We start from the raw sequence: 49560 nt of genomic DNA on the forward strand, positions 1-49560 counted from the left end.
GGGGTTATCCCGCTAAAGGGGCGGAGGAGCGTGAATGGGTTATCCCGTGACCCTGGTGAAGCCCAAGGGCTGAGAATTAGATATAAATTCATAAAAATTCAATGAAGCCCAAACCCCTAAAGGAGTCATTGTAGAACCTATAGTAATTGAGAATGCCAACAATATTGCTACCGGTTCAAAAGATAAATCTAGTGACTTTGCTATGATAACTGACAAAGAAGTCCCAACAACAGCCACAGCATCATTTACCATTATGCTCGCTAATATTCCAAAGAATAGAGATAGCAAGTAAAGTATGGAAAGTCTACTCTTAGAATACATAACTAGCTTCGCAGCCATATAATCTAAAAGACCTGAGCTTTCTGCAATGCTTACAATACTAAACATTCCTATTAAAAACAATATAACATCCCAATCTATAACATTGCTAACGCTATTTATTGGAATAAGCCCTGTCAATATAGCTAATGAAGCAGCAAATGACATAATAGACCAAGATGGAATCTTTGGATATTTTGCTCTGAAAACAAACCCCCAATAATTATTAAAAGCAACAATAATCCTAAGTATTCACTGGCATTTTCCATTTATTTTCCCTAAATCTTGTTTGTCAATTGAGATAAAAAGTTTTACAAAGACACTTTGATAGCAAAAAATATAAAGAAACAAATATCTAATATTCATATTTTACAAAACAGAGTAGCTCTCGTTAAGGAAAGTAATCCTCAAGACCTGAGAACCTTCACTCTCCAGAGCTGAAAGAGTCAATAAAATTTATCTTAAGTTAAACTTGGTAATTAATCTTGACTATAAATTATTCCAAACTAAGTAGATCTCCTTCGATTAGGCTACATTTGTTTCCTAATATTGAAGAAACGCTAGGGTTAGTTTTACTGCCATCGATTATTTCTTTAATATATAATGGGTCATCTATTGATATTAAACACTCTATAACATTTCTAAAAACCTTATAACATGCCATTTCTCTTATGAATCCATTAATTTTTTTCCTATTGACTGTTTGCTCAATCATAAGATTTCTTTTATTTAAAAGATCCATTGATTCATCTTTTACATCATTTTCACATATAATCAATGCTCTGTAGATTCTATTTTGTTTTTTATTTGTTAGCAAATTATTTAACTGGCCTCTTTTCAATTCTATGTTTTCTATCTTTATTAATGAATTATGACCTTTTATTAATCTGTCATTTAATTCTTTTACTTTACTTTTTTTTATTTCAGCTATAATATATGCTCCTTTACCTAAATTCCTAAAATCATGTTCATCTCTTTTTGGAGAATGCAATATTATTTCATCTGAACCAAAAATTTTTGCTACATCGCTTAATATGCTATTAAAGCTTGTAGGACCGATTACGCTTATTCCCCTAATAGTTCTTTTATATATACCAAACAAAATCAATGAGGTTATTTGATCTCTTATATTAAGATCTGGAAATGATATTTCAAAAACTACTTCTGGCGAATTAAAATCAGCTTTGCTTTCTGATCTAATTTGTTGCACTTTTTTACCAATTTCTCTTTTTAATTCATTTTTTATAGATTCTCCGAAAGATAATTTATACTGCGATTTTATAGACTCTTCTTTTACTATAGTATCATCACTAACCCTTATTCCAATTAAAAATTTTCTAATATTATATCTATTTATTCTATAAGAAACCTGTAATGAAGCTTTTTCTATAAAATCTTCTATAATATCATTACACAAATAACATCTCTTGTAACTTGGTTCATCTTCATATAAGTTCTTGTATAATTGATACGATAATGGACCAATATTAATCATAATATCTTTTATGTCGTCTCTATTAATAAATCCTTTTCTCAGCATTTCGTGCAAATGCATTATTATTAGGAATTTTATTGCTTTTCCTCTTTCAGAATTTGACCATCCATAACCAAGCCTAGCAAACATTCTTCCCAAACATCTATCGCAAAGTGGGTAGATCTTCATTAATTCAATAGATTTATTAACTATATCGATGCTTTTCTCTTCACTATCATACATAGCTGGCTTCACATCCTAAAACTAAGCCCACACTTTCAGACTAATGTTAAGTTTTGCAGAGCAATTTAAATTTACGTTGTATTTACAAAAGCTATATGTCTGAAATATTATTTCATTCTTTTTCGGTAAAAAATTAACTTTAATATTTTAGATATTATAATTTTTAAATAAAAATATTTGAAAAACCTAAAATAGCTAAATAAAAATAATGTAACATTGCAATATGTTTCCAAGTTCACAGTATCGTTATTTTGATTGATTTAATAATAATTGGCTGGAAATTAATGATTCTGTTTATTACCAAGCAAACATTAAATTTAGCTTATACAAACTAGCGATAAAGTGAGTAAAATTATTGACAAGAACGGGCAACAGACCTCGCTCTTCAGGGCGGAGAGGAGTCAGAACTAATTAAATCTAGTCGATTGAGCTTAAGAATAAATCGCAAATCCAATGTTTCTCGGTTCACTTATATATACTTTCCCATTTATCCTTAGCTCATGTAAAACCTGTCTTATAAGATCGGCATCTCCTTCTGCTTCATTATCACGCGATATTGTGTATAAAGTTGGTCCCCAGCTTGATTGCGCAACTATCATTCTAGATCTCCATAATTCTGAAGTTATTTTCGCTAAGTCTTCTCTAAATTGTCCTCCTTGTATTTTCGAAAAATAAATTCCAGTTCCTTCTTGCATCATTCTCAAGCCTTCTAACGCATCTTCGATGTCTTCCCTCACAATACCGGAAGCTAATCTCAATAACCCATAAGACATCAACTTCTTTACTCCTTCGGAAGGATTCCATGGATTTTTCATTATATTTTCTTCTTCATTAAAACTTAATCCTTTCCTTAGTTCAGGTATAACATAAACGAACCTCCATTTTTCTGGTATCTTAATTTGCATTAAAGGCTTTGGTTCTGTGTTTGATGGAGAACCAGAATCAGCAACAAACCCACCATTATAAAATAACAAATAGCCTACTCCGCTAAACCTTCCTACATTTAACTTTCTAATTATGTCTATTTTGTCTACTTTTAAGTTAAACAACCTCCTGAACGCATTAAATATGGCAAGATCTATCTGTGTTCCACTTCCTAATCCTACATGCTCTGGGATATATGATAAAACCTTTACTTTATATCCAGTAACATTTAATAGTTTTGATATCTCCATTACCTTTCTGTTAATGAAATCTGGTCCTAAAATTTCATTATTACCATAAGAAAACTCAGCAATAAATGATGGATCTTTTATATAAAATCCTGCTGAACCCCAATTTATATTCCATTCATTTCCTACATAGTAAAATCCTGCATGTAATCTACTCCCTGTTTCTACAAATACTCTTTCCGACATATTTTTCTACCTTATACTTTATTTATTATTTCTTAATAGAAGCATATTTATATTTTACACCCCAATCCTTTGTTGAAAACTAAATATGCAACAGTCAAGATTATTAGTAAAATACCTCATTGCATCTTAAGATATAACTCAACTTTATACATCATGGATTAATTATCACTATTTTAAGAACTATAGAAGCGTTTTAATTATCATCATCCATAACCTTTATAGTAGAATGAACTTAAAAATCTCTTAACTACCATAGTGTCAAAATAATTAATTAACACTTGTTAACAAATTCATGTAATGTTAAAAAGTAGTTTATAAACCTCTAGAATTTAATTAAGTTTGTACCCTTATATTTCTGGACTTATAAACTTTACTCTGGTGGTCTATATATGAAGTTGATAACAGTAAAGATGCCTGATTTGTATGTCAGAGGAATTGATGAATTAGTAAAAGCCGGTAATTATTCAAGTAGAAGCGAGGTAATTAGAATTGCAATAAGAGAGTTGCTTAAGCATGAATTATGGGGAGAATTGCATGGTGAGGAAAGCAATGTTTTGCTCGACTTAAATAGATTAGGTGTTGAAAATGAAGTCTAGGTTAAAATAAATTATATCATTAATTTATGTAAATCTTTGTTGCTGAAAAATTTTACTGTACATCTTAATTTATAAATTAAATATTTATGTTTTAAATCTCAGTAAATAATCCTTTATATTAGTAAACAAAAAGATTTGCATCAAGTTTTATAAATTATTTTACTTTTATTTTCCTATTTAAGATCAAATTAAATAAACTTATTATAGTTATAGTAATTTGGCTAACAAACAACAAAATGTTATTAAAGAAATAAACATTGACTGATTGAAAAAGTGATATCAATAAAAGAAGATTTTGTGTTACACCATATGAAATTAACGCAGCTGATGCCACCGATGCTCCAAGGAGAAGTAAATTTATCAACCATTGATATATGTTAATTGTAGAAAAAAGCAATATTATAAGAGATGACAAAATCAGAGAAAGCGATATGGTGAGCCTTAATATTTTAAACGACGTATTTATGATATATTTTCTAGATTTCTTTTGAAGAAAATTTATTATATCAAGAATATATTTATTTGCATTAAATAAATCATTATTTTTTATTGATTGTAATAAATTTTTACTGAGATCATCAATAACATTGTCATCTAAAACTTCATTATAGCAATATTTTTCAGAAAGCCTTATTGCATCATTTAATTTTGCTTTTAAATATTCCCATTCATCAGTCTTTTCATAAATCAACGCATTAGAAAAATATAAGTTTTGTAATTTGTCAGCACATTCTTTCGTCAAAGCTAGCACCACAATAATAATATAGTCTAGAATTATTAATTATTATTGCAAAAATGAAACCTTTTTTGTAAATAAAAGTTGCCCTTAAGATATAATATTTTCTTATTTAAACTTACCATAAAATATAAAATAAATCTCTAAAATTTAACTAAAAGAATTTTCTAATTTGCTTTTTCTCTATATATGTTGCAGCATTAAGAATTAATGACTTTAAAGACTTAATATTTACAAAATAATGCAATATATTACTATCTTCTCTAGTTCCATATTCGTAAGCTGAAGTTATTCTTACTTCATATATTTCTTCTGGTAATAATTTCTCTAAATCATTCCATTGCTCTATCAAAAACTTAGGAGTTATTATATACTCCTTTGGCTTCGCTTGTTGGGATATTCTTATATGAACTCTCATAGGTTCATTCAATTTCTTTGGCATAAAGTATGACTTGAATTCGTCTGATTTAATTATATTATCTAAAGATTTTAATAAGGTCCACCTATATTCATCTTCATCTATATCTAAAAATCTAATTACTCTCATATCTTCATATTCAGGCTTTCTCATATCCTTAAGCTTATTTTCCACAGTTTTTTCGGCTAATTCTAATATATCTGCTATTTCAAATGTAGTCAATCCGTTATTTTCTAGTAATCTTCCTATTTTAATGGCTAGGTCTTGTATCCATGGTCTTATAGTTGGTAATTCTAAAATGCCTTTTGCTAGAGGAGTAAGTTCGGAACCGCTTAGATTTACAATTTGTATGCTTTTTGATTTTAACAACTTTAAAAATCTTTTAGCCCCTTCTATATCAAAATATTCCCTTATAACCTGTTTTTTAGCTTCTTCGATTAAGAATGAATCATTTTCTTCATCAATTGAACCTATTTTACCTAAATGCAATTGTATTTCTCTAAGAGTTTGATATAAATATGGGCTCTTATTTAATGCTTCGTATAGTTCATTTTGCAAATTTTCTATGTCAATGCTTTCAAGCAATTCAAAGGGATTAATATTACCAACGTTAACACTAAATCCGAAAAATGATGGTCTATAATATACATTTAAACCTTCAATTTTTGAAGCCATATTAGTTAATATAAGCGCTATAGTTTCTGCTGCTCCACTGCCTATAGGATAAATAAATATATGTTCTCCATTATGCTGCTCATAAATTACTTTATTCTCATCAGGAATTATTTTTCTTTCTAGGTATTTTTGCCTAATTTTTTCAAGCTCCATTAAGCCTTCATTATCAATAGTGATATCATTTGGTATATTTCCTACTATTATTTTTATGAATTGTCTAGATATGCTTTGGCTCCTCTTTACCCCTTCTCCCTTCCATAATGGTATTTCAGCTATTCCAGAAGCTTTTATTACATCTATTCTCCCATTCATATCATCTATTCTTTTAATTTCCCAAGAACTTCCAGCAAGCCTTATCACATCCCCGATTCTTAGATTTCTGTAAACGTAAAGAGAGTCAACATAACCTATGGTATTATCTCCATTTTTAACAACGAAAACATCCTTTTCAGGTATTGTAGTAAAAAATTCTGAAAAACTCCTAGACCACCAAACCTTCATTTGATCCTTTGATTTAAATTTCCATATCTTATAGAAAGTATTTCCCGGAGAAATTATATCATCCTCATTTTTTATTAAACCATTTTGCTCCATATAATTTATTAATTCCATAAACTTTTCATTATCCATCTTAAATATAGGCGATTGAGAAAATATATCATATATTATATTTAAATCAGTTTGACCTTCTCCCAGAGTAAATCCTATTATTTCCTTTGCTATTACATCTATAGGAGCTTCATCGATTATCTCGTCTTCTACGAAGCTATGCTTAGCTAGGCTAGCTTCTGTTATAGCTTCGGCGAAATCTATAGGCCCTATAGATATTATATCCCCTATAGATAATCCTCCTGAAATATGCCCGCTCCTTCCAACCCTCTGTATAAGACTAGAAACTTTTCCTGGAGATTTGATTTGTATGACTTTTCTTACTGATCCTACATCAATCCCTAATTCGAGAGTTTTTGTGCATACTATTGCTGAGAGTTGGCCTTGCTTTAGTTTATTTTCTGCTTCTTCTCTTAGTTGTGCAGACACGCTAGAATGGTGAACAAATATATCCTTAGCCCCAATAGTTTCTAAAGAATGTTTGACCCTTTCAGCAATATATCTACTATTTACGAAAACTAGACTTGGTTTTTCTATAGTCTGTGTTAAAGATTTAGCCAAGTCTAGCCAAGGATCTTCATTACTGTCACTAATATATTTTACTTCAAATTTGTACTCCTTTGAAAAATCAACTGAGGTAATCTGCCTTTCTCTTTTACTACTGCCGCTCAAGAGTTCTATAGCTTTTTTAGGAGAACCTATTGTTGCCGAAAGACCTATTCTTTGAAAGTCATAGCCAGATAAATATTTCAATCTTTCAAGTAATAATAATAATTGAACACCTCTCTTTGAGCCGAGCAATTCATGAAGTTCATCTATTATTACATATTTAACGTTTTTATAATATTGTCTGAATTTTGGTGCCCAATCTAAATCAATTTCTAGACTTTCAGGCGTTGTTATTAATATATTAGGTACTTGCTTAACTCTCTTCGTCCTTTCACTTGCTGGAGTATCACCATGCTTTTTAGAAACTCTAAAACCTAGTTTCTCAGCCCACCAAGAGATCCTTTTATATATATCATTTATTAAAGCCTTCATAGGGGTTATATATAATATATCCACTGGTTCTTGTTTTTCGCTTAGAAGTTTTGACAATAATGGCAATAATGCAGCTTCCGTTTTCCCTTCCCCTGTCGGCGCCATAATTAATGTATTATACCCTTCTAATACATAAGGTATCGATTGTTCCTGTATTTCAGTAAGTCTTTTCCATCCTCTCTCTTCAATTAATTGCCTTACTTTTGGATGCAACCTATCAGCTATTGATTGTTGAACTTCTTCCATTTTACATCTACCATTTTATGTCTAGCCACACCTGGTTAACCTAAGAAAAGTTAGCAGTCAGTTCTTATTAACTCTCCGTTTCTATTTCATTTTGGAGATAAATATGGCAAAACTAGAACACGAATGTGTAGTATGTGGAAAGAAGTTCAGTAATGGCCAAGGAATAATTATAAATAAAGGATCTTTAAAGCTAGAATTTCATAGTAGTAAATGTGCAGCGTCCTTCTTTAAGCTATTAGCAGAAAGATTAGATGAATCTTGTTTTGAAAAAAGTAGCAAAGATCTTATAAAAGAATTAGTAAAAATAAGAGAAGAAAAGCAAAAACAAGCTAAAAAGGTGATCTCATGAGATTACTAAAGATTAAGTTATATTCCATATTAAGGGAAATTTTTGGTAGTAATGAAATAATTGTAGAATTTAAGCATGAAAACATTACTGTCAATGATGTATTAGAAACATTAACCAAGAAAATTAATAACAATTCAACTCAATTAAATCAATTATTTAATTCCATTCAGTTTGTAGCTAACGGGAAACCATTAGCCAAGGATGAAATTATACCAAATAGTGTTGATATAATATATTTGCTGCCTCCTTCATCTGGTGGCATTATTGACATAAAAATTTTAACTAGTGAGCATATTGATTTAAACGATCTAATAAAAAAATTATACATAGATGAAAATGTTGGAGCTATTGCCATATTCGTAGGTATAGTTAGAAAAATAAACAAAAACGAAAAAGTGAAGAAATTATTATATGAACATTCTGAAGAACTAATAGAAGAAAAGCTTAAAGAAATCGCTATTAGAGGGATAAATAAATTCAAATTATTTTCAGTCTCAATATATCATTATGTTGGTGAAAGAAAACCTGGAGATTTAACTATGATTGTAGCTGTTTCTGGAGAATCTAGAAAAAATGTTTTTCCAGCAATAGAAGAAATAGTAAATGAAGTAAAGCATGAAGCTCCTATATGGAAACAAGAATATAGAGAGAGCGGAAAGTATTTCATACTCGGCGAAAATCAAATTAAAGCCGATGAAACGAGCAAATTCAAATTTTAAGATTAAAACTTGTGCTTTAAACGCACTGTAATTTAAATCATATAAATTTTAAATATTAATCAATTTAATAAATAAAAATATGAATATTTCGTTAGTATTATAAATTAAAGTTTTAAAAAGGAACACATATAAAGATAAATATTAGGTGATAGGAATGCCTGCAATCGAAATAGGAAGAATTTGCACAAAAATTGTTGGGAAGGAATCAGGAAGAAAATGTGTTGTAGTAGATATTATTGACCAAAATTTTGTATTAGTAACAGGACCTAAATCAGTTAGTGGCATCAAGAGAAGAAGAGTGAATATTAAGCACTTAATGCCTTTGGATAAATTAGTAAACATACAGAAAGGGGCAAGCGATGAAGAAGTGCTAGCTCAATTGAAAAATTCTAACTTAATTGATTATATGAAGGCCAGAGAAAAAATCGTATTAGCCTAAACAAATCCGTAATAATATGGTGAATATTTTGCAAGAAATACCCGAAAAAGGTTTTAAATTCATTAATGAAATAAATCAAATATGTAATAATACAAAACCATTTTTGGAAAAATTTCCAGAAAATACTGATGATAACTATGGCTATTATCCATTAGAAAGACCTCTTATGAAGTATCTTAATTACGGTATAATAATTTTGGATAAACCACCTGGTCCGACAAGCCATGAAGTGGTTGCATGGGTAAAAAAACTGTTAAATATAGATAAAGCAGGACATGGAGGAACCCTAGAGCTTTACTCTTAAGAGTAAAGCAGGGATATCCTAAAGTAACAGGTGTCCTGCCTATAGCTCTCGGATCTATGACAAAGATAATAGGATTTGTAACTCATTCAAAAAAAGCTTATGTATGCTTAATGCAACTTCATAAAGATGTAGATTTCAAATTAATCAATAATGTAATAAGTGAATTCATAGGAGAAATATATCAAAGACCTCCAGTAAGAAGCCATGTAAAAAGAATTCTTAGAATTAAAAAAATATTTAATATAGAAATAAATGAAATAAATAATAGAAAGGTCCTTTTAACAATAGAATCAGAAGCTGGAACATATATGAGAAAATTATGTTGGGATATAGGTTTAGTTTTAGGAACAGGGGCTCATATGAGAGAATTAAGAAGGATAAAAACAGGTCCTTTTAATGAAGATAACGCAGTAACATTACAACAGATCTCCGAAGCTGTGTATCAATATAAAACAACAGGCAAGGAGGATCTGCTTAGGAAAGTTATTATTCCTGGAGAATATAGTGTATGTGAGTTAGAAAAAATTTTAGTTAGAGATACGGCAGTAGAGAGTGTGATAAACGGCTCTCCCCTTGCAATACCTGGAATATCATATTTTAATGATGGCATAAATAGAGGAGATATAGTTGCGTTATTAACATTAAAAGGAGAGTTGATCGGCTTAGCCAAAGCATTAATGAATTCTAACGAAATAAAACAAAATAACAAAGGGCTTGCATTTCAACCTACAAGAATAGTTATGGAAAGAGGAATTTATCCTAAGGCTTGGAAAAGTTCAGGAAAATACAAAAATCGTGGGGACGGGAACGCCGGGGGTGGGATTTGAACCCACGCGTCCCGCATGGGACAACGGGTCTCAAGCCCGTCCCCTTGGACCGCTCGGGCACCCCGGCACATTTCTACTATTGGCTAATAGGGTTTTTAATTATATTTCAAAAATCCATATTATTTATTGCTAATTATACCATGATTTTTAACAGGCTTTAGCTTGTGAGATTCAAAACTTTCCATTCTATATTTTGCATCTTCAGTTATCACCAAATTTGTTAATTCATCTATAGCCTTTTCTATATCTTTCCAATAAATTTCATAAACTATTTTTTTAATTGATCTAATCGATTCTTGCGTATAATTTGATAAGGTATCTGCAATCGCAAAAGCCTCTTTTTCTAAGTCTGACTGAGGAACTATTTCATCAACTAAACCCATATTTCTAGCCTCTTGAGCAGAGAACCTAGTACCAGTTAAAGCTAAATATTTCGCTCTTCTAAACCCAACGACCCCTCCCCCTGCGCTTATTAATATTGGAGGTATAACTCCTAAACTAATTTCTGGGAAGCTGAACCAAGAATTTTCAGCGGCGATTACTATATCTGCTGCTAAAAGGAGTTCCGCGCCTCCGCCAACAGCCAATCCATTAACCAAAGCAATAATAGGTTTCTTACACGATATCATTGTATTTAAGGATTGTTTAATCCCATTAAAAAAATTAAGAGCCTCTTGCTTAGTATTAAGTCTAAGCATGTTTTCTATATCGTCTCCAGTACTGAAAGCTCTACCTTTACCAGTTAAAACAATCGCAACGCTGTCAGATTCGCATGCTCTGTTTAATTCATATATTAATCTTTCCCAAGTCCTAGTATCTAAAGCATTTAATTTTTCAGGTCTATTCAAATAAATCCAATAACACATCTTCCTTTTTTCAGATAAGACCGTTTCGTGATATGTCAATTTTTTATTGCACCCAAAGGTGTATACTATTGCTAGATTAATAAATCTGTCTAATGAATTTGGCTATATCTCTAATAAGAGAAAATTTTAAATATAGTTCAAATAAAAACATGCTATAATTTAAAGGCTACCTTCTTCTTTTATACATTTATTGCTTTTTAATATATCATATATCCCGTTTACAGCATCTTCAACCTCACTTTCTCTCTTAGCTCCTGTTATAACCATTTTCCCACTGCTAAATATTAAAAGAACAACTCTCGGTTTTTCCATTCTATATATCAAACCTGGGAATTGTTCTGGTTCATACATACTCTTTGGTAAAGTAAATGCTGCCTTTTCTAAATCGACAACTACATTTAGATTCGCCGATGCAACAATGTTTTGTATTTGTATTTGAGGTTTGCCTTGCATTGGAACCCCTTTGATCATGAGTTTTTTCAATATTGTTTTTACCGCCCATACTAATTGCTTTACACTTTTTGCACCTGTGACAACCATTTTTCCAGATTTAAATATGAGAGCTGTTATTTTAGGGCTCTGCAACCTATAAACTAATCCTGGGAATTGATCTGGGTTGTAATCTACATCGGGTATCCTTGTTTCGATTAAGTTCAAATCTAATGCAGTATCTAATATTACAGTTGCAACTATATTTTCTATCTTAACTGTAGGTTTTCCCGACTCTTCTTTTTCACCTACATTTTCTTCTTCAAAAAATTCATCTTCTTTATCTTCATTCTCCAAAATCTTCACCTGCTTTTTAAACTCGTATATTTTAAAACCAATTTGAGCTATATAAATCTTTTTAAACTATTTATAAGCATAAGATAAATAAATATCATTATTTAGCAAAAAATACCATAATTTTTGATGCTAACCTAATTTTATTTCTAACATAAATAATCAAAAATAAAAGACAGTAACATATTTACGTAACTATTGATTATTTTTTAATCACTTCTAAATATCGTTTTGATTTAAGTAACGTTTATTATAGTATTACAAAGTACTTTTTATTAATGATCTATTAACTGATGACGGGCGCTGCTCACGAGGGTCAGAGTGAAAAACCAGATGGGAGGGTAGTGGTGTTTCCCTCGACTAGCCCCAATGATTTAAGGGTGACTGTGTATGATCCCTTAAGAGGGGTGCCCGTGGTGGAATTAGAAGTAATTAAAAATAAAAAAAAGTTACGCCACGGGTAAACACTAATAAAACCTAACCTTTATGCAAATATACCGGCATAAAAAACTAAAATATTGGTTACATTATTAATATAGATGGGGGAAAATTGTGAAATTAAAATTTAAAGAGCCTAGAACTTGGAGATATATAATAGGATCAATAGAAAAAATCATAGATGAAGGGGTTTTTACGGCAAACGATAATGGACTTCATTTCAGAGCATTAGATACAAGCAGAATTGTTATGGTTGACTTTATCTACCCAAAATCTTCATTTGATGAATTTGAAATAAATAATGAAGAAAGTATAGGAGTATCTTTTTCAGTTTTGTCTGATGTATTAAAAAGAGCTGAAAAAGATGACGAACTTGAACTTATAACCGATGAAAACAACATAACATTAAAATACATTGGTAAAGGGGAAAGAATCTTTAAAATACCGCAACTTAGTTTAAGTCAGGATAAGCTACCTGAACCAAAAATAACTTTTACGGTTAAAGCTAAGCTTACAAATAATTCTTTTATTGATATAATAAACGATATAGAAGCTATTAGTGATTCATTAACTATAAATGCAGATGACAAAGAAAACAAGCTAATAATAACTGGAAAAGGTGATATAGAAAGCGCTGAAATAGAACTTTCTCTAGAAAAACAAAATATAATAGAACTTAGCGTAGATTCTCCTGATTCATCTACATATAGCATTGAATATTTTTCTGATATGCTAATGGCAGCAAAAGAAGCCGATTTAATAACTTTGATGTACTCTCAAGACGCTCCTGTAAAAGTCGAAATGGAATACCAAAATGGTGGCAAAATAACTTTCTATGTTTCACCAAGAATAGACTAAAACTTATTTATAACAAATAGTTATTTTAGATTACTTATATAACCGTTTCCCCTACACTTTCATTTCAATCATCTTACCTACATTCATGATAGAGCGTGGGGACTTAGCCCTTAACCACCTGCTCTTAAGCTTAAATGCAGGAGGATCATGGATCTCCTTCGAGCCTAACAGCATGGGGCTCACATCTTTGCAATTCCTCCACCCTTTTTGACATAGTCAATATCGGCGTGAAGATTATCCTTTATCAGTAAAAACTAAGCACATTTGAATATAAAAAGATTTTTATTAAAATGAAAAAGGATTCAGCCTTAAAAACAAAATATCTATAAATTTTCAAATTAATTATCTATTATAGAAGGAAATTAAAATGACCGAAGAAGAAAAGGAAATTAAAATAAAAGGATGGAACTATGATCAAACACTAAAATATCTATATAGAGAATATTATTCTTTAAATCCACCACTGATAATACCAAAAGATATTGAGAGAAGAGAATTTGCATTTCAGCCTTTTGAAAAACAGTCTTATGTAAGGCATCTTTCATTTGATAATCCAAAAAAGCTTTACGATTATTTGATTAAAAACACTCCGAGACATGCTTATTATTCTATCGCCATTTATGATCTTCCTGAAGCAGGATCAATGGAAGAAAAAGGATGGAAAGGATCTGATTTATTATTTGACATTGATTTAGATCATGAAAAAGATTGTATAATGCAAAATGATATAGCCGATGATTCGTGTATAGAAAAAGGGTTAAAATATGCCGAAACAATTGCCCATATAATTAATAATTATTTTGGTGGATCGTATCAAATTTATTTCACAGGAAATAGAGGCTATCATGTAAGGGGATTTTGCGAGTTATGTAAACAACTTGGAAAGGAAGAAAGAAGCGAAATTGCAAAGTTCATTATGGCTCAAGATTTAGATATAGATATGATATTTCCCAAAAGTAGCAAAGGAAAAAAACCAGCTTTGCCCACTACAAAGGATCCTGGATGGAGAGGATTAATAGCTAGTTTTGGAATTAAGGAAGTTAGCAGAGAGGATATTAATAACGCTATTCAAAATATAAAAGTTGAAATTGATTCTATGGTTACCCAAGATCCAAGCAGATTAACTAGAATACCTGGGACGCTAAATGGAAAATCTTCTTTGCTTGTATTACCAGTTTGTGGAGAGTTTAAATTAGGTAAGTGGGTTTCGCCTTTTTATGGAGAAGTTGAAGTAAAAGCTAAAATGGATTTAAGTAACATAAAGATTTTAGGAAGCAATATACAATTTAATAAGAATGAAGAACTAAGCCTACCATCTCAGCAGGCTATTTATTTAGCCACAAAAGGTTACTTAACTATAATAGGAGGGAAAATAGTTGTCAGAAAGAATACCGGCTGGTGGCCCGTACAAGGCTGCAATTGGAATTCATGAACAAATTAATGCTGATGATATTAAAGATTCAAGAAAACTCTGGGGAACTTATTGTTCAAATGATCTAGAATTGTGCAAAAGATTTTATAATGTAGTAATAAGCATGACAAAACTTATTTCAGAAGCGAGACTAGAAGATATAGATGCTAAAAATTATCAAGGGATTGATAAGGAATTCCTCAATATAATGGAATATATTAAAAATAATTACTCTCTATATTTATCAGGGAGCGTTATATCATTCGGAGAATTTATTTTAGTTAAATTTAACAGAGACTTAACATTATTAAATGGAAAATTTATGGAAAAAAACGATGTATCTTTAATACCTATGGAAGAAGCTCTATTACTGTCATCACTCAATTACGTTGAATTAGTAAAAACTCTTTCATATAAAATTATTAGTAGTATGGAGAAGAAAGATTAATAAGGAGCTTTGTATAAGCCAATATGGGAAAGTGAGAGTGAGTTTAAAATGAAGTTCCCAAAAAAGATAAGAACATATTGCCCTAGGTGTAATGAACACACTGAGCATAGCGTTGCAATTTACAAATCAGGAAAAAGAAGAACATTATCTGAAGGCCAAAGAAGATATTTAAGAAAAAATAAAGGTTATGGAAGTAAAAGAAAGCCCGAGCAAAAAAGATTTGCCAAGACGACGAAGAAAGTTAGTTTGCTAATTACATGTAGCAAGTGTGGTTTCAAGAGAACAATATTAGGCATTAGGCTAAAGAAAATAGAATTAGTAGAACCAACAAGGTGAAGCAAATGAAATCGAGCCTCTCAAGAAATAAAATTCTTGTTCCTCAACCAAGAAGCAGGTTCCTTATAGTAGAATGCCCAAATTGTGGCCATAAGCAAATAGTTTTTAGCCATTCTTCTTTTTCAGCAAGATGCTTATCATGCGGAGCCTTACTTATAAAACCAACTGGAGGTAAGGCTCAAATATTAGGAAAAGTTGAAAAAATCTTAAGTTAAATTTGAATATTAATATTTTGAGAGATCTAAACAAATTTTCTAAATTTTATTAGAGCACTTAGAATTATAAATTATAGTATAAAAATTTTATTATTCTGTTTAAATTAGCAAAGTCTTTAAACCCAAGCATTGCACAATAATTTTGGCAAGCCGGGGTAGCTCAGCAGGTAGAGCGCCCGGCTGTTAACCGGGCGGTCGAGGGTTCGAGTCCCTCCCCCGGCGTGGTTATTTAGGGTTCTATGCCTGAGGAAAAATTTCCGTTTATATATAATATGAGGGGCAAGGAGGACATACACGACTACAGAAAGAAGCTGGCATGGGCTCTCGATAAAATAAAGTCCGAGCGGAGGATTCCCGAAGAGGACAGGGTGCTGCTGCTCGAATACCTGGGGAAGCTGGAGAGCAAAGACCTTAACGCCGGCCGCATCGCGAAGTACGCGACAACGCTCTTCAGCATCAGGCTGCACATGGGCGTGAAGTTTAAAGAGGCGAAAAGGGAGGACATCGAAAGCGTCGTGAGGTGGATCAACGAGTCCGACTTCGAGCCCTGGACGAAGTACGACTATAAAAGCATCCTGAAGCGCTTTTACAGGTGGCTCAGGACTGGGGCGCTCGACCTTAGCCAGCCCTTCCCGCCAGAAGTAGCGTGGATAAAGACGAGCCTGAAGCGCAGCGAGATGAAGGAGCCCGAGGTGCTGACCGAAGACGAAGCGCAGGCCATGATAGACAAAGCCCCGAAGCTCAGGGACAAGGCATTCATTGCCGTTTTATATGAGGGGGGCTTTTGCATCGGCGAAATACTGCCGGCAAAGCTGCAGGATCTGCAGTTCGACGAGAACGGCGCCAGGCTCAGGGTTCGCGGAAAAACCGGCGGCAGGACTGTGCGGCTGATCACGAGCGCCCCCCTGCTTTCGCGGTGGGTCGACGAGCACCCGTACAAGGACACCCCGGAGGCGCCAATATGGATCTCGCTCACGAAGAACTTCCAGAAAAAGCTCCAGCCGATGGAGTACCACTACGTCACGCGGATGCTCAAGGAAACAGCAAAGAAAGCCGGCATTAAAAAGCGCATCTACCCGCACATATTCCGCCATTCAGCCGCCACGAGGGACGCGCGCTACTTGACTGAGAGCGAGCTCAAACTGAAGTACGGCTGGGCCGGCGGCTCGGACATGGCAGAAGTCTATGTTCACCTTTCAGGGGCCGACCTTGACAACAAGCTGCTGGCTATCTACGCGGGCAGGTCGGTTGAGACGATCAAGCCGAAGTTCGCGCCGATAATATGCCCGAAGTGCGGGCAGGAGAACACCCCGGGGCAGCGGTACTGCGGGCGGTGCGGCGCGCCCCTGAGCGCGCAGGAGCTGGCAAAGGGCACGGTCGAAATCGAGGAGCTGAAAAAGGAAATCAGCGAATTAAAGGAGCTCCTCAAAGGAGCGCTTCAAGCTTCTCAAGCGCGGAAATGAACTTTTCAAGGTCTTTCTTCTTTATCTTCACCGTTACGTTTTCGTCTTTTTTCTTTTCGCTCATGACATAATAAACCCAAACTTCTAAGGACGCCGGCCGGCGGCGCGCTGAATTAGCGCGCTCCATTTTTTAGCTGTGGAAAGTGCATCAGTGCATCATTTGCTAAAAATTATAATGAAACGCAGCGCGCTGTGATGTGTTTACCTAACTTTTAATTGTGAAAATACTTGGTAAGCACGCGCACAGTCATCGCCTCATCAGAGATCCCGTCCGGCACGAAATATGGTTTGTCGACTGCATTAGATTTACCTGAGATCGAGGTAAGCATTGAGCCAACACCTTCTTCAGTTACACCAGGAGGTGTAGAGGGAATTGGTGAGATACCGGTAGGCGTTGCTGTAGCAGCTGTAACTAGTGCTGTAGAAGATGTTCTAAAGAGAAGGATTAAAAAAGTTCCTATAAGATCAGTAGTCCCGCAGGTAACAGTATTTCATAATAATCTAAGGTTCAGCAAAAAGGCATTTAAGGTTAACAAGCTCAATCGCTAATACCTTTTCTTACCTTTTTTGTGCCAAATTTTGGGATGAGCCATGGTTCAAGCTAAAGAATATCTAAAAATCCAGCAAATCCTTTATTCCGGGGGCTCTGGTCCGTTAACTTCTTTTGCCTTTATCAGCTCTCTATAGTCTTCCTGAAAACGTAAGCAGTTATCTCTCTGTATTTTATCGTCTCAGCTTCTGCTATGATCCACGAGTTGTATAGAATGTAACCAACCATGAAGTATATGACCCTCAGCGTGAAGTTTCTGCTGGTTGTCTTGGTCTCAAACCCATCCTCAACTCTGTAAGACGTTTCAATTTCCCACCTGTACCTGTACTCTTCAGGTATTACAGCAACCATCTCCTGCGGATCATCGAACTTTACGTTGGTAACTAATGGAATGTACTTATCCACGGGCCTGTCATCTTCCTTTGCGTTTCTCTTCTTGGCTATCACCATGTAAACCTTTGAACCCATTTCATATTCGAAAACTGCAGGCATCATCCCATGAATGTAATCATCAATAACCCTCTTTACTCTCTCGTTCCTTACAGCTGGAATTATGAATTTTATGCCCATTTCAGTAAGCAGTTTTATTATCTCTATGGTGAAGAAGCCCCTGTCCATGAGAAGCAAAGATGGCCTTGGAGAATTTTTGAGGAGTTCCCTTACAATTTCTTCCTTTGTGTCCAGCCTGGTTACAGGCAGAGAGTAAAGCGTTAGCCTTTCCCTTTCAACCTTTCCTACAACGCTTATAGTTGCAAAGGTGTGGAACACGTCTGCTCCGCTCTTGTACTTGTTCCTTGTCACGTACATGTCGATCTTGCCGTAGTAAGGCTCCTCTGTGTAGTCTATGGCCATCTTCATTCCATCCCTGGCATGCTTCTTTACAAGCTTCATGTTAGCTTTGTTTAAGGCATTTATGACATTGCTTAGATCAAGGGCCTTGAGCCTCCTTAATACTACATCTGGAGAGGGGACATCCATGTCCTTTGCCAGATCCTTTGAGCCGGATTCGGCAGAGGTGTTGTTCAGGGATACATAGATCAACGACTTTACAATATCTTCATTCATGTACTTTGAGTTCTTTGCTACCTTTATGTCAAGGCTCTCTTTCAAAGCTCTAGAGGAGAGTTTAAATAATTTCCTTACTACATTCCTGTTGGACCTCATTGGTTTGTACATATTAGTTCACTAAACTGTTCAAGCCGATGAGGTCCACTTAAATTTATCTAAAAGAGCGAAATGCTATACCTGCGGAACTACTGTGAATTCAGAAATATATTAATATATGTAAATGTGTATCTTGCTGGGGGGTACATATGAGTAAGTCCGAGTATGCGGCTTCTCTGGACAGATTGATCGAACAGGATATATGCACACCTTTGGATATCCGGAAGGCCAAGGTTGAGGCTGAAAAGTTAGCGTCTCCTGAGCAAACCGCGAAGATCAGACATGCAGAGAGATTCTTGGGAGCGCTAGGGGACTCCAACAGAATCAAGATTCTTCTACTTCTGTCAAAGCGTGAGATGTGTGTCTGTGAGCTCGAATCGGTCCTTGGGATGACCCAGCCGACAGCATCGCATCACCTGGGTATTCTGGAACTTGCAGGGCTGGTTGAAAGGCGGAAAAAGGGAAGGTGGGTCTTTTACAAGGCTCTGGACTCGACCGCCCTTGAGCTGTTAAGAAAGCTGGTCACATAGCTGAGGTGATGGCTTTGGCAGCTCTTAGGGTCGGCCGTCTTGGTTTCCTCAACAGATTCCTGACTGTGTGGATATTGCTGGCAATGGCAATCGGAGTCGGATTAGGCTATGCCTTTCCCGATATTTCCAGTAGTCTGAGCTCACTGAGCATCGGAACCACGTCAATACCGATAGCGCTGGGGCTCATCTGGATGATGTATCCTCCCTTAGCCCGTGTAAGGTATGAGGAACTTCGGAAGGTGGTCGGCGCGAAAGGCTCCGGCAAGATGCTTTTAAGCTCACTCGTTTTGAACTGGCTTCTGGGCCCCCTCCTGATGTTTATCCTCGCATGGGTCTTTCTGGGGAATTCGCCTGACCTGAGAGATGGGCTGATAATCATAGGCCTGGCCAGATGCATAGCCATGGTGATAGTGTGGAACAACCTTGCCGATGGCGACGGCGAGTGGGCAGCGATTCTTGTAGCCCTCAATTCTGTGTTCCAGGTCCTTTTCTACAGCATTCTGGCATACTTCTACCTGACTTTAGCCAGTTCTTGGGTATCCGGCCACGGAATCGTGGTCAATATCTCTCTGTCCGCCGTGGCCGAATCTGTAGCGATATACCTCGGGATTCCATTTCTTGGGGGCGTAGTCACAAGGCTCTTCTTCCTGAAACGCAGGGGACGTGAATGGTATGAGAAGAAATTTGTTCCGAAGCTGGCTCCGACTTCCCTTCTGGCGCTTTTGTTCACGATAGTGGTTATGTTTTCACTGAAGGGAAGGTATATCGTCAGTCTGCCTCTTGAAGTTGTTTCAGTCGCTATCCCGCTAGTGGTTTACTTTGCGATAATGTTCTTCGCCTCGTTTGGGGTTGGTCTTTACTTGAAGTTGGATTACCCAAGAACCACCACGCTGGCATTTACCGCAGCCAGCAACAACTTCGAGCTGGCCATAGCAGTTGCGGTGGCGGTTTTCGGTCTTGCTTCTCAGGAAGCCTTCGCGGCCGTTATCGGCCCATTGATTGAAGTGCCTGTGATGATTGGCCTGGTAAACGTGGCCTTATGGCTTCGGAAGAAGTATTTTGCGAATCAGACTGAATCGTACGGTAAGATAGCCCACCTTAGCAGACAGGATTCCAAGAGCGATCCTTCGTCGCGCGCTTCTGGTGAGACCTGAATGGAAAAAGAAAATGCTACTAAAATGAAGGTCCTTTTTGTGTGTGTGGAGAATGCGGGCCGAAGCCAGATGGCGGAAGCGTTCGCAAGAAGAAAGGGGCTACAAGTGCAGGAACCCTGCCGGCAAAAAGGGTGAATCCTACTGTAGTTCAAGCCATGGCTGAGAGGGCTTCAACCTGAAATTCAATAAGCCCAAGATGCTCACACTGGAAATGATAAACGAAGCAGACCTTGTCATTATCATGGGTTGTGCTGTCGACAGGGTCTGCCCCAGGCCTATGCTTACTAGAATGCAGAAAAAAGTTGTCGACTGGAATCTGGAAGCTGACGAGTGAAAGGTTGCTGACTAGGTATGAACCAATTTTGTTCACGATATCGATCTTCTCGTTTGTCAAATGCTCATATTCCTTCTGAATCCTTGCCAGAAGCACCTTGTACCTTTTTGACCCCCTCTTCTTTCTGCTCAATTTTCTCTGCAACTCCTTCAGTTTTTCCGAGGGCGGTATCTGGTACTCAACCTTTACGCTGTTTGATAACGTTATTTGAGTCTTGATGCCAAGGTCCATGCCGATGTGCATTCCATTTAGTTTCTTTGTTTCATTTGGAACAAATGTGGTTATGTGAATGTAATAATCACCGTGCCTGTTAATCAGCTGCGCATTGGCTATTTCTGCATCCTGCGGAATTTGGTCAAGCCAATTTACCTTCAGAATCTCAATGTTCTGAACTCTAATATGCAAGTTGTCAATAATTTTGTACGTTATGCCGTACTGCTTTAGCTGAATGGTTTTCACATGTTTCCTGAACTTTAATTTGCCAACCTTCTTGCCATTCTTCTTGGCTTTGCTCAGGTTTAATATGTCCATCTTTATCACGTCAATTATACTTTGCCTCATTTGGCTAGATAGAACCGTGATGTTTCTTGTCTCAAATCTGTCAATTACCTTGACCTGAACTTTTCTGGTCATGTAATTTGCGTTAAATGGTCCCTGAGCAATCACATCATTAGTGAACCATTTTGCTTCGATGAAAACTCTCCTGAGTTTTTCAAGGGTGACCGCATCAAGGTGGTTCTTCAGCATCTTGACCTCTTAACGGCCATCCCCTCGTGCCTTTCCCTTGTTTTCTTTCTTGTTTCTGCAATTCTCTCGTTTTTGCTCAGGGATAGCATTACATAATTTATGAGAATATAATCTTATAAGCATAACTGTGATCCATCGCTTAAAAGCGATGACTTTATAATTCAGTAATTAGCCTAAAAGGCAGCCAACAATAACTAAAGACATACAATATGAATTGGAAATACTTATATCAGAAAGTACGTTAGTAACCGTAATTTATGTCTAATATAATGATTGGTGGTTGAATTGAGCAATAAGAAAGTAAGAAAAGCAATGCAATCCATGTGCATCCTTCACTTGTTTTTATGTTTGCCCTTCACCAGAAATTAACCTACGTGGAGGAAAATGATGTAACTTCTTTATCATTTGATCAGGAGAGGTTAAATGAGCTGTACAATGTAGAACTGCACGTTCTTGGGGAAGGCTTCATTAAAGCAGACAGGCTAAAAAGGCGCCCAATATCAAAATTTATGCTTGCTGCACCTGACAGTAATGACTCATATTCTGCGGAAATTTATCTTGTGACGCACAGGGAAGGCGTTGAAATAATTGAAGTTTGGATAGAAATGCCGGAACAGGAATTTGATCCCAAAAGGTTGCTGGGTTTGTTAAAACCTGATTCTGAAAAAGGTTTGATTAAGGAAATCCAGCGCTCTCTTGCTTACTTGGATGATGAACAGCCTCTTTTTACTTTTATTGGAATCTTCGAGTCAGATATCAATATTGATGAATTTATAAACCTGCACAGCGCGGATATTGTGAACCTCCTGTATCTTAATTCATCACTGGTGCCCTTCAAAAGCTCCTTTGTAGACAGTGAAATAGACAGAAATTTTTGCATCAGGGAGGGTGGCGCATCGTACATGTCAGGATTCACTGCACTTAATATCATGTTTATGAATACAAAGGAAAATGACAGCGATTATACGCAGTTACAGGGTAGGTGCGCCTTGCCATTTATTATAACCATAGAAATACTATTGCTTGAAAGAGAAATCCTGAGAAAATATTATAGAAAGCTGGTTACAGGCTCACTTTCCATAAATGGGCTCATTGGTTTAAAACAAGAAATACTTAACGGGTTAGAGGAATATTATGGCATCATTGCAAAGGCGACACAGTTTAGTGAGCCCTTGATGGAATTCGGCCAAAGGATTCTCGGAATCAACGACTTGTATGATTCAATAATTGACAGGCTGGACGTTGTTATTTTTGACATAACAACTAATTATTCCAGGAATTCCAATACGTTGAGCTTCTGGCTAACCGTTCTTTTCGGTTCTTTGGACACAGGCCTTCTAACTAAAAGTATTGTGTCCATTTACTATTCCCATAACATACCTACAATAATTGCATGGACAGCATTTGTTACGGTACTGACTTCGCTGATAATATTTGCGTTGCTTTATAGAAAAATAAAATGATATTTGACATTTTGCAGCTACGATCCTTTTGAGATAGTCGTAGATTTATTTTACTGAATTATAAAGCCACATCTTTTATGGTTAAAGTTCTCAAATGCTGACAAAAACAGGAAAGGGACAACTATGGCATGTTAGGATTGCCCAAAGGCTTTCAGGTCCAGCCTAGGAAGAACAACTCTGGCTTTTATGCTCTTAAAGTTCTTTGCGATTAACAGTTACCAAGGAAAGAACTAACAGGACAAATACGGCAGGCACCATGTATAGGAGAAGCAACCGGAATCCTATAAGTTGCAGAACAGAGCCTCCAATCAGGGGCATTACTATTTGCATAAGCATCATTGTAGATGTGAAATAACTGTTGGCCCTGTTCCTTTCATCCATCGGGAATGACCTGTTTATTGAAAACATGGCAATTGGCATGCCCAAACCATGAGGCACTCCCAGAATTACAAAAGCCACTGAGTAGACAATTATGTTACTGGCAAAGAATATTAAGGTTAGCCCCAGAATGGAGATGCCCATCATTAAAAGCACATATGGCAAAAGTCTTCCCACTTTGTGCATAGAAAAAAGTAATCTTGTTACAAAAGAACCTGTGAAAAAGAGCGCAAACAAAAGAGTTATGACAGAATATGAGGCATCATAGCTGCTCTTTGCAAATATGCCACCAAAGGAGAGGAGCATCGCTGTTGACATGCTGTACACCAAAAAAGTGTAGATCCCAACTTTAAACCCTGCTTTTGACCACACTGATATCCTCTTTCTTACCACCGACTCTTCAGGATATTTTATAAAAGGCGAAAGTGCGGCCGATATAACACCCAAAGGCACAAAAAACAAAAATGATGTTCTTAAGGGATAATGCGCAAGAACTAGCGATTGCAATGCAGGCCCTGCAATCAGGCTTATGGCCAGGGCAAGTGTATAGGTTCCCAGAATTCTTTCCCTGACATTTTTATCCTCAAAAAGCCCCGCCGAAGTCATAATGTTAGGAAACATGAAACCGTAAGCGAGGCCACTCAATATCGAGTAAAGTATTATTGAAAATCCATTTGAAAAGGAAAATAAAAGAAGGCTTATTGTGTATATAACACTAAAAATCATAAATAAATACCTGCGATAATGGGCCCTGATCCTGCTGTTTAAAATTGTAGCAATGAAAGCTGCTGCTGACATGACTGCAACAAGGATCCCAACATCAAATTGTGTATATGACAGATCATATTTGGCAAGAAGGGGAATGCCCGTCTGCAGAATGTTGTTGCTTGCCCTTACCGCAAACGTAAGGGCAACAATGATGCTGATTGTCTGTATCATCTGTATATTTAGTATTATTTTTGATTTTTCCGTTTTTGCACCTGACATTTTTGTATCCATTTTGCCATAAGCCCTTTTAGAATGTGATTGCTTCAAACCCTTCAGTTATGCTCCTGCTGATGTATTCCCCAACGGGAATCAGCTCAAGGTCCTGGAAAAGTTTTGATTCAAGGCCATACTTCTTTGCTGAATTTATGCATGCCTTCAGTTTTACGATGGAACTGCATTCCCTGCGCAATTGGTCATTGCCTGCCATGGCCCTTTCGCTTGGGCCCCAGAATACCGCCCTTATCCCGTTTCCAAGTTGTATCTGATTTTTAGCAAAGCTCAGGGGCATCCTTATCCTTTCTTCATCTTCGTTCATTATTATCAGCAGCATCTTAGCCATGGTTCATGCACCCTTTACTGGTACATCCTTTGCTGGCCTGAGAGCTAGTTCCCATATGAAGAACGCCGCTGTTATTGCCGCGAATATCCACAGCGTGGTGGTGAAGCCCATTACTGATGCCATGTAGCCAACCAGCGGCATCAGGACCGACATGATCATCATTGATGAACTGAAAAATGATGTTGATGTCCCGATTTCCTCAGGCTTGAAAGTCGTGTTAGCTATCTGCAGTCCCAGGGTCCATGCTATCCCATCAGGTATTCCCGCTATCAGAAAGGCTATGACAAAGAATGCCACTGAAACTGAGCTCAGGGCAAGGAATATTGCTGACAGAAGGGCTATCGTGACTGCAAATACCATGTACGGCCTCCTGTTCTGTATCGGTGACTTTAGCCTTATTATGAACCTAGTAACTACATCGCCCACGAACATTGCGGCGAACAGGTAGAAGACTGTGGAAGCTGAAAGGCCAAGGACACTGCCGTAGATGACACCGTACGAGAAGATTATGAAGAACGGGATCGTGTACGCGAATGCCGCTATTACTGCCCAGTTGAACTGCCTGTTCCTGAACAGGGATGAAATGCTCGTGCTGCCCGTGTGCCCCTTTGCCTCCATGTATTTCAGTGAATATCTTCCCCTAAGCAGGTACACAAACGGTATTGCTGCAAACGCCATTACTGAGAATATCAGGAATATTTTCTTGATGCCCAGGCCGAGTATGTAGCCGGTTACAAATGGAGCTATTATGAGCGCAAGCGAAACCCAGAACGAGAATGCCGCCTGCTCAACCTGCCTCTTTGACTGTTCCATGGAAGCCATACCGGCCATTGTCATAAACGAATCCATGACCAGGCCAGTTATGAAGCCATCCACGATCATCAGTGAGTAAACTTCAAGGAACCCGTGCGCAACTGTGTACAGCGGCATTGTTATGCCAAGCAGTGCAAGTGAAATCATCTCCACAAACCTCAGCTGGCTCGGCTTGAAGCTCCTCATCAGGAATGCGGCAACGGCGAACATGACCGTAAACAGCGCAAATCCGATGCCAACTTCAAACTTATTCATGCCAAACGCCAGCCCCAGCGAGCCGATGGATGTCTGGTAGAACTGCAGCAGGAACCTGCCAAGAAATGCAGCCACTATGATTAACCATTCAGCGCCGCTTATCACGCCAAAATCCAATCCAACCTTTTTCCAGTTTGCTGTAATGGTTGACCCCTTGGTAAATGAGGTATTTTGAGATATTTAAAGATATCAGCTGACTATTCAGTCAATACTGACCAACCGATAAGTAAATATAGCTGCATGTTAATAGTTTGTCCATGGACAAGGAAGAGGCAATACTGGATGCCGCTATAAAGGTATTTTCCAGGGACGGCTACCAGGGAGCAACCATCGACAGAATAGCAAAGAGGGCAAGGGTAAGCAAGGGGGCTGTATTCTTCTATTATAAGAGCAAGGACGAGCTTGTGAAGAGGGCAGCACTCAGGTCTGTTCCAGTCGAGGAAATTTCCAGTGTAAACAGGAGGAGCCATGACAGCGCCAGGGACCTTTTGACCGATTTCGGCATATCGTTTTTAAGAAAATATGAGAAACCTGAGTTGAGAAACCTTCTGCTGATGACCATGTCGGCCAGGGAAAGGTACAGGCAGATTGACCTTGCGCTGAGAACCGTTTGCTTCCAAGAGATGGATAAGATGTTCTCAAAGGTTGAAGAATTTGCCGACACAGCAATACCTGTTTCCATCAGGAGGGCGTTTTTCGGCTCCCTTCTCTGCTATGTGGTGTGGTGGAATGACAATAAAATGAATCCTGAAGAATACGTGAAAACGCTTACTGACGGGATTCTCTATACAATCATGAAAAAAGTCTAACTGGAAAATTAGGTGTATATCTTTATTGCAAAGCTCCAGCTAAATTGCAGTGAAAGCAAACCCAAAAACAGGCATCAAACATGGATTTTATTGCACTAAACTCTGAAATCTTCCGTTTCAAAACTGCGCCTAGTTATTTTATTTGATTCATCAATATTCATCTGAAACTCCAGTTCCAGAAAACCGTTGTTTGACCTCATGTCAATTACCCGAACTTCCTTATATGCCGAAAGCAGCCCTCTCATAACCTCTCTTACAAATTCAGTGATTTCCCTTGATCTGCCAACACCAACCGCCCTTAAAGTATATACCGCCTTTTCTCCGTTAACCGATGCCGGTTCCAGCTCAAGCCTTTTTAACGGGAAGACCTGCACGAACACATCTTTGCTCTCCAAAATAAGTTCTATCATTGATTTATAAAATGCAGAAAAGTAATTGCCAAGCTCTTCCCCTTCCTTGAATGCAATTTGCATGAGCTGATCCCTGTCATTTAGGTAGAGCATTTTTACAATTAATTCCATCATATCCCCAGGAACCGGCACTACATCAAGGTCTTTCATCATCTTCATAATTTTTATCGTATAAGGCACTCATTCACATCTACTTTTTCATCAATGAGGTCCAGCCCGATTTTGATTATCTCATTGGTAAGGGCATAAATTGGTTTATTCTTGATTTCAGCTGCACCTGCAAGCCGTTGGGCCAGCTGCTTATCAACTGCTATGTTAGACCTTGGCACATTATCTTCTTTTTTATTCTTATTTATAATATTTGTTAACATTTTTCTGGAATTTCAATAATCGATCTAGGTTATGGTTTCCGTTAACCATGTTAACGTACGCCTTCAGGAGTTATCATCTGTCTGATGCTTAAACTCCTTGGATATAACCCTCTATCCCGTCCGCGAACGCTTCAGGGATTGCCTTTTTTATCGTATTATATGCAGCATTGAGGTCAGCATGTATGAGTGTGCCGTTATGTGATTGAAATATGCCCCTCTTTATGCACCTGCCCATGTATGTGTCATGCTGCTCAATGCTTTCACTGTCTAGGAAAGAGCATTTGCTGGTGTAGCTTTCGTCCAGCATTACCACGTCAATTCCCGCTTCCTGCCCCTTTATCTGGTTGATCAGCGTGTTGAAAGGCGTCTGAACGAAGTTCTGGTTGTTTGTTCGCCCAAGGTCTGCTTCCATCCCTGGTTGTGACCAATTACAATAGCATCGATATTTTTAGTTAAAGCATAGCTGATTATCGCCTTGCTCAGCTTGCGCATAATGTCCTTTATTTTCCTGTTTCTGTTTGCAAAGAGTTTCTTCTCTTTCTTTGTGAGCTTCCTGCCCACTCGCTTACCGCCTTCAGCCTCGCGCTATTGGACAATGATACGATGCTCCACACAGAACTGTATTTATCCACCAATGACCTGTCGACAAGCCCCCATCAACCGGTTCAAATCCATAGGTAATTATTGATTCCCTTGCCCCAAATATGCTTTCAAAAAGGTTGTCAGTCAAATAGGGCGCAATCGGGTGCAGCATCGTATCAAGCGCCCTGAGCAGCTTTCCCAGCGTCCAGTAAATTCCGTTTATCCTTTCGCTCATTTCAGGTGAATCGTCCCACAGTTCGTTCCTTATTACCGGCACATACTTCTGGCTGACTTCATCTATCAGAAATCTGTCCAGTAACCTTATCATTTCATTTGTTTTTCTCTTTTCATAAAACTCCATGTAACTTTTGGCAACTTCGCTGAGTTCACTGACTATCCATCTTTCCTTTTCAGAAATTTTGCCCCTATTTCCCTCAGACCAGCTGTAGTTATCATACTTTGCGTTTATTGAATAATATATGTGCAGGTTGTTTAGTGTGTTCAGTATCTGGTAAGGCCTTTCCATCATTTCCTTTCTGTCAAAATTAAGCGTATCTATGGGGCTTGCCTTCCACATCAAGTACAGCCTCACCAGGTCCGCCGGGTACCTGCTTAGAATGTCCTTAGCGTATACCACGTTGCCCTTGCTCTTGCTCATTTTCTCCCCCTTTTCGTCAACCACATGGCCAGTAAAGAGGAATGATTTGTATGGAGATTTGCCGTTCAGCAGCACCCCCTCGATAAGAAGAGTATATGCCCATCCCCTGGTCTGGTCTATCGCTTCCGTCAGGAACTCTGCAGGCACGATTTTGCTGTACTCTACTCTGCTCAGCGAAGCATATGGCGCGGCCCCGCTGTTGTGCCACGTATCCAGAACAAACGGCTCCCTGTACGCGCTTCCCCGGCGCTCTTTATTTTAATTAAAAATTAGAAAAACGAAATTAAATATTCAGAAAATTATTTTCATATAAGAAGAATCTATTTATTCTTGGATATTAATATACTAATAGGATTAAAAATGACACAGGAAAATATGGAAGATTTGGGAAAAGAGCTCTCAAAGTTACTAATTTTAAGAGCGAAAAAATTAGAAGACTCGCTTAAAGAAATTGTTATAGAAGTAAAGTCGGAAAATATTAATGAATTACTAAGGAATAATAAATTAGCATTTTTATATTTTACAGCTGAATGGTGTGGACCTTGTATAACATTCCTGCAAACATTTAAAGAGGTTGCTTCTCAGCATATTAGTCCCGGAGTTTTATATGGTAAAGTTGATGTAGATTCCAGTTATTCTATTGCAGATAAATATAAAGTAAAGCATATACCATCAATTATTATAATAATAAATAATGAAGTCGTAGACTCTATAGTAGGACAAACAAGCAAAGAAAAACTGGAAGAAAAAATATCTTCATACATTAAATCAATATGAGTTCTCTTCAAATAAACAGTTCTTAGTAAAGTATCTCATAATTTTCACAATTGACTATGATTATTTTCGATTTGATAAAAAATCGGTAATGTGAAAAACCATTTTCATTTGATTAGAGAGTTATAATAGATTTCTCTAAATATATTCGCAGAACATAAAAGGATCAGATACACTGATTTTATAGGTTTATTTATAATTAACCAAAATAAATATAGCTTTATTATTTTAAGCTCTAACAATTCAATATCTTAGCATAATACAGCAAGAAAGTCAAAGATTTTAAATAACTTTTAAATAATTTAAATAGCGGGGTAGAATTATGTATGAGAACAAAGAACCTAGGATATATATGGCAAATTTAGAAGAAATCATGAGTGGAGAAGCAACTGATATTTACTTCAAAAGAACTAAAGAAGTTTTAGAAAAAGCTGGACTAACTGATGTAAAGGTCAGAATGGAAGTCCATCTTTATGGTAAACCCCCAGAAGGAAGAGACTGGGCAGTTTATGCAGGCCTAGAAGAGGCTATAGCTCTTCTAAAAGACAAACCTTTTACATTATATTCTGTACCTGAAGGTACTATATTTACTAGAAAGATGCCTTTAATGATAGTAGAGGGCAAATACATAGATTTTGTATTGCTTGAGGCTCCTCTTTTAGGACTTTTAAGATTTTCTTCTAGTATTGCAACAAAAGCAGCTAGCCTAAAAAAAGTAATCGGGGACAAACTTTTACTGTTTTTTGGTATAAGAGCTCTCCATCCAGCTGTTTTCCCAGCCGCTGATAGAGCAGCCTATATTGGAGGTGCGGATTCAATAAGTGGTGTTTTGTCAGAAAAATATCTTGGCTTAAAGCCCCAAGGCACAATGCCGCATGCCTTAATTCTAGTTTTTGGAGATCAAAAAGAAGCATGGAAGTGGTTTGCAAAGGTATATGAAGGGAAAATAAATCTTGTTGCATTAACAGATACATTGGATGATGAAAGAAAAGAGGCACTAATGGCGGCACAATTATTGGGTGATAAACTTTGGGGAATAAGGTTAGATACTCCAGCTAGCAGAAGAGGTAACATGAGAGATATAGTTGAAGAAATAAGATGGACCTTAGATCTCAATGGCTTCAAGCATGTAAAGATAATTGTCAGTGGAGGTTTAGATGAAAGTAGCATTGCCAATCTTAGAGATATAGTTGATGGATTCGGAGTAGGAACTTCTATAGCCATGGCCCCAAGCGTTGATCTTAGCATGGATATAGTCGAAATAGATAGAGGAAAGGGCTGGGAGCCTTATACAAAAAGAGGGAAACTTCCAGGAGCTAAAAAAGTATATTCTTGTAAACCGCTTGAATATTACATCAAATACTGGAATGACAATGAGCTTCCAAACTGTATTAATAAAGAAGATAAGCCGATAAATTTAATGAAAAAGTATATAGATAATGGGAAACTTGTAGAAACTTTACCATCATTGAATGAAATTAGAAAATATGTTTTATCACAACTTCCTTACACAACCTAGGGGAATTTATTTGAAATATGAAGCAATGCAGGAACAAAACAAATCACAAAGATTAGAAGCTATAAGAATTTCTACATCTAGGACAATAATTTATTTTATATCTATTTTAATAAACCTCATAGCCACAATAGTTTTGGCCAGAAAGCTAATCCCAACAGATTATGCTATCTATCAATTGGCAACGAAAAGAATAATTTCTTACGCTACAATACCTTTGAGCTTATTTTCTCTATGGATATACAGATACATTGTAGAAAATCAAAGCGGAGCATACATTTCAAGCGTAGTATTTGCGTTTATTCAATGGATTTTTACATTAATAGTTGGAATCGTATTCCTTGTATTTTATTCAAAGATTAGTCTATTAACGCTAATCATAGCAGCCTTATCAATATCATTTCAATCTTTTTACTATGTCATAAGAACAGCTATAGATGCAGCAAGGCCTGTGAGGCTTTCTCTCTTAGAATTATTTTATAGATCATTGTACAGTACTCTTATCTTTATAACGCTATATCTTATATCAAATTCTTTATTACTTGCCTTTTTATCAACTTTAGTATCATTTATTATTAGTTCTATAATAGGTTTATATTGGATTAAAGAAAGAATATCAAAAGACAATACAAAAAACATAAAAAATACACTTAAAGAATGGACAATCGGATCTCACGCAACAGCTTTAGGAGTTGGATTTGGATTAATACCTTCTTTAGACGCTATGATTGCATACCCCCTTGTAGGATCATTAATCGTAGCGGCATTTTTTGTTTCTTCTTCTGTATCTACATTATTGAGAGATTCGACAAATGTTGGCCTTAGATATTTACATTCATATGTTCTAAGAACAGGAGATTTTAAAACTGCTATCAGAAATTTAGAGATCTCGTTAACCTTGGTTTTACCACTATTGGTTTATGGTATTATGTATCCTAAATATGTAATATACATATATAATCCTATTTACTCTTGGGCATCAATAGCAGTTTCGCTTTTCTTAATAACTGCCATTATTGAAATAATTAACAATGGCGTATCACAAATAGCTTCAGGAAGTATAAGGGAAAGTGGAATAAAGGCAGCCAAAGGCTTTACAAAGATGAACCTGCTTGGCGCATTGCCATCAATTGTTTATATTGGCCTACTATCTTTCGCATTTATATTATTTAGAAAAATGGGTCTCCAGGATCTTTTATTAATATGGGGTTTAGTATATTTCATAAGATATTTATTATCAGTAATAATAACTTCCTGGTATTTTATACCAAAAAATATTAACAAAAGTATTATAATACAATTAACTCCAAAATTATTATTATATATATTAATATCATCAATTTTATCTTACGCAATAAGGCCTATGGGGGCCCCTTCAGGCAGACTTTTAATTGATATAAAATACTTAGCTATTCCCGGTTTGATACAAGCTCTGATATTTTATTTAATAGTATTTTTAATTGATAAAGGAATAAGAAGAAACATAATTAATTTTTTAAATAAATTTTTGAGGAAACTATATTAATAACATCTATCCCTAAATGGTAAGATAGTTTTTATGATCTCTTTCCCGCTTTGAAAAGCAGCAGAGTGTTGTTAAGGTATTGATGGCTATTCTCTTAATGAAGCTACCTTAATTCCTCCTATGTGGGAGTAAAGTTACATTAACTTCTTATAAATAAAGTTGAACCTAAGTATATATGCATTTAACTTTTTTTAATTTAGTAATGATATAGATGTTTTCTAACTTTTCGTGAAGCATATCTTATTTAATTGTTTGCATTATCTAATATTTTTACAACAAACCTTAAGACAGCTACTTCCTTAAAGAGCAAGGTTTACCGTTTATTTTATTATAGCCTAAAAATTATCTTTACGATCTTGTACCTTCTTTTTTAATTTATCTGGCATAGATACATCTTCTTGCCTTAAACTTGTAGGTTCTTCTATTCTCATGCCAACCTTATCTTCTATAGTAATGTAATGGACTCTTAAATCATGAGGGGTTTGTCTCATTTTCTCAACAAGGACATATCTTCTTAGTTCTCCATTAATTATTCTCCTTCCAAACCTAATAATTCCATCAGCTACATGCTCTACTCCCCATCCAAACGCACTCGAAGTAGTTATTGCATACTGGCTTGTTAATAATGCAGTAAAATCCCACTTATATAGAACTCTTTTTATATTATAACTATAAACTCTTGCCATTGCTGGCTTATCTAGCCAAAATGTTGACATACTATCTATTACAAGCCTTGCCCTACCATAACCTAATTTTCTTTTTGCATCTATTATTTTCTTAACGAGTTCATCCACATCAGTTTCTGTAAGCGTCCACTCATCATTAGTTGACTTCATAAGGGCATCTATAATTATCATTTTGCTATTGTCAACAGCTTCATCCAAATTCATTCCGAACATTTTCGCTTGCCTAATTATGCTTTCTCTGCTTTCTTCTGTAGTAACGTATATTATTTTATCATTTTCTTTTATCCCTTGCCACGCATAATGTATTCCAAAAATAGTTTTTCCAGTTCCTGGTTCTCCAACTACAGCTACAAAGAAACCTCTTGGTATACCTCCAGAAACTAATTTATCGAAACCTATTACTCCTGTTGCAAGCCTTTCAATTTTAACTAAGCTCATTTTAATCGCCTTTACAATTATAAAATTCTCAAAAAACAGTTAAATTTATTTATAAAATTGTCTATTAATTTATTTTAAGCAAGTAAAACATACACTTTAATTCGATAAAATATATATAGAATCATAGCATATATAAAACGGAGCTATACTGTATTTTAATATAAGAAAAAGTTATAGAGTTTACCCACAATCTTAATTACTTGGATCTAAAAATTCCGATGAACTTTATAGTCCTTTAATAAAAAACCTTCTATATGAGAACTATACATTACTTTCTTTATTGATAAATTCTTTGTTACTTTAACATCTATTTATGTTAAAAATTTGAATCAATTTATTTTTAAAACTCTTCTTGTCTTCTAAATATATTTCCTAACCTAGGTAATTCTATAACCCCTATTTCTCTATCAACTATAATTGGTACAATATTTTCTATATCACCTAATTCCCTTGATATTGGAGATAAGTACGAGTTTTTATCCAAATTAACTACTGTACCTGTTTGATATAAACCTATAGGAGGTAATACTAATGCTATAGACCCATTCTTTAGAGGCATCTTCAATAATGCTTGTAACCTTATTTTACTACCAGATAAATTGATTTCTACGCTTGGATGTTCATGACCCATTATAATAATTTGATATTTGTCTATATTATCAATAATTTTATGGCCATGAGTTACAGCTAATCCTTCACCTAAATCTAAGTAATTTTCTTCAACTTGTATACCTAGATCCTTTAGTAAATTTGATACATACGTATCATGATTTCCTTTAACCAATATAATTTCTTTAATATTTAATTTAGCTATACTGCTCATAAATTCCAGTATTTCTGCTCTTTCTTGCCTTGTAAGCTTTTCAAATACATGCTTTAAGTCCCCTGCTATTACAATTTTTTTAAAATTATATTTATTTATTTCATTTATAATAGTTTTTGCCCTTTTCAATTGGAGTTTAGGTAAATAAACGCCTTGAGACGCCATCGCTTCTTCATACCCAAGATGTATATCACTAATTATAGCTATGCTTTCTTTTTCATACGCTAAGACTGGCAACCTATTTAATATTTTAAGTTTTTCATTGAATATCATTTTTACCCATGTAAATTGCTTTTCAAAAGTTTATAAGTTCACTTTATAAAGATCAAACCATTTTATATAGATTTAGACTTATAATATTTACTCATCAAACAAAACATGTTAAAAAATTCAAAATATATACTACAAACGTTTTTTAATTAAATTCTTAACTTTAAAATGCTGAGGGGATTAAAATGGGAGATAAAACAAAATCCATAGATAATAGTTATGCCGATGAATATGGTTCAATTATTCCTCCTATATATTTAGGTTCTGTTTATAGATATATAGATGAAGAGTTATCTAAAAAAAGTGATAGAAATATAGTAATAAAATACTACAGAGAAGAAAATCCATCTTTAAGAGTTCTTGAAAAAGTTATTGCTTCTTTAGAAGAAGCTGAAGACGCATTAGTTTTTAGTAGCGGTATGGCCGCTATTTCAACCGTAGGAATGAATTTTTTAAATAAGGGATCAAAAGTATTGCTTTTAAAGGAAATGTACGGATCTACAATACAATTTTTTGAAAATCTTTCGGATAAGTATGGGATCACACTAAAAAAGGTTTATCCTGATCATGAAAATATTATTAACGAAATAGAACGCAATAACTATGATTTAATACTAATAGAATCTATAACAAACCCAACTCTAAAAGTTTTAGATATTTCTGAAATCGGAAAGATTATAAGAAAAATAAACTCAAATATAGTAATTGATAATACATTTGCTTCTCCCATATTATTAAAACCGTCTAAATTTAGCTTCAATTTAATATTAAACAGTACAACAAAATATATATCTGGCCATAATGATAGTATGGGAGGCTCTATATCAGGAAAATCCCGTTTAATTAATGATTTATGGGAATGGAGAAGACTATTAGGAAATATGCAACAACCATTTGAGGCTTATTTAACTTTACGTGGAATAAAAACCTTACCTGTAAGGATTAAACAACAATCAGAAAATGCACAAGCTATATCTGAATTCTTACAAGATAACAGTAAAATTTTAAGGGTTTTATATCCAGGATTAAAAGATAATCCCTACAATAGCATAGCCAAAAGGCTTTTTGAAAAACCTTATTTTGGAGGAGTTTTATCATTTGAAATTAAGGGCAATATGAACGAAACCAAAGATTTTATAAAAAATCTGAAGTTAATAAAACCTTCACCAAGTTTAGGCGGAACTGAAAGCCTCATTACCTTGCCCTCAATAACAGCCTCAAGATATATTAGTGATAATGACAAAAAGGAGCTAGGTATTTCGGAAAAATTAATTAGGTTATCTGTAGGGTTAGAAGATGTTGATGATCTAATAAATGACCTAAGTCAAGCATTAAGTAAAATATGAAATCTATAAAACGAAATTTATCAATGTAAAAGCTATCAAAATTTTTTAATTAATAATTGCATAATTTTTCTAAAATTAAAAAAATTAAAGTTATACAAATTAATTTTAAATCTCCTTTTGGAATTTTAAATTTATAAATTGTATAAAATTAACAAAAATATTTGTATTTTTAATTTAATAATTACAAAAATATTAATTACTTGAAATCAATTTTTATATTTTGTTCTTTATGTCTAGTTTCTTTTATATCATCAGTGTTAATCAATACAATAGATTTTGTATTATACTTAAGTTTAGATTTAGAAAGCTCATCTATTTTACTTTTAGAACCTATTACAGCTACTATTCCTTCTACATGAGCTTGTCTTGTTATTGCTAAATCTAGCATTGAGCTTAATAGAGCTGTTTTATTTCCATCAATCATTATAATTATTATTTTACTTTTTCTTGCCACGCATTCTCTAGGCAATAGAAGAACATCAAAAAATTCTGATGTTAACTTATAGTTTTTAGATATTATGTGTTTAGAGTAAGGGCTATGAGATGCTGCACATAACTTAGCATGAAATAATGACGAGAATGTAGCTCCCAACGCTGCTGCATAACTATCTGGAGCTGTAACAACTACATTAATCTTTTCATCTTTTAAATCATCTAACGCTCTTAGGCCAGCCAATGTCATAATTCCTGGATTACTTAAAAGAGACCAAAGTTCCTCATTCTCTATGTAATATTTAGCTAAAATGTCATCTATTATATGAGTTGAACGTATCTTATTTAAGATTTTCTCTGCAGTTGTTCTTTCTGGCACTGTTCTTAGCGTTACATACCTCCATAATATCTGAGCAGGTACATTTAACCTTTCTTCTAATTCTTTAAAAGAATAAAAATATTTTAGAGCACCAAGTAACCTAAAGACCATTAATTTAACATTCTTTGATGTATCTGCTATTTCAAAAAGATTATTTTTATTCTCATTCTGAATATGCCAATTATCTTGGTTCTCAGACATAGTTTAAACGCTCTCTATTCTTCCGCTAATTATTATCATAGCAGTGCTTTTATATATTTATATTTAATTTTTAAAAAATTTTTAAAATTTTATAAAATAATTAAACAAAAAATCCTAGAAAATATAAAATATAGCAACATTAAAAAATTATACTGCAATAATTTAATTTTAGAATTCTTCTTCGCCTGATTCTTCTTCCTCTTCCTCTTCTTCCGATTCTTCTTCATCTAAGTCTTCGAATTCTTCTTCATCTAAGTCTTCGAATTCTTCTTCATCTAAGTCTTCGAATTCTTCTTCGCCTGATTCTTCTTCCTCTTCCTCTTCTTCCTTTCTAGGCATGTTCTCAACCTCTATTAGACATATTTTCAATAGAAATTAGGAATAGATATTTTACTGTCTGTTAATACAATTTTATAATATATTAGCTTAATTATTGTTTTATAAACTTACTTGAATATATGCTGTTTAATAATTTATTATAAATTTTAATAATTTATTATAAAAACTACGGGATCTAATAAAAGCATATTAATTTTATTTTTAATTAAAAAATGGGTGATCGCTATGCCAAGAAAAGCACCTACCAAGAAAATAGCCATGAAAGCATGCAAGAACTGTGGTTATTTAGTTCCAAGAGATGCAAATGTATGCCCTATTTGTGGAGGAAATAGCTTTACTGAAGATTGGGAAGGTTTATTTGTTGTCATAAGCAATGAATCAGAAATAGCCAAAGAATTGAAATTCAATAAAAAAGGAATATTCGCAATTAAAGTCTCTGGCTCTTACACAATAAAGTAAAGAGGATATTAATTATGAAATTAATTGGGTTATCAATACCTCAAAAAGTTAGGTTTGATTTTTCACAACCTAGGGGGAAATTAGTTTATGGAGAATTGAGTCAATATATAGATTCACACGATTGGAAAAAAATTATATGCGTGGGTGATGTTGTTACTTATTATTGCCTAAAGGCTAAACGAAAACCGGACATAATTATAATTGATGGCAAAACTCTTAGAAGCAAAGAAGGATTTTCATTAAATTCTAATGAACTTGAACAATATTCTTTTATAAATATAAAAAATCCAGCAGGTTTATTAACATATGATAATTTAGATATCTTATGCAAAATGGCAAATGAAAACATAAAAATATTGATTTATGTAGATGGCGAGGAAGATATTTTAGCGATGCCAATACTTTCGTGCGCTCCTGATAATTCTTTAGTAATATATGGAATACCTAATAAAGGTGCTGCATTGGTAAATATAAGCAAATACATTAGAAGAGAACTGCAAAATAAAATTTTATCATTAAAGCCGTTGGCAACAGTCCAATAAACAGTGAAGCTTATATATCTTAAATACAACATTTATCATACTAAGAGACTCTAAGACATAAGGAAGTAAGCCTAAGTTTTACATCTAAGCCCCAGATCTAGATGGGTTTCCCGAAAAGTAGGTAAGGAATTTTAGGTGTGAGAAATGTGGATTCACTCTGGATAAACAGTTGGGAACATCATTAAAAATTTACCTCAAGATATGCAGGTTTTCCCATATACATGGAATTCCATGTATATGGGTTGGGATTATCCCGCTAAAGAGGAAGAGAAGGAAGAAAAAAGAAGTTATGCACCGTAACCTTGGTGAAACCCAAGGTCTGAGAATTGAATATAAATTCATAAAAATTCTATTAAGCCTAAATCCTAAATTGGTTTTACAATATAAAATTTTTTGAATTTTAAATTATTTTTTAGCTTTCTACTTCATATTTCTTTAAAGATAAATTTTGGTGTGTTTTATAAAATTTATCCGACCCACTTATACAGAAACACTATAACACTATAGAAATAAACTGAATTTCCATTGTTCACGTTTATTGGGTTTGAAACAAATATTGCAACAGGAACAAATTGATGTAATGGAGTTGGTGTAACGGGCTCTGGAACGAAACCTGATGATGTTGCGTAAGCTATGGCCGTTGGTGTAAAGTTTGTAGCATTTTTGAGGAATTCAGCTCCTTGACCAAATACTCCATATTGCTTTAGACTTGCAATACCATTTAACATCATACTATAAAGTAAAGTGTTTAGTACATTTGTGACATTTTGTGATGGAGATCCAACAAATCCTGGGAACTGTACAAATGTTGCGCCTTGATATGTTGTTTCAGATGTATAGTTTGTAAATAATGGAGAAGATAAAAATGGATTTACCTTGTATGCAATTCTAAGCATTTGATATGACTTTGCTATATCTCCCATACCATAGGTTATTGCATAAAATTGGGCATTTGGACTCAAAGTTATTATATTTGGATATGGAAACATTATAACTTGTCCTGTTGAATTTTGATATTCTCCAACAAAAACATCATATGATAATAGATAAGTATTATTTGGTTTAGCATGTAAATAGTTTAACAAAGCAGATGCCTCATCTTCATTTCCTGTTAAAATGCTAGCTAAAACTTGAATCTGAGTACCATTTAAAGTAGCTCCATCAGCTACTGTTGTTCTGTTAGAATTAACTGTAATCCAATATCCATAATCCCACCAACTTATTACAAGGGCATTGCTGCTTGTGTTTTCTTTAAGATAGTTTAATGCATTGGTCCAAGCATTGTTTAATGGTACAACAACTTTTGCTCCTGTAGGCGTTTGTAAAGTTAGAGGCTGCATCCAACCAGTACTTAATGCAGGTGCCATGTATTGCATTGTTGCATAATCTTGATACCCGTAATATATTCCGAAACCTACAATAATTATACCTAATAGTATTGCAACTATTATTGCTGTCTGATCTATTTCAGTATTCTTGCTTACTTGTTTTCCTTTCTTATAAGTCACTTCTTTTTTAAACATCAAAAATACTCCAATAGTTATTCCGGCTGTAATATCGAAGAAATAGTTTGCAGAAGCTAAGAAATACGATTCATTAATATTCCCATACAAAAATAAAAACGCTGCTACAAAAAATGCTAGCATTAATGTTTCAGCTGGTACACCTATTCTTTTTTTAGCTAAATAATAAATTAATGCTATTAGCCCTATTGAAGAGACGAATATAACAGGTCCGTATGATTGAAATATTGATGTCAAATTGGTTCCTGAATATTCTGCTACAGTAAGGGCTATAACTGATGATGTTGGTGTAACGCCAAGTGCTAATAAAACTCTTGATGGGAAAGATAATATATCTGAATAAATAGCTGCTCCTATTATAGCTATTCCTGCAATAATGATCCAAATATGAACTTTATAGCTAAAACTTTTTGTTATGCCAATTTTGTTTAAAGGTATTTTATCAAGATACGATTCTATTAAATAAACTACTAATAATATAGGTATTGTGAGTCCTAAACTTTTAGTGAAGTAGTGTAAACCTGCAGCTGGTGATAATATTACAGGTATCGCAAACCCAATTGAAAGGAATAAATGTTTAATCCAATTATTAAAGTTAGGCTTTGATATAAAGGGATCTAATATTAAAATTAACGATATTAAAAGCGTTATATAATCATATCCTCCCCACATCCATGAGACCGCTCCAGCAATTAATCCTCCAACAAATAAATAGATAAGAGATCTGATTCTTTTAAATGACTTATATCCTAGTGCAAAGAAAAGGAACGCAAGAGAAAAGAATGCAAGTCCCGCATTAGTTTTACCAGGATAATCTGCAAAAGCCTTAAATAAGAAAGCTCCAGGATAAAATGCAAATGCAAATGAAGATATGAGACCTGCAAGTCTTGAATTGGTTAATTTCCATATAGCAAAGAAAAGTGATATTGTGCTTAATCCTGCCATAAATACAGGTTGCAAAGCAAGCGTTTGTATAACATCAAGGCCAAACTTACTTGTTACATATTTTGTAATAAATGCTATGAGCATGGCTCCTCCTATATATTCGGTCTTTAAGAAATTTCTGCCCCATGGGTACCAAAACAGTTTAACATCTGTTAAGCCAGCTAAATTAAAACCATTATGATAAAAATAGTTAGATAACCAATATAAGATCCATGGATCATTACCATTTAATACGCTTATACCATAAAGTTTAGCAGGTATTAGCCTAATATATACTGTTATAGCAGTGATCAAAATCGCGAAGACTATCGATAATATTGTACCCAACTTTTTATCTAATAATTCCATAAAACTTTTAGGCATAGATTTTTGCTCTTTTTTACTAGCTTTACTCAACTCCTTCTCACTCTCTAACCAGTTAATATTAATTTAAATTGACTGGACTATATATAATTTATTTTTTATTTCCTATTTGGGCTGATATTAAAATTTAATAAAATATTATAATTTTAATCTAATATATTAATTAATATAAATGATATCTATTAAATAAATAAGGTTTAATTTTCTAAAATTTAATAAAATTATATTCTATATATAATATTTATAATATATATATTTATATAGATCTACGTCGAAAAATTTATAAACTAGATAGATTTTAAAAGAATTGGGTAGATAATATGAGCAATCCGTTTAAGCCTTTAGACGAGAAAAAATTAAGTTGGTTTCATTTTAAGTCTCTTATAACAACGGGTATGGGAGTTTTCACAGATGGTTATGACTTGTCATCTATTGGAATAGTGTTATTATCAGTATTGTCATCTTTTGGGATAAACTCAAAGAATCCTAACTATGTTTTATATGTTTCTTTAATATCTGGTGCTGCATTAATGGGAGCTGCAGTTGGGGCAATTATATTTGGAATTTTATCCAACAAAGGAAGGAAAACATTTTATGGTGTAGACGTTGCTATACTAACTATTGGGGCATTATTACAAGCTTTTGTAAAATCTCCAGAAGAACTTATCATTGCTAGGCTGATACTTGGCATTGGCGTAGGAGCAGATTACGTATTATCTCCTATTATAATGACGGAGCATTCTAACGCCAAAGATAGAGGTAAAATATTAGCTTTAGGATTTGGTCTGATGTGGGGGTTTGGAGCAACAACTGGTGCAATAATATATTTAACATTATCTTATTTGGGACTTAATTCGATGCTAATATGGAAAATAGTTTTAGCTGCAGGTGCTATTCCAGCAGCATCAGTAATATATTTAAGGAGAAAAATACCGGAAACTGCTAGATTTTTAGGAAGAATTAAAGGTGACGTAAAAGGCTTTAAAGAAGTAATAAGTGAAGTAACTGGTAGTTCAATAAATATAAACAGCAATTTAAAAGATGAAAAATCTTCTTTTTATTACTTTAAAAAATATTGGAGATATTTCTCAGCAGCAGCTCTAATATGGTTTTTATATGATATAGTAGTATACTCAGGGATAATGTTTGGCCCTTCACTAATAGCATCAAAACTTGGGTTAAATTCTGGAACTTTTCAGATAGTTAATGAGGCATTATTTGTAATTCCTGGAGGATTAATTGCACTAGGATTAATAGATAAAGTAGGAAGAAAGCCATTACAAATATATGGATATATCGGGATGGCAGTATCTCTATTGGGATTTGCAATCTATGAACATTTGACCGGCTCATCGCATGGATTTTCTCCATTATTAGCACTGCTTCTTTATGGCGGCTATAATTTAGCTAATCAAGCAGGACCAGGATCAATTAGCGGCACTGGAATATTTGCTGTAGAACTGGCACCAACAAAAGTAAGAGGAACAGTTCAATCAATTGCAGTTGCTTCTGGCAGAATAGGAGCTACTTTAACTTCATTTGTATTTCCAGCACTGTTTGTAAAATATGGTCAGTTCTTTGCTGTTGGTTTTCTATCTGCAACAGCTATACTAGCAGCAATTGTAACTTTAGTATTAGTTCCAGAAACAAAAGCGAAACCATTAGAAGAAATAACCAAAGAAGTTGAAGAAATGAATATTTTATCAAAAGAATTTGGGGGAATAATAAAGGAATAAATATGTTTTTATTTAAAATTATATTTTTAATTGTGGGCGCAAAAATTTATTGGTTAATAAGAATGCTTAATGTTTAACTATACGTTAACAAATTAATACTCTGGCATAGATGTTATAGCTTGCCATCAAATAATTAGCAAGCAGAGGGAATATTCATGAAGCTATTAATAGCACTAGGAGGGAATGCCATACTAAGAAAAGGGGATAAAGGTAGTGTAGATGATCAATGGAAAAATATAAATAATGCCGTAGAAATAATAGCTAAGTCAATTGAAAGTGAAGACAATATGGTCATAACTCATGGAAATGGACCTCAAGTTGGTTATCTTCTTGAAATGATGCATTCTATGAATTCAGAAAGAGCATTGACTATAGATATAGCGGATGCAATGACTCAAGGATGGATTGGGTATATGCTACAGCAATCATTTTCAAATTATTTAAAGGATAGAAAAACAATTTCTGTATTAACTAGAACCTTGGTATTAGATAACGATAAGGAGTTTTCTAATCCAACCAAATATGTTGGAAGTTATTTTACAAGAGATCAAGCAGAAAGGCTCTCCAAAGAATTTGGTTGGGTTTTCAAGGAAGACCCTAGAGGAGGTTATAGGAGAGTCGTGCCAAGTCCAATGCCAGTTGATATATTGGAAATTGATATTATAAAAAAATTGTTAGATGAAAAATATGTAGTTATAGCTGCAGGAGGGGGAGGAATTCCTGTTATAAAACGTAAAGATAGTTATATTCCTGTAGAAGCAGTAATTGATAAGGATTTAGCTAGTTCATTATTAGCTACAAAAATTAAGGCCGATAAATTTATAATATTAACTGACGTAAAAGGAGTTGCAATAAATTATGGTAAAAAAGATGAAATATGGCTAGAAAAAGTTAGTGTTAGCGAGTTACACGATTTGTATAAAAAAGGAATGTTTCCAGAAGGATCTATGGGTCCAAAAGTATTAGCTTCTATAAAGTTTGTTGAATCAACTAATGGAATTGCAATTATAGGAGATTTAGATGATGCTCGTAATGTGATAAAAGGTTTATCTGGAACTGTTATAGTTCCTTAAACCCTCTTTGAGACTTTAGACCGAGTTTTCTATAAGGGCAGTCTTTCCAATAATTTTCGCATTTATTCACTTTACTCTTTGTTATCAGAGAATCTATGGCTCTGCACCTTACATAATAGTTCCCGTTACTTTCTAATACGCTAAAGAACTCGCATTCTGAAGAAGGTTTATAACTAAGCATGTATATAGGCTCAAATACCGTCTTTATTTTGTTTTCTTTAGACATTTTTCCACCATAGTTCTCTCTGTAAGCAAAAAGTATATAGTTTTAGACTTGGTATATTAATAAAATTGCTTAGAAAGAAATATTAACTTAGATTTTCTTGATTAAATGTTTTAAATAAATTCAGATAGCTTTCTCTTCTTTAAACTATATTCTAATAGATAGCTCTCTTTTAGCACATAATTTGGATCTGCTTTAAGCCAATTACTTGCATATTTGTTGATCTCTTTTATATCATTAGTCTTAAATTTGTAGCCTTTAATTAAAGAGTTTCTTACAGTCTCTCTTATATGCCAGTTTCCTACAGGGGCATAATAAGATGAGAGTATTTCTCTTAAAATAACTATGCTTGCCTTTCTTTTTGTGTTAAAAAGATGTTCTAATACAGCAAGTCTCGCGGCAGAAAATCCGCCATCTAAAGTGGAAACCCTTCCTAACGCATCTTCTTCAACCTTACTTATAACAGGTTTCTCGGCATATTTAGTCCATATTGATAACGGATGCCATATTTCGATCCATTCAAATTCTATATCCCCCGGTAATAATATTATTAAAAATCTATTACTTAAATATTCACCTTCATATATTTCATATTGATTTATTTCATTAAATCCTCTGACATGTTTCCTTAAATATTTGGAAATAGTATCATCAACTGCTGTTATCGACCATCTTGTTGGTACAAGCCTCCTTTGTTTTATCTTTCCTAAAAAACCCAAGCTTAACATATTTTGCAAAATATAAACATCAACTCCCTCCTTATATAAGTTCCATAAAGCATTTTCTGCTTTTAGATCATCCCATATTATTTTTTCAGAAGCTTGACTTAATTTAGGGTTACTCCTTACAATTATTTTTTCAGCAGGAGCTCTGGGACCAACTGGTTTTGTTATACCATCAAATGATAGTTTTGGCAATGGATATCTTTTGAGTATTACTTCACTGTCAACAGGCCTTTCAGAAATTATCGCTAATCCTATTTCGTTCTGATATAATTCCCAGGGTCTATTTATATCAACGGCTATGATAGCTGATACGAGTTCACTTCTCATTTTTATTATATTTTCTAGAGGCTCCTTTTTAATTGACCATAGAATTGGATTATCTCTATACTTGGCTTCATCCCCATTTAACCCTGGAGGTATCATGTAATGAAATAAAACTTTTGGATACCCATATTCACCTATAAGACCACTTGGAGGAGTTGATCCTCCAGCATTTTTATCAACTATTTTCAGAGAAGAATTTACTTGAGATCTAAATTCTTCTAGTATAGGGCATTTTGGCAGCCCGCAGAGTTTTTTGTATCCCTTGCATCTGGCGCATAATTCAGCCGGTATTCTTGCCACTAAGAAGCACCTTATACGCTTTAGTTCCATTTTTAATAATAGTTAATAAAACTTTAAAGGGATTTCTATTTATTTTTAATAAACAACAGTTATTAAGTATTAAGAAGGTTTAGTATTTCATTAGGTGTTAAATCTTTAACCCTTTTTCCTTTAACATTAAATTCTATAAGATTTTCTTTATCGATACATGTTTTTATAACCTTTTCAGCTTTTTTATTTCGTTGAGAAAACAAGCAAGAAGTTAATTTTTCTAGCTTAGTAAAATTCTCATTCCATAGATCTTTCCTCTCTAAAACTATTATTAGGCTATCAACTTTAGGTTTTGGGAAAAATTTTTCCGATGGTATGTATCCAACTATTTTTGTTTTAAAAAGGAGTTGTATAATTATGCTTAGCCTACCATAACTCTCTTCTCCTGGATTTGCTGTTATTCTTTTACCAACTTCTTTTTGCATTCCTAATACAGCATATTTTATATTATTATTTTTTGCAAGAGTTATTAATATTTTTGAAGTTATATTATATGGCATATTAGATACTAAAATAGGTATTTTTGTTGAATCTACAAAGCTGGCTCCATCGCCTATTATAAATTCTACATTATGCGGTAAAAAATTTCTTACGTAAGAAAGCCTTCTATCTATTTCTATTGTTATAATTCTTTTTGCAAGAATAGATAATGGTATAGTGATAGATCCTATACCGGTTCCAACCTCAAGAAAATCGTAGTTTTTAAATTGAAGTAACTGATCATAAAAAAATTTTATCGAATTACAATCGAGTAAAAAATGCTGAGAAATTCTTTTAATGAGTTTAATTTTAATTCTTTTTTCAAAATTATTACATATAGAATAAAATTCTTTTAATTCCATTAATTTACTCCTCAGCTTTATTTTGTTTTTTGATAAAGACTTTTTCTCATTAACTCTAAATAATTTAAAAACAAAATGTTAGGTTCTTTAGGTTCAATAAATAAATAATATTTTGGTTGGTTTGTAATTTCATCTATAATTTTATCAGCTAAAATATCAACAGGATCAACCTTTAATATTTTTTTGATTTCATCAAAGCTACTAAATTTTTTACTTTGCCTAGCTTCAAGGAGTGATTTAAGTGTTTTCTTGCCAACGCCTCTTAGTAGCTCAATGGAATGTAATCTTATGTTTATTGGCTCAGCTATATTAAAGAATTCAACAAAGAGTTTTTCATTTTTCCTTATAATTAGTTTAATAGCTTCTGGTAAAGTTCTTTTTGCTATTTCCGATAAATCTTTATAAGATATAGGTGTTCTTGGTACTGCTAAAATTTTTTCAGAAAGACCTCTCTCTTTAGCAACCTTTGAAAGGTCAGAGGGATTTTTTAAATAAACTAGCCCGCTATTTGGATCGGAAAGTGATATATCTATCAAATCTGATATTCTTTGAGAAACAGGAAATATTGTAGTACAATATATTCTTTTATCAGCTCCTGGTATACAAGCTAATGAGACATCAAATGTTTTGAACTTTTTACCCATAGGGTCTAAAGGTTCGTTTACTGATTTTACTGTCTCTCTTGCTAACGTAACCACATCTAAAGATTCTAGCTTATGTCCTAAAGGAATACCATCTAGTATAGTAAACTTTCTCACTCCAATAGCTTGAGCTATAGGCTTTTCTTTATGCCATGGGTGCGGATCCATATAGTAACCATTATCCATATAGTCTAATATAACTGCCTCTATTTCTACTCCTGCTATATGTTCCCCTTCTCTTTTCTGTGGAGCCCTCTGACCTTCCATTAAATCTCACTCCCTTCTATATTTTTAAAGATGTTCCATCCTATTTATATTCTTCAATGGTATTATAGAGATTTGGGTTTATGATGAAAATAAATCTTTGCTTTTAATAAAAAGATTTGAAATATAAAGAAGTAAATATAGAAAATAATTATGTTATAAATTTTTACAATAAATATTTTTACTTTAAGGCTGGAAAATATTGGTCTTTATTTTTTATAAGAGTTAAGAAGCCAGCAATATTTAAGGATAGCTTTTTATTAATTAGATTGGATTGAGCTGTATGCCTAGGAAAAAAGTTAAAAGCAATACTGAAAGTAAAGAAAAGAACAATAAAATTCACGAAAATAAAAAGAAATTGCAGAAAAAAGCAAAACTCAGTGATGAGGAGTTTAATAACTTTGTAAGTAATATTTCAAATGAAATAATTGATAGATTTGGACTTGATTTAATTAATTTAACCTCTGATGATATAAAGGATTTGGTTGAAGAAATAATAACTTCTATAGTAGAATCTAGGGTTACCAAGCCTACAGAAGAATCTTTAATGAAAAAATTCATAAACTTAAAAGATCAATTTATGAAAGTGATCGCAGGCAGGCTAATTGAAAGAGATGAGATAAATTCCAGAGATAGGATTGAATTTTTAATAGCATATGCACCAGAGCTAGCTGCAAAGAGTGCACCTAGACTTTATAAAATAGCTAAGAAAATTAATGCGTCAGATTTAATAGACAATTTAAGGCAGCTTTATAACGCTTATGGCAATCCAACACCAATAAGATGCCCTGTTTGTGGTTTTAATTCTGTTATACAGGATATGACTTGCATGGTTTGTGGCGCTGTTCTTGATGAGAAAGATATAAAAAAAGATATAAACTTAAAGGAGCAATTATTAAAACTGAGAAAAATTTATAATGATAGATTATTAGAAGAAATAGTAAGTTCAGGTTATATCATTTATGATGGAGAAATAAAACCCCCAAGTTTGCAAGAAAAAGATAAAATAAGTGTTAAACTTCATTTAAATAAAGAAGAAAGAGAAATTTTATTGAATTTATTAAGAGACAACGCTTAACGTTACATCAATATTTTTTAAGTTTAATTTATTACATGTATTGCAAATTTCATTATCTGAAAACCCTCCACAAATTTTGCATTTAGTTTTTGCTAGTTTGTTTGCAGCATAGTTAAATCTTTCAATAATTCTTTGGCTACCAAAGTCAAGTTCAGGTCTTGAACCTGCAATTGAGTAAAATATGTTTTTTGATTTTATATAAGTAAGGCACAAAGGATTTATTTTTATTCCTGATATAAATTCATAAGAGGCTAGCATTTCTCCTTCAATGCCTGAAAAAGGATAAAATATTTTTATACCATTGTTATCTAAAAATTCAAGGGATTCAGAAATAAATTCAATTCTTCCATTTAATAAGGAGTCTAATAAGATTAAAGATATGTCTGTTCTTGTTATAGGCAATGCAATGAAATTATAACCTAAGGCTTTAGCTGCTTTTATTGACCAAGCTCTTTCATATCTTAGACATTCAATTAGTGATAGCCTATCTGGGGGCTTTATGCTAATCTTAGCAATAAATATATCGACTTTATTGTCCAAAAAAATTTTTATTTCTTCTATGTTATAATTATTTGGTATGATTATGGCTATTTTTGATTTGAATTGTTTCTCTATTCTATATAGGATATTAGATAATACAACTGAAGAACTTGGAGAAAAATATGTTATCGGTATAACAATTTTGCTATCCATACTTAAAATCTTGATTTTGTTTATTACTCTCTTAACTCCTTTTTCAATTACATTGTTTAAGCATTTTGCACAAATATACTCACCGCTATATGCTCTATAATAAATTGCGGGTCTTTTCTTACATATTGAGCATATTTTGTTTATTTTTTCTACCAATTTTCTTCTTCCACCCCAGCTTTTCTCAATTAAAGAAAAATATTCTAGAGCTTGAAATGTTAATCTTTTTTATTATATAGATAAGGTAGGAAGGGGTTTGGGCTTCATTGAATTTTCATGAATTTGTATCTAATTCTCAGCCCTTGGGCTTCACCAGGGTCACGGGATAACCCGAACCCACACCCGCGGTATTTCACGT

General features: G+C 34.1%; 54 protein-coding genes, 2 tRNA genes and 4 pseudogenes. 30 read left to right on the forward strand and 30 right to left on the reverse strand.

All coding sequences use genetic code 11. The annotated features are described in order from the left end of the window. Window positions 1-39: 39 nt before the first annotated feature. The 3 genes from ACP5GV_RS04240 to ACP5GV_RS04250 form a co-directional block, all read right to left on the reverse strand. Window positions 40-486: an SLC13 family permease gene (locus ACP5GV_RS04240; RefSeq protein ID WP_428102450.1), complete on the reverse strand. Its 447-nt coding sequence runs from the start codon at window positions 484-486 to the stop codon at window positions 40-42. Window positions 487-814: 328 nt separating this feature from the next. Further along, a complete protein-coding gene (locus ACP5GV_RS04245) occupies window positions 815-2035 on the reverse strand; it encodes a hypothetical protein (RefSeq protein ID WP_428069753.1) in 1221 nt (406 codons plus the stop codon). Between the two features lie 431 nt (window positions 2036-2466). Next, on the reverse strand, window positions 2467-3393 hold the full coding sequence (locus ACP5GV_RS04250; protein ID WP_428069754.1) for a hypothetical protein: 927 nt from the start codon (window positions 3391-3393) through the stop codon (window positions 2467-2469). Window positions 3394-3782: 389 nt separating this feature from the next. Between ACP5GV_RS04250 and ACP5GV_RS04255 the strand changes: the two genes are divergently transcribed. Next, window positions 3783-3989 (forward strand): ribbon-helix-helix domain-containing protein, encoded by a 207-nt coding sequence (locus ACP5GV_RS04255; protein WP_292319622.1) that lies wholly within the window; start codon window positions 3783-3785, stop codon window positions 3987-3989. A gap of 154 nt (window positions 3990-4143) precedes the next feature. Here the strand turns inward: ACP5GV_RS04255 and ACP5GV_RS04260 are convergent, their stop codons facing one another. Continuing rightward, the gene (locus ACP5GV_RS04260; protein ID WP_292319845.1) at window positions 4144-4731 is read right to left on the reverse strand and encodes a hypothetical protein; all 588 of its coding nucleotides are present in this window, start codon (window positions 4729-4731) and stop codon (window positions 4144-4146) included. Between the two features lie 148 nt (window positions 4732-4879). Beyond that, on the reverse strand, window positions 4880-7714 hold the full coding sequence (locus tag ACP5GV_RS04265; protein WP_428102452.1) for a DEAD/DEAH box helicase: 2835 nt from the start codon (window positions 7712-7714) through the stop codon (window positions 4880-4882). A gap of 103 nt (window positions 7715-7817) precedes the next feature. On the opposite strand from ACP5GV_RS04265, the gene ACP5GV_RS04270 reads away from it, so the two are divergent. The 5 genes from ACP5GV_RS04270 to ACP5GV_RS04290 all read left to right on the forward strand — a co-directional run bounded on the left by ACP5GV_RS04270 (window position 7818) and on the right by ACP5GV_RS04290 (window position 10352). Beyond that, window positions 7818-8063, forward strand: a complete 246-nt coding sequence (locus ACP5GV_RS04270) for a hypothetical protein (protein ID WP_428102454.1) — start codon at window positions 7818-7820, stop codon at window positions 8061-8063. Then, complete coding sequence (locus tag ACP5GV_RS04275) at window positions 8060-8782, forward strand: molybdenum cofactor biosynthesis protein (RefSeq protein ID WP_292319839.1); 723 nt, start codon at window positions 8060-8062, stop codon at window positions 8780-8782. Before ACP5GV_RS04270 ends, ACP5GV_RS04275 begins: the two co-directional genes overlap by 4 nt. 154 nt (window positions 8783-8936) lie before the next feature. Then, complete coding sequence (locus ACP5GV_RS04280) at window positions 8937-9221, forward strand: 50S ribosomal protein L14e (RefSeq protein ID WP_428069759.1); 285 nt, start codon at window positions 8937-8939, stop codon at window positions 9219-9221. A 28-nt stretch (window positions 9222-9249) separates the two neighbouring features. Beyond that, a complete protein-coding gene (locus tag ACP5GV_RS04285; RefSeq protein ID WP_428089848.1) occupies window positions 9250-9525 on the forward strand; it encodes a tRNA pseudouridine synthase A in 276 nt (91 codons plus the stop codon). Window positions 9526-9581: 56 nt separating this feature from the next. Next, window positions 9582-10352 carry an RNA-guided pseudouridylation complex pseudouridine synthase subunit Cbf5 gene (locus ACP5GV_RS04290; RefSeq protein ID WP_428069763.1) on the forward strand — a complete coding sequence of 257 codons (771 nt, stop codon included), beginning with the start codon at window positions 9582-9584 and terminating at the stop codon, window positions 10350-10352. Here ACP5GV_RS04290 and ACP5GV_RS04295 read toward each other — a convergent pair. The 3 genes from ACP5GV_RS04295 to ACP5GV_RS04305 all read right to left on the reverse strand — a co-directional run bounded on the left by ACP5GV_RS04295 (window position 10334) and on the right by ACP5GV_RS04305 (window position 12004). Beyond that, window positions 10334-10419: transfer RNA gene (locus ACP5GV_RS04295), tRNA-Ser, on the reverse strand. The two genes, ACP5GV_RS04290 and ACP5GV_RS04295, sit on opposite strands and share 19 nt — an antisense overlap. Window positions 10420-10471: 52 nt before the next feature. Further along, window positions 10472-11257 carry an enoyl-CoA hydratase/isomerase family protein gene (locus ACP5GV_RS04300; RefSeq protein WP_428069764.1) on the reverse strand — a complete coding sequence of 262 codons (786 nt, stop codon included), beginning with the start codon at window positions 11255-11257 and terminating at the stop codon, window positions 10472-10474. Window positions 11258-11377: 120 nt separating this feature from the next. Continuing rightward, the gene (locus tag ACP5GV_RS04305) at window positions 11378-12004 is read right to left on the reverse strand and encodes a TATA-box-binding protein (protein WP_292319835.1); all 627 of its coding nucleotides are present in this window, start codon (window positions 12002-12004) and stop codon (window positions 11378-11380) included. A 287-nt stretch (window positions 12005-12291) separates the two neighbouring features. On the opposite strand from ACP5GV_RS04305, the pseudogene ACP5GV_RS04310 reads away from it, so the two are divergent. Further along, window positions 12292-12465, forward strand: a pseudogene (locus ACP5GV_RS04310) (IS200/IS605 family accessory protein TnpB-related protein); the annotation flags it as partial. Window positions 12466-12553: 88 nt separating this feature from the next. Then, window positions 12554-13297 carry a DNA polymerase sliding clamp gene (gene pcn / locus ACP5GV_RS04315; RefSeq protein ID WP_428089855.1) on the forward strand — a complete coding sequence of 248 codons (744 nt, stop codon included), beginning with the start codon at window positions 12554-12556 and terminating at the stop codon, window positions 13295-13297. Window positions 13298-13348: 51 nt separating this feature from the next. Here pcn and ACP5GV_RS04320 read toward each other — a convergent pair. Then, window positions 13349-13542 (reverse strand): annotated as a pseudogene (locus tag ACP5GV_RS04320) (hypothetical protein). A gap of 122 nt (window positions 13543-13664) precedes the next feature. Between ACP5GV_RS04320 and priS the strand changes: the two are divergent. The 7 genes and pseudogenes from priS to ACP5GV_RS04355 form a co-directional block, all read left to right on the forward strand. Continuing rightward, the gene (gene priS / locus ACP5GV_RS04325) at window positions 13665-14729 is read left to right on the forward strand and encodes a DNA primase small subunit PriS (protein WP_428089858.1); all 1065 of its coding nucleotides are present in this window, start codon (window positions 13665-13667) and stop codon (window positions 14727-14729) included. Beyond that, window positions 14674-15156, forward strand: coding sequence for a hypothetical protein (locus tag ACP5GV_RS04330; RefSeq protein WP_428069896.1), 483 nt, complete (start codon window positions 14674-14676; stop codon window positions 15154-15156). The genes priS and ACP5GV_RS04330 overlap by 56 nt, the downstream gene beginning before the upstream one ends. Window positions 15157-15204: 48 nt before the next feature. Continuing rightward, the gene (locus ACP5GV_RS04335) at window positions 15205-15492 is read left to right on the forward strand and encodes a 50S ribosomal protein L44e (protein WP_292319827.1); all 288 of its coding nucleotides are present in this window, start codon (window positions 15205-15207) and stop codon (window positions 15490-15492) included. Between the two features lie 5 nt (window positions 15493-15497). Next, on the forward strand, window positions 15498-15707 hold the full coding sequence (locus tag ACP5GV_RS04340) for a 30S ribosomal protein S27e (RefSeq protein ID WP_292319825.1): 210 nt from the start codon (window positions 15498-15500) through the stop codon (window positions 15705-15707). 149 nt (window positions 15708-15856) lie between these two features. Beyond that, window positions 15857-15929, forward strand: a tRNA-Asn gene (locus ACP5GV_RS04345). Window positions 15930-15946: 17 nt separating this feature from the next. Next, the gene (locus ACP5GV_RS04350) at window positions 15947-17170 is read left to right on the forward strand and encodes a site-specific integrase (RefSeq protein WP_428102456.1); all 1224 of its coding nucleotides are present in this window, start codon (window positions 15947-15949) and stop codon (window positions 17168-17170) included. 282 nt (window positions 17171-17452) lie between these two features. Next, window positions 17453-17632: pseudogene (locus tag ACP5GV_RS04355) on the forward strand (hypothetical protein); the annotation flags it as partial. 211 nt (window positions 17633-17843) lie between these two features. Here ACP5GV_RS04355 and ACP5GV_RS04360 read toward each other — a convergent pair. Next, window positions 17844-18830, reverse strand: coding sequence for a transposase (locus ACP5GV_RS04360; RefSeq protein WP_428102458.1), 987 nt, complete (start codon window positions 18828-18830; stop codon window positions 17844-17846). Window positions 18831-19033: 203 nt separating this feature from the next. On the opposite strand from ACP5GV_RS04360, the gene ACP5GV_RS04365 reads away from it, so the two are divergent. The 3 genes from ACP5GV_RS04365 to ACP5GV_RS04375 are packed head-to-tail and all read left to right on the forward strand — an operon-like array spanning window position 19034 to window position 20703. Further along, window positions 19034-19414, forward strand: coding sequence for an ArsR/SmtB family transcription factor (locus ACP5GV_RS04365; protein WP_428102462.1), 381 nt, complete (start codon window positions 19034-19036; stop codon window positions 19412-19414). Between the two features lie 14 nt (window positions 19415-19428). After that, window positions 19429-20568, forward strand: a complete 1140-nt coding sequence (arsB, locus tag ACP5GV_RS04370) for an ACR3 family arsenite efflux transporter (protein ID WP_428102464.1) — start codon at window positions 19429-19431, stop codon at window positions 20566-20568. Between the two features lie 24 nt (window positions 20569-20592). Beyond that, the gene (locus tag ACP5GV_RS04375; RefSeq protein WP_428102516.1) at window positions 20593-20703 is read left to right on the forward strand and encodes a hypothetical protein; all 111 of its coding nucleotides are present in this window, start codon (window positions 20593-20595) and stop codon (window positions 20701-20703) included. A 13-nt stretch (window positions 20704-20716) separates the two neighbouring features. On the opposite strand, the gene ACP5GV_RS04380 is transcribed toward ACP5GV_RS04375, so the two are convergent. Next, window positions 20717-21649 (reverse strand): transposase, encoded by a 933-nt coding sequence (locus tag ACP5GV_RS04380; RefSeq protein WP_428102467.1) that lies wholly within the window; start codon window positions 21647-21649, stop codon window positions 20717-20719. 374 nt (window positions 21650-22023) lie between these two features. Between ACP5GV_RS04380 and ACP5GV_RS04385 the strand changes: the two genes are divergently transcribed. Further along, window positions 22024-23112 (forward strand): hypothetical protein, encoded by a 1089-nt coding sequence (locus ACP5GV_RS04385; RefSeq protein ID WP_428102469.1) that lies wholly within the window; start codon window positions 22024-22026, stop codon window positions 23110-23112. A 192-nt stretch (window positions 23113-23304) separates the two neighbouring features. Here ACP5GV_RS04385 and ACP5GV_RS04390 read toward each other — a convergent pair whose 3' ends face one another. Genes ACP5GV_RS04390 through ACP5GV_RS04400 form a run of 3 tightly spaced genes read right to left on the reverse strand, consistent with a single transcriptional unit; the run spans window position 23305 to window position 26002 of the window. Then, the gene (locus tag ACP5GV_RS04390; protein ID WP_428102471.1) at window positions 23305-24489 is read right to left on the reverse strand and encodes an MFS transporter; all 1185 of its coding nucleotides are present in this window, start codon (window positions 24487-24489) and stop codon (window positions 23305-23307) included. Window positions 24490-24505: 16 nt separating this feature from the next. Continuing rightward, a complete protein-coding gene (locus ACP5GV_RS04395; protein WP_428102474.1) occupies window positions 24506-24817 on the reverse strand; it encodes a hypothetical protein in 312 nt (103 codons plus the stop codon). Between the two features lie 3 nt (window positions 24818-24820). Continuing rightward, window positions 24821-26002 (reverse strand): MFS transporter, encoded by a 1182-nt coding sequence (locus ACP5GV_RS04400; RefSeq protein ID WP_428102476.1) that lies wholly within the window; start codon window positions 26000-26002, stop codon window positions 24821-24823. Window positions 26003-26142: 140 nt separating this feature from the next. On the opposite strand from ACP5GV_RS04400, the gene ACP5GV_RS04405 reads away from it, so the two are divergent. Then, window positions 26143-26694, forward strand: a complete 552-nt coding sequence (locus ACP5GV_RS04405; protein ID WP_428102478.1) for a TetR/AcrR family transcriptional regulator — start codon at window positions 26143-26145, stop codon at window positions 26692-26694. 95 nt (window positions 26695-26789) lie between these two features. On the opposite strand, the gene ACP5GV_RS04410 is transcribed toward ACP5GV_RS04405, so the two are convergent. The 6 genes and pseudogenes from ACP5GV_RS04410 to ACP5GV_RS04435 all read right to left on the reverse strand — a co-directional run. Beyond that, window positions 26790-27284, reverse strand: a complete 495-nt coding sequence (locus ACP5GV_RS04410; RefSeq protein WP_428102481.1) for a hypothetical protein — start codon at window positions 27282-27284, stop codon at window positions 26790-26792. Continuing rightward, window positions 27269-27475, reverse strand: a complete 207-nt coding sequence (locus tag ACP5GV_RS04415) for a hypothetical protein (protein WP_428102484.1) — start codon at window positions 27473-27475, stop codon at window positions 27269-27271. The genes ACP5GV_RS04410 and ACP5GV_RS04415 overlap by 16 nt, the downstream gene beginning before the upstream one ends. 88 nt (window positions 27476-27563) lie before the next feature. Then, window positions 27564-27887, reverse strand: a complete 324-nt coding sequence (locus ACP5GV_RS04420; RefSeq protein ID WP_428102486.1) for a zinc ribbon domain-containing protein — start codon at window positions 27885-27887, stop codon at window positions 27564-27566. After that, entirely contained in the window at window positions 27824-27967 is a 144-nt protein-coding gene (locus ACP5GV_RS04425) for a hypothetical protein (RefSeq protein ID WP_428102518.1), read from the reverse strand. The genes ACP5GV_RS04420 and ACP5GV_RS04425 overlap by 64 nt, the downstream gene beginning before the upstream one ends. Before the next feature lie 82 nt (window positions 27968-28049). After that, window positions 28050-28565, reverse strand: coding sequence for a class I tRNA ligase family protein (locus ACP5GV_RS04430; RefSeq protein ID WP_428102520.1), 516 nt, complete (start codon window positions 28563-28565; stop codon window positions 28050-28052). After that, a pseudogene (locus ACP5GV_RS04435) lies at window positions 28554-28946 on the reverse strand (class I tRNA ligase family protein); the annotation flags it as partial. The pseudogene ACP5GV_RS04435 and the gene ACP5GV_RS04430, both read right to left, overlap by 12 nt. A gap of 129 nt (window positions 28947-29075) precedes the next feature. On the opposite strand from ACP5GV_RS04435, the gene ACP5GV_RS04440 reads away from it, so the two are divergent. The 3 genes from ACP5GV_RS04440 to ACP5GV_RS04450 all read left to right on the forward strand — a co-directional run bounded on the left by ACP5GV_RS04440 (window position 29076) and on the right by ACP5GV_RS04450 (window position 32530). Next, entirely contained in the window at window positions 29076-29492 is a 417-nt protein-coding gene (locus ACP5GV_RS04440) for a thioredoxin domain-containing protein (RefSeq protein ID WP_292319822.1), read from the forward strand. A gap of 319 nt (window positions 29493-29811) precedes the next feature. Beyond that, the gene (locus tag ACP5GV_RS04445; protein WP_428102488.1) at window positions 29812-31008 is read left to right on the forward strand and encodes a nicotinate phosphoribosyltransferase; all 1197 of its coding nucleotides are present in this window, start codon (window positions 29812-29814) and stop codon (window positions 31006-31008) included. Between the two features lie 10 nt (window positions 31009-31018). Beyond that, window positions 31019-32530, forward strand: a complete 1512-nt coding sequence (locus tag ACP5GV_RS04450; RefSeq protein WP_428102491.1) for a hypothetical protein — start codon at window positions 31019-31021, stop codon at window positions 32528-32530. Window positions 32531-32865: 335 nt separating this feature from the next. On the opposite strand, the gene ACP5GV_RS04455 is transcribed toward ACP5GV_RS04450, so the two are convergent. Together ACP5GV_RS04455 and ACP5GV_RS04460 are read right to left on the reverse strand one after the other, a co-directional pair. Beyond that, a complete protein-coding gene (locus tag ACP5GV_RS04455; protein WP_428102493.1) occupies window positions 32866-33654 on the reverse strand; it encodes a KaiC domain-containing protein in 789 nt (262 codons plus the stop codon). A 340-nt stretch (window positions 33655-33994) separates the two neighbouring features. Continuing rightward, window positions 33995-34750 (reverse strand): metallophosphoesterase, encoded by a 756-nt coding sequence (locus ACP5GV_RS04460; RefSeq protein ID WP_428069888.1) that lies wholly within the window; start codon window positions 34748-34750, stop codon window positions 33995-33997. Window positions 34751-34932: 182 nt separating this feature from the next. Here ACP5GV_RS04460 and ACP5GV_RS04465 point away from each other — a divergent pair, with 182 nt between their 5' ends. Then, window positions 34933-36093, forward strand: a complete 1161-nt coding sequence (locus tag ACP5GV_RS04465) for a cystathionine gamma-synthase family protein (RefSeq protein ID WP_428102495.1) — start codon at window positions 34933-34935, stop codon at window positions 36091-36093. A gap of 196 nt (window positions 36094-36289) precedes the next feature. Here ACP5GV_RS04465 and ACP5GV_RS04470 read toward each other — a convergent pair whose 3' ends face one another. Together ACP5GV_RS04470 and ACP5GV_RS04475 are read right to left on the reverse strand one after the other, a co-directional pair. After that, the gene (locus tag ACP5GV_RS04470; RefSeq protein WP_428102497.1) at window positions 36290-37105 is read right to left on the reverse strand and encodes a hypothetical protein; all 816 of its coding nucleotides are present in this window, start codon (window positions 37103-37105) and stop codon (window positions 36290-36292) included. A gap of 168 nt (window positions 37106-37273) precedes the next feature. Further along, window positions 37274-37444 (reverse strand): hypothetical protein, encoded by a 171-nt coding sequence (locus ACP5GV_RS04475; RefSeq protein ID WP_428102499.1) that lies wholly within the window; start codon window positions 37442-37444, stop codon window positions 37274-37276. Between the two features lie 225 nt (window positions 37445-37669). Here ACP5GV_RS04475 and spt4 point away from each other — a divergent pair, with 225 nt between their 5' ends. The 3 genes from spt4 (at window position 37670) to ACP5GV_RS04490 (ending at window position 38842) form a co-directional block, all read left to right on the forward strand. After that, on the forward strand, window positions 37670-37903 hold the full coding sequence (gene spt4 / locus ACP5GV_RS04480; RefSeq protein WP_292319810.1) for a transcription elongation factor subunit Spt4: 234 nt from the start codon (window positions 37670-37672) through the stop codon (window positions 37901-37903). A 14-nt stretch (window positions 37904-37917) separates the two neighbouring features. Beyond that, on the forward strand, window positions 37918-38445 hold the full coding sequence (locus tag ACP5GV_RS04485; RefSeq protein ID WP_428069882.1) for a GTP-dependent dephospho-CoA kinase family protein: 528 nt from the start codon (window positions 37918-37920) through the stop codon (window positions 38443-38445). Between the two features lie 169 nt (window positions 38446-38614). Then, complete coding sequence (locus ACP5GV_RS04490) at window positions 38615-38842, forward strand: hypothetical protein (RefSeq protein WP_428102502.1); 228 nt, start codon at window positions 38615-38617, stop codon at window positions 38840-38842. 70 nt (window positions 38843-38912) lie between these two features. Here ACP5GV_RS04490 and ACP5GV_RS04495 read toward each other — a convergent pair whose 3' ends face one another. Continuing rightward, on the reverse strand, window positions 38913-41309 hold the full coding sequence (locus tag ACP5GV_RS04495; RefSeq protein WP_428102504.1) for a hypothetical protein: 2397 nt from the start codon (window positions 41307-41309) through the stop codon (window positions 38913-38915). Between the two features lie 287 nt (window positions 41310-41596). On the opposite strand from ACP5GV_RS04495, the gene ACP5GV_RS04500 reads away from it, so the two are divergent. Both ACP5GV_RS04500 and arcC read left to right on the forward strand, forming a co-directional pair. Further along, on the forward strand, window positions 41597-43012 hold the full coding sequence (locus ACP5GV_RS04500; RefSeq protein WP_428102506.1) for an MFS transporter: 1416 nt from the start codon (window positions 41597-41599) through the stop codon (window positions 43010-43012). Between the two features lie 155 nt (window positions 43013-43167). Beyond that, window positions 43168-44085 (forward strand): carbamate kinase, encoded by a 918-nt coding sequence (arcC, locus tag ACP5GV_RS04505; protein WP_428102509.1) that lies wholly within the window; start codon window positions 43168-43170, stop codon window positions 44083-44085. Here arcC and ACP5GV_RS04510 read toward each other — a convergent pair. The 4 genes from ACP5GV_RS04510 to ACP5GV_RS04525 form a co-directional block, all read right to left on the reverse strand. Beyond that, window positions 44072-44311 carry a hypothetical protein gene (locus tag ACP5GV_RS04510; RefSeq protein ID WP_292320878.1) on the reverse strand — a complete coding sequence of 80 codons (240 nt, stop codon included), beginning with the start codon at window positions 44309-44311 and terminating at the stop codon, window positions 44072-44074. The two genes, arcC and ACP5GV_RS04510, sit on opposite strands and share 14 nt — an antisense overlap. A gap of 110 nt (window positions 44312-44421) precedes the next feature. Continuing rightward, window positions 44422-45657 (reverse strand): Nre family DNA repair protein, encoded by a 1236-nt coding sequence (locus ACP5GV_RS04515; RefSeq protein ID WP_428102511.1) that lies wholly within the window; start codon window positions 45655-45657, stop codon window positions 44422-44424. Between the two features lie 92 nt (window positions 45658-45749). Next, window positions 45750-46529, reverse strand: a complete 780-nt coding sequence (gene rsmA, locus ACP5GV_RS04520; RefSeq protein ID WP_428069932.1) for a 16S rRNA (adenine(1518)-N(6)/adenine(1519)-N(6))-dimethyltransferase RsmA — start codon at window positions 46527-46529, stop codon at window positions 45750-45752. A 17-nt stretch (window positions 46530-46546) separates the two neighbouring features. Beyond that, window positions 46547-47437 (reverse strand): DUF655 domain-containing protein, encoded by an 891-nt coding sequence (locus ACP5GV_RS04525; RefSeq protein ID WP_428069930.1) that lies wholly within the window; start codon window positions 47435-47437, stop codon window positions 46547-46549. Between the two features lie 271 nt (window positions 47438-47708). On the opposite strand from ACP5GV_RS04525, the gene ACP5GV_RS04530 reads away from it, so the two are divergent. Beyond that, a complete protein-coding gene (locus ACP5GV_RS04530) occupies window positions 47709-48512 on the forward strand; it encodes a hypothetical protein (RefSeq protein ID WP_428090621.1) in 804 nt (267 codons plus the stop codon). Here the strand turns inward: ACP5GV_RS04530 and ACP5GV_RS04535 are convergent. Then, window positions 48495-49361, reverse strand: a complete 867-nt coding sequence (locus ACP5GV_RS04535) for a hypothetical protein (RefSeq protein WP_428102514.1) — start codon at window positions 49359-49361, stop codon at window positions 48495-48497. The genes ACP5GV_RS04530 and ACP5GV_RS04535 overlap by 18 nt on opposite strands. Window positions 49362-49560: the final 199 nt, after the last annotated feature.

Origin of the sequence: Caldisphaera sp., assembly GCF_049974385.1 — an archaeon.
Classification (GTDB): domain Archaea; phylum Thermoproteota; class Thermoprotei_A; order Sulfolobales; family Acidilobaceae; genus Caldisphaera.

What these genes read in the sequence shown, in the direction of transcription:
- ACP5GV_RS04415 (WP_428102484.1), bottom strand. Translation starts at nt 27,475, where the DNA reads ATGTTAACAAATATTATAAATAAGAATAAAAAAGAAGATAATGTGCCA.
- priS (WP_428089858.1), top strand. Translation starts at nt 13,665, where the DNA reads ATGACCGAAGAAGAAAAGGAAATTAAAATAAAAGGATGGAACTATGAT.
- ACP5GV_RS04455 (WP_428102493.1), bottom strand. Translation starts at nt 33,654, where the DNA reads ATGAGCTTAGTTAAAATTGAAAGGCTTGCAACAGGAGTAATAGGTTTC.
- ACP5GV_RS04475 (WP_428102499.1), bottom strand. Translation starts at nt 37,444, where the DNA reads ATGCCTAGAAAGGAAGAAGAGGAAGAGGAAGAAGAATCAGGCGAAGAA.
- ACP5GV_RS04390 (WP_428102471.1), bottom strand. Translation starts at nt 24,489, where the DNA reads ATGGATACAAAAATGTCAGGTGCAAAAACGGAAAAATCAAAAATAATA.
- ACP5GV_RS04275 (WP_292319839.1), top strand. Translation starts at nt 8,060, where the DNA reads ATGAGATTACTAAAGATTAAGTTATATTCCATATTAAGGGAAATTTTT.
- ACP5GV_RS04245 (WP_428069753.1), bottom strand. Translation starts at nt 2,035, where the DNA reads ATGTATGATAGTGAAGAGAAAAGCATCGATATAGTTAATAAATCTATT.
- ACP5GV_RS04460 (WP_428069888.1), bottom strand. Translation starts at nt 34,750, where the DNA reads ATGATATTCAATGAAAAACTTAAAATATTAAATAGGTTGCCAGTCTTA.
- ACP5GV_RS04280 (WP_428069759.1), top strand. Translation starts at nt 8,937, where the DNA reads ATGCCTGCAATCGAAATAGGAAGAATTTGCACAAAAATTGTTGGGAAG.
- ACP5GV_RS04510 (WP_292320878.1), bottom strand. Translation starts at nt 44,311, where the DNA reads ATGTCTAAAGAAAACAAAATAAAGACGGTATTTGAGCCTATATACATG.
- ACP5GV_RS04265 (WP_428102452.1), bottom strand. Translation starts at nt 7,714, where the DNA reads ATGGAAGAAGTTCAACAATCAATAGCTGATAGGTTGCATCCAAAAGTA.
- ACP5GV_RS04340 (WP_292319825.1), top strand. Translation starts at nt 15,498, where the DNA reads ATGAAATCGAGCCTCTCAAGAAATAAAATTCTTGTTCCTCAACCAAGA.
- ACP5GV_RS04365 (WP_428102462.1), top strand. Translation starts at nt 19,034, where the DNA reads ATGAGTAAGTCCGAGTATGCGGCTTCTCTGGACAGATTGATCGAACAG.
- ACP5GV_RS04375 (WP_428102516.1), top strand. Translation starts at nt 20,593, where the DNA reads ATGAAGGTCCTTTTTGTGTGTGTGGAGAATGCGGGCCGAAGCCAGATG.
- ACP5GV_RS04485 (WP_428069882.1), top strand. Translation starts at nt 37,918, where the DNA reads ATGAAATTAATTGGGTTATCAATACCTCAAAAAGTTAGGTTTGATTTT.
- ACP5GV_RS04270 (WP_428102454.1), top strand. Translation starts at nt 7,818, where the DNA reads ATGGCAAAACTAGAACACGAATGTGTAGTATGTGGAAAGAAGTTCAGT.
- ACP5GV_RS04350 (WP_428102456.1), top strand. Translation starts at nt 15,947, where the DNA reads ATGCCTGAGGAAAAATTTCCGTTTATATATAATATGAGGGGCAAGGAG.
- ACP5GV_RS04380 (WP_428102467.1), bottom strand. Translation starts at nt 21,649, where the DNA reads ATGCTGAAGAACCACCTTGATGCGGTCACCCTTGAAAAACTCAGGAGA.
- ACP5GV_RS04465 (WP_428102495.1), top strand. Translation starts at nt 34,933, where the DNA reads ATGGGAGATAAAACAAAATCCATAGATAATAGTTATGCCGATGAATAT.
- ACP5GV_RS04240 (WP_428102450.1), bottom strand. Translation starts at nt 486, where the DNA reads ATGTCATTTGCTGCTTCATTAGCTATATTGACAGGGCTTATTCCAATA.
- ACP5GV_RS04290 (WP_428069763.1), top strand. Translation starts at nt 9,582, where the DNA reads ATGACAAAGATAATAGGATTTGTAACTCATTCAAAAAAAGCTTATGTA.
- spt4 (WP_292319810.1), top strand. Translation starts at nt 37,670, where the DNA reads ATGCCAAGAAAAGCACCTACCAAGAAAATAGCCATGAAAGCATGCAAG.
- ACP5GV_RS04405 (WP_428102478.1), top strand. Translation starts at nt 26,143, where the DNA reads ATGGACAAGGAAGAGGCAATACTGGATGCCGCTATAAAGGTATTTTCC.
- ACP5GV_RS04250 (WP_428069754.1), bottom strand. Translation starts at nt 3,393, where the DNA reads ATGTCGGAAAGAGTATTTGTAGAAACAGGGAGTAGATTACATGCAGGA.
- ACP5GV_RS04395 (WP_428102474.1), bottom strand. Translation starts at nt 24,817, where the DNA reads ATGGCTAAGATGCTGCTGATAATAATGAACGAAGATGAAGAAAGGATA.
- ACP5GV_RS04335 (WP_292319827.1), top strand. Translation starts at nt 15,205, where the DNA reads ATGAAGTTCCCAAAAAAGATAAGAACATATTGCCCTAGGTGTAATGAA.
- ACP5GV_RS04470 (WP_428102497.1), bottom strand. Translation starts at nt 37,105, where the DNA reads ATGTCTGAGAACCAAGATAATTGGCATATTCAGAATGAGAATAAAAAT.
- ACP5GV_RS04420 (WP_428102486.1), bottom strand. Translation starts at nt 27,887, where the DNA reads ATGGAAGCAGACCTTGGGCGAACAAACAACCAGAACTTCGTTCAGACG.
- ACP5GV_RS04525 (WP_428069930.1), bottom strand. Translation starts at nt 47,437, where the DNA reads ATGGAAGGTCAGAGGGCTCCACAGAAAAGAGAAGGGGAACATATAGCA.
- rsmA (WP_428069932.1), bottom strand. Translation starts at nt 46,529, where the DNA reads ATGGAATTAAAAGAATTTTATTCTATATGTAATAATTTTGAAAAAAGA.
- ACP5GV_RS04255 (WP_292319622.1), top strand. Translation starts at nt 3,783, where the DNA reads ATGAAGTTGATAACAGTAAAGATGCCTGATTTGTATGTCAGAGGAATT.
- arcC (WP_428102509.1), top strand. Translation starts at nt 43,168, where the DNA reads ATGAAGCTATTAATAGCACTAGGAGGGAATGCCATACTAAGAAAAGGG.
- ACP5GV_RS04500 (WP_428102506.1), top strand. Translation starts at nt 41,597, where the DNA reads ATGAGCAATCCGTTTAAGCCTTTAGACGAGAAAAAATTAAGTTGGTTT.
- ACP5GV_RS04445 (WP_428102488.1), top strand. Translation starts at nt 29,812, where the DNA reads ATGTATGAGAACAAAGAACCTAGGATATATATGGCAAATTTAGAAGAA.
- ACP5GV_RS04440 (WP_292319822.1), top strand. Translation starts at nt 29,076, where the DNA reads ATGACACAGGAAAATATGGAAGATTTGGGAAAAGAGCTCTCAAAGTTA.
- ACP5GV_RS04425 (WP_428102518.1), bottom strand. Translation starts at nt 27,967, where the DNA reads ATGCGCAAGCTGAGCAAGGCGATAATCAGCTATGCTTTAACTAAAAAT.